This is a genomic window from Chryseobacterium sp. CBo1, from assembly GCF_001693475.1.
GTDB classification, from domain to species: domain Bacteria; phylum Bacteroidota; class Bacteroidia; order Flavobacteriales; family Weeksellaceae; genus Chryseobacterium; species Chryseobacterium formosense.
On record NZ_MAUH01000070.1, the window covers coordinates 57,672 to 115,342 of the forward strand.

At 35.7% G+C, this 57,671-nt stretch carries 55 protein-coding genes and 3 tRNA genes (2 of these 58 cut by a window edge); 47 read left to right on the top strand and 11 right to left on the bottom strand.

The genetic code is table 11. The features are described 5' to 3' along the window. The 11 genes from BA768_RS19910 to BA768_RS19965 form a co-directional block, all read left to right on the top strand. Nucleotides 1-317, top strand: the 3' portion of a protein-coding gene (locus BA768_RS19910) for an NADAR family protein (protein ID WP_065722137.1). Its footprint begins 226 nt before the window's first position; 317 of the gene's 543 nt are visible here — the last part of the coding sequence; the start codon falls outside the window, past its left edge; its stop codon occupies nucleotides 315-317. An 18-nt stretch (nucleotides 318-335) separates the two neighbouring features. Continuing rightward, a complete protein-coding gene (locus BA768_RS19920) occupies nucleotides 336-1,568 on the top strand; it encodes a TIGR02452 family protein (protein WP_228388528.1) in 1,233 nt (410 codons plus the stop codon). Beyond that, nucleotides 1,565-2,206 (top strand): DUF4291 domain-containing protein, encoded by a 642-nt coding sequence (locus tag BA768_RS19925; protein ID WP_065722138.1) that lies wholly within the window; start codon nucleotides 1,565-1,567, stop codon nucleotides 2,204-2,206. The genes BA768_RS19920 and BA768_RS19925 overlap by 4 nt, the downstream gene beginning before the upstream one ends. A 5-nt stretch (nucleotides 2,207-2,211) precedes the next feature. Next, complete coding sequence (locus BA768_RS19930) at nucleotides 2,212-2,721, top strand: O-acetyl-ADP-ribose deacetylase (RefSeq protein WP_065722139.1); 510 nt, start codon at nucleotides 2,212-2,214, stop codon at nucleotides 2,719-2,721. A gap of 4 nt (nucleotides 2,722-2,725) precedes the next feature. Continuing rightward, entirely contained in the window at nucleotides 2,726-4,705 is a 1,980-nt protein-coding gene (locus BA768_RS19935) for a TonB-dependent receptor (RefSeq protein ID WP_065722140.1), read from the top strand. 1 nt (nucleotide 4,706) lies between these two features. Continuing rightward, entirely contained in the window at nucleotides 4,707-5,702 is a 996-nt protein-coding gene (locus BA768_RS19940; RefSeq protein WP_065722141.1) for an AAA family ATPase, read from the top strand. 117 nt (nucleotides 5,703-5,819) lie between these two features. Next, complete coding sequence (locus tag BA768_RS19945; RefSeq protein ID WP_034672938.1) at nucleotides 5,820-6,506, top strand: SIR2 family NAD-dependent protein deacylase; 687 nt, start codon at nucleotides 5,820-5,822, stop codon at nucleotides 6,504-6,506. Continuing rightward, nucleotides 6,506-7,471 carry an ADP-ribosylglycohydrolase family protein gene (locus BA768_RS19950; RefSeq protein WP_065722142.1) on the top strand — a complete coding sequence of 322 codons (966 nt, stop codon included), beginning with the start codon at nucleotides 6,506-6,508 and terminating at the stop codon, nucleotides 7,469-7,471. The genes BA768_RS19945 and BA768_RS19950 overlap by 1 nt, the downstream gene beginning before the upstream one ends. 11 nt (nucleotides 7,472-7,482) lie before the next feature. Then, nucleotides 7,483-8,025, top strand: a complete 543-nt coding sequence (locus BA768_RS19955; RefSeq protein WP_065722143.1) for an RNA 2'-phosphotransferase — start codon at nucleotides 7,483-7,485, stop codon at nucleotides 8,023-8,025. A gap of 367 nt (nucleotides 8,026-8,392) precedes the next feature. Next, the gene (locus BA768_RS19960) at nucleotides 8,393-8,674 is read left to right on the top strand and encodes a hypothetical protein (protein WP_034672947.1); all 282 of its coding nucleotides are present in this window, start codon (nucleotides 8,393-8,395) and stop codon (nucleotides 8,672-8,674) included. Further along, entirely contained in the window at nucleotides 8,664-9,065 is a 402-nt protein-coding gene (locus tag BA768_RS19965) for a hypothetical protein (RefSeq protein WP_065722144.1), read from the top strand. The genes BA768_RS19960 and BA768_RS19965 overlap by 11 nt, the downstream gene beginning before the upstream one ends. Before the next feature lie 64 nt (nucleotides 9,066-9,129). Here the strand turns inward: BA768_RS19965 and BA768_RS19970 are convergent, their stop codons facing one another. Then, nucleotides 9,130-13,701, bottom strand: a complete 4,572-nt coding sequence (locus BA768_RS19970) for a T9SS type A sorting domain-containing protein (RefSeq protein WP_065722145.1) — start codon at nucleotides 13,699-13,701, stop codon at nucleotides 9,130-9,132. 131 nt (nucleotides 13,702-13,832) lie between these two features. On the opposite strand from BA768_RS19970, the gene BA768_RS19975 reads away from it, so the two are divergent. Next, entirely contained in the window at nucleotides 13,833-14,144 is a 312-nt protein-coding gene (locus BA768_RS19975; protein WP_065722146.1) for a winged helix-turn-helix transcriptional regulator, read from the top strand. Nucleotides 14,145-14,196: 52 nt separating this feature from the next. Here the strand turns inward: BA768_RS19975 and BA768_RS19980 are convergent, their stop codons facing one another. Then, nucleotides 14,197-15,081: a cupin-like domain-containing protein gene (locus BA768_RS19980; RefSeq protein ID WP_034672956.1), complete on the bottom strand. Its 885-nt coding sequence runs from the start codon at nucleotides 15,079-15,081 to the stop codon at nucleotides 14,197-14,199. A 389-nt stretch (nucleotides 15,082-15,470) separates the two neighbouring features. Here BA768_RS19980 and BA768_RS19985 point away from each other — a divergent pair, with 389 nt between their 5' ends. Next, nucleotides 15,471-18,233, top strand: a complete 2,763-nt coding sequence (locus BA768_RS19985) for a TonB-dependent receptor (RefSeq protein ID WP_065722147.1) — start codon at nucleotides 15,471-15,473, stop codon at nucleotides 18,231-18,233. 49 nt (nucleotides 18,234-18,282) lie between these two features. Here BA768_RS19985 and BA768_RS19990 read toward each other — a convergent pair whose 3' ends face one another. Continuing rightward, the gene (locus BA768_RS19990; RefSeq protein WP_065722148.1) at nucleotides 18,283-18,780 is read right to left on the bottom strand and encodes a DinB family protein; all 498 of its coding nucleotides are present in this window, start codon (nucleotides 18,778-18,780) and stop codon (nucleotides 18,283-18,285) included. 129 nt (nucleotides 18,781-18,909) lie between these two features. Between BA768_RS19990 and BA768_RS19995 the strand changes: the two genes are divergently transcribed. The 8 genes from BA768_RS19995 (at nucleotide 18,910) to BA768_RS20030 (ending at nucleotide 27,019) form a co-directional block, all read left to right on the top strand. Then, nucleotides 18,910-19,800: a GLPGLI family protein gene (locus tag BA768_RS19995; protein ID WP_034672964.1), complete on the top strand. Its 891-nt coding sequence runs from the start codon at nucleotides 18,910-18,912 to the stop codon at nucleotides 19,798-19,800. 174 nt (nucleotides 19,801-19,974) lie between these two features. Continuing rightward, nucleotides 19,975-20,241, top strand: coding sequence for a ferrous iron transport protein A (locus tag BA768_RS20000; protein ID WP_394334184.1), 267 nt, complete (start codon nucleotides 19,975-19,977; stop codon nucleotides 20,239-20,241). After that, nucleotides 20,228-22,213 carry a ferrous iron transport protein B gene (gene feoB / locus BA768_RS20005; RefSeq protein ID WP_065722149.1) on the top strand — a complete coding sequence of 662 codons (1,986 nt, stop codon included), beginning with the start codon at nucleotides 20,228-20,230 and terminating at the stop codon, nucleotides 22,211-22,213. The genes BA768_RS20000 and feoB overlap by 14 nt, the downstream gene beginning before the upstream one ends. A 200-nt stretch (nucleotides 22,214-22,413) precedes the next feature. Further along, nucleotides 22,414-23,439 carry a DUF4421 family protein gene (locus BA768_RS20010; RefSeq protein ID WP_065722150.1) on the top strand — a complete coding sequence of 342 codons (1,026 nt, stop codon included), beginning with the start codon at nucleotides 22,414-22,416 and terminating at the stop codon, nucleotides 23,437-23,439. 129 nt (nucleotides 23,440-23,568) lie between these two features. Next, nucleotides 23,569-24,951 (top strand): phosphoglucosamine mutase, encoded by a 1,383-nt coding sequence (glmM, locus tag BA768_RS20015; RefSeq protein WP_065722151.1) that lies wholly within the window; start codon nucleotides 23,569-23,571, stop codon nucleotides 24,949-24,951. Between the two features lie 34 nt (nucleotides 24,952-24,985). After that, nucleotides 24,986-25,216 carry a hypothetical protein gene (locus BA768_RS20020; protein ID WP_083206755.1) on the top strand — a complete coding sequence of 77 codons (231 nt, stop codon included), beginning with the start codon at nucleotides 24,986-24,988 and terminating at the stop codon, nucleotides 25,214-25,216. Beyond that, nucleotides 25,213-25,500 carry a type II toxin-antitoxin system RelE/ParE family toxin gene (locus BA768_RS20025; RefSeq protein ID WP_065722152.1) on the top strand — a complete coding sequence of 96 codons (288 nt, stop codon included), beginning with the start codon at nucleotides 25,213-25,215 and terminating at the stop codon, nucleotides 25,498-25,500. The genes BA768_RS20020 and BA768_RS20025 overlap by 4 nt, the downstream gene beginning before the upstream one ends. A 136-nt stretch (nucleotides 25,501-25,636) precedes the next feature. Continuing rightward, entirely contained in the window at nucleotides 25,637-27,019 is a 1,383-nt protein-coding gene (locus BA768_RS20030) for a tetratricopeptide repeat protein (protein ID WP_065722153.1), read from the top strand. A 168-nt stretch (nucleotides 27,020-27,187) separates the two neighbouring features. Here the strand turns inward: BA768_RS20030 and BA768_RS20035 are convergent, their stop codons facing one another. Genes BA768_RS20035 through BA768_RS20045 form a run of 3 tightly spaced genes read right to left on the bottom strand, consistent with a single transcriptional unit; the run spans nucleotide 27,188 to nucleotide 29,147 of the window. Beyond that, on the bottom strand, nucleotides 27,188-28,072 hold the full coding sequence (locus BA768_RS20035; protein ID WP_065722154.1) for a DMT family transporter: 885 nt from the start codon (nucleotides 28,070-28,072) through the stop codon (nucleotides 27,188-27,190). Further along, entirely contained in the window at nucleotides 28,059-28,712 is a 654-nt protein-coding gene (aat, locus tag BA768_RS20040; RefSeq protein WP_065722155.1) for a leucyl/phenylalanyl-tRNA--protein transferase, read from the bottom strand. Before aat ends, BA768_RS20035 begins: the two co-directional genes overlap by 14 nt. 57 nt (nucleotides 28,713-28,769) lie before the next feature. Continuing rightward, the gene (locus BA768_RS20045) at nucleotides 28,770-29,147 is read right to left on the bottom strand and encodes a DUF3127 domain-containing protein (protein ID WP_047481855.1); all 378 of its coding nucleotides are present in this window, start codon (nucleotides 29,145-29,147) and stop codon (nucleotides 28,770-28,772) included. Nucleotides 29,148-29,320: 173 nt separating this feature from the next. On the opposite strand from BA768_RS20045, the gene BA768_RS20050 reads away from it, so the two are divergent. The 10 genes from BA768_RS20050 to BA768_RS20100 all read left to right on the top strand — a co-directional run bounded on the left by BA768_RS20050 (nucleotide 29,321) and on the right by BA768_RS20100 (nucleotide 38,027). Continuing rightward, a tRNA-Leu gene (locus tag BA768_RS20050) sits at nucleotides 29,321-29,402 on the top strand. A gap of 8 nt (nucleotides 29,403-29,410) precedes the next feature. Next, nucleotides 29,411-29,486: transfer RNA gene (locus BA768_RS20055), tRNA-Gly, on the top strand. A gap of 6 nt (nucleotides 29,487-29,492) precedes the next feature. Then, nucleotides 29,493-29,576 (top strand) — tRNA-Leu (locus BA768_RS20060). A 274-nt stretch (nucleotides 29,577-29,850) separates the two neighbouring features. Continuing rightward, nucleotides 29,851-30,861, top strand: coding sequence for an AAA family ATPase (locus BA768_RS20065; RefSeq protein ID WP_065722156.1), 1,011 nt, complete (start codon nucleotides 29,851-29,853; stop codon nucleotides 30,859-30,861). A 4-nt stretch (nucleotides 30,862-30,865) separates the two neighbouring features. Next, a complete protein-coding gene (locus BA768_RS20070) occupies nucleotides 30,866-33,334 on the top strand; it encodes a S8 family peptidase (RefSeq protein WP_083206756.1) in 2,469 nt (822 codons plus the stop codon). An 11-nt stretch (nucleotides 33,335-33,345) separates the two neighbouring features. Next, entirely contained in the window at nucleotides 33,346-33,639 is a 294-nt protein-coding gene (locus BA768_RS20075; RefSeq protein ID WP_065722157.1) for a hypothetical protein, read from the top strand. A gap of 616 nt (nucleotides 33,640-34,255) precedes the next feature. Continuing rightward, complete coding sequence (gene istA, locus BA768_RS20085; protein ID WP_065722159.1) at nucleotides 34,256-35,806, top strand: IS21 family transposase; 1,551 nt, start codon at nucleotides 34,256-34,258, stop codon at nucleotides 35,804-35,806. Nucleotides 35,807-35,817: 11 nt separating this feature from the next. Then, complete coding sequence (gene istB / locus BA768_RS20090; RefSeq protein ID WP_065722160.1) at nucleotides 35,818-36,555, top strand: IS21-like element helper ATPase IstB; 738 nt, start codon at nucleotides 35,818-35,820, stop codon at nucleotides 36,553-36,555. Between the two features lie 494 nt (nucleotides 36,556-37,049). Beyond that, entirely contained in the window at nucleotides 37,050-37,256 is a 207-nt protein-coding gene (locus BA768_RS20095; protein ID WP_065722161.1) for an IS110 family transposase, read from the top strand. A 12-nt stretch (nucleotides 37,257-37,268) separates the two neighbouring features. Continuing rightward, nucleotides 37,269-38,027: a transposase gene (locus tag BA768_RS20100; protein ID WP_228388533.1), complete on the top strand. Its 759-nt coding sequence runs from the start codon at nucleotides 37,269-37,271 to the stop codon at nucleotides 38,025-38,027. Between the two features lie 59 nt (nucleotides 38,028-38,086). On the opposite strand, the gene BA768_RS20105 is transcribed toward BA768_RS20100, so the two are convergent. Continuing rightward, the gene (locus BA768_RS20105) at nucleotides 38,087-39,088 is read right to left on the bottom strand and encodes a DUF4062 domain-containing protein (protein ID WP_065722163.1); all 1,002 of its coding nucleotides are present in this window, start codon (nucleotides 39,086-39,088) and stop codon (nucleotides 38,087-38,089) included. Between the two features lie 400 nt (nucleotides 39,089-39,488). Continuing rightward, nucleotides 39,489-39,641 carry a hypothetical protein gene (locus tag BA768_RS21380; protein ID WP_165601810.1) on the bottom strand — a complete coding sequence of 51 codons (153 nt, stop codon included), beginning with the start codon at nucleotides 39,639-39,641 and terminating at the stop codon, nucleotides 39,489-39,491. Nucleotides 39,642-40,328: 687 nt separating this feature from the next. Between BA768_RS21380 and BA768_RS21575 the strand changes: the two genes are divergently transcribed. The 12 genes from BA768_RS21575 (at nucleotide 40,329) to BA768_RS20170 (ending at nucleotide 52,375) form a co-directional block, all read left to right on the top strand. After that, nucleotides 40,329-41,060 (top strand): cupin domain-containing protein, encoded by a 732-nt coding sequence (locus BA768_RS21575; RefSeq protein WP_083206757.1) that lies wholly within the window; start codon nucleotides 40,329-40,331, stop codon nucleotides 41,058-41,060. A gap of 150 nt (nucleotides 41,061-41,210) precedes the next feature. After that, nucleotides 41,211-42,938 carry a cbb3-type cytochrome c oxidase subunit I gene (locus BA768_RS20120; RefSeq protein ID WP_065722165.1) on the top strand — a complete coding sequence of 576 codons (1,728 nt, stop codon included), beginning with the start codon at nucleotides 41,211-41,213 and terminating at the stop codon, nucleotides 42,936-42,938. 2 nt (nucleotides 42,939-42,940) lie between these two features. Then, entirely contained in the window at nucleotides 42,941-43,930 is a 990-nt protein-coding gene (locus tag BA768_RS20125) for a cytochrome c (protein WP_065722166.1), read from the top strand. Then, the gene (locus BA768_RS20130; protein WP_065722167.1) at nucleotides 43,930-44,190 is read left to right on the top strand and encodes a hypothetical protein; all 261 of its coding nucleotides are present in this window, start codon (nucleotides 43,930-43,932) and stop codon (nucleotides 44,188-44,190) included. The genes BA768_RS20125 and BA768_RS20130 overlap by 1 nt, the downstream gene beginning before the upstream one ends. 11 nt (nucleotides 44,191-44,201) lie before the next feature. Then, nucleotides 44,202-44,603: a cytochrome C gene (locus BA768_RS20135; protein ID WP_065722168.1), complete on the top strand. Its 402-nt coding sequence runs from the start codon at nucleotides 44,202-44,204 to the stop codon at nucleotides 44,601-44,603. Between the two features lie 788 nt (nucleotides 44,604-45,391). Beyond that, nucleotides 45,392-45,823: an RrF2 family transcriptional regulator gene (locus tag BA768_RS20140; RefSeq protein WP_065722169.1), complete on the top strand. Its 432-nt coding sequence runs from the start codon at nucleotides 45,392-45,394 to the stop codon at nucleotides 45,821-45,823. Between the two features lie 336 nt (nucleotides 45,824-46,159). Continuing rightward, the gene (locus tag BA768_RS20145) at nucleotides 46,160-47,089 is read left to right on the top strand and encodes a class I SAM-dependent methyltransferase (protein WP_228388529.1); all 930 of its coding nucleotides are present in this window, start codon (nucleotides 46,160-46,162) and stop codon (nucleotides 47,087-47,089) included. A 12-nt stretch (nucleotides 47,090-47,101) separates the two neighbouring features. Next, nucleotides 47,102-47,473: a multicopper oxidase domain-containing protein gene (locus BA768_RS21580; protein ID WP_065722170.1), complete on the top strand. Its 372-nt coding sequence runs from the start codon at nucleotides 47,102-47,104 to the stop codon at nucleotides 47,471-47,473. A gap of 368 nt (nucleotides 47,474-47,841) precedes the next feature. Beyond that, nucleotides 47,842-48,159, top strand: coding sequence for a c-type cytochrome (locus BA768_RS20155; RefSeq protein WP_410493546.1), 318 nt, complete (start codon nucleotides 47,842-47,844; stop codon nucleotides 48,157-48,159). Between the two features lie 44 nt (nucleotides 48,160-48,203). Further along, entirely contained in the window at nucleotides 48,204-48,923 is a 720-nt protein-coding gene (gene ric, locus BA768_RS20160; protein WP_065722172.1) for an iron-sulfur cluster repair di-iron protein, read from the top strand. Between the two features lie 311 nt (nucleotides 48,924-49,234). Further along, a complete protein-coding gene (locus BA768_RS20165; RefSeq protein ID WP_065722173.1) occupies nucleotides 49,235-49,687 on the top strand; it encodes a hemerythrin domain-containing protein in 453 nt (150 codons plus the stop codon). Between the two features lie 414 nt (nucleotides 49,688-50,101). After that, nucleotides 50,102-52,375 (top strand): nitric-oxide reductase large subunit, encoded by a 2,274-nt coding sequence (locus tag BA768_RS20170; protein ID WP_065722174.1) that lies wholly within the window; start codon nucleotides 50,102-50,104, stop codon nucleotides 52,373-52,375. A 446-nt stretch (nucleotides 52,376-52,821) separates the two neighbouring features. Here BA768_RS20170 and BA768_RS20175 read toward each other — a convergent pair whose 3' ends face one another. Continuing rightward, nucleotides 52,822-53,985 carry an NUMOD4 domain-containing protein gene (locus BA768_RS20175; protein ID WP_065722175.1) on the bottom strand — a complete coding sequence of 388 codons (1,164 nt, stop codon included), beginning with the start codon at nucleotides 53,983-53,985 and terminating at the stop codon, nucleotides 52,822-52,824. A gap of 310 nt (nucleotides 53,986-54,295) precedes the next feature. Here BA768_RS20175 and BA768_RS21385 point away from each other — a divergent pair, with 310 nt between their 5' ends. The 3 genes from BA768_RS21385 to BA768_RS20185 all read left to right on the top strand — a co-directional run bounded on the left by BA768_RS21385 (nucleotide 54,296) and on the right by BA768_RS20185 (nucleotide 56,193). Further along, nucleotides 54,296-54,457, top strand: a complete 162-nt coding sequence (locus BA768_RS21385) for a hypothetical protein (protein ID WP_164463393.1) — start codon at nucleotides 54,296-54,298, stop codon at nucleotides 54,455-54,457. Nucleotides 54,458-54,644: 187 nt separating this feature from the next. Then, complete coding sequence (locus BA768_RS20180; RefSeq protein ID WP_065722176.1) at nucleotides 54,645-55,241, top strand: Crp/Fnr family transcriptional regulator; 597 nt, start codon at nucleotides 54,645-54,647, stop codon at nucleotides 55,239-55,241. A gap of 340 nt (nucleotides 55,242-55,581) precedes the next feature. Next, nucleotides 55,582-56,193: a TetR/AcrR family transcriptional regulator gene (locus BA768_RS20185; RefSeq protein ID WP_065722177.1), complete on the top strand. Its 612-nt coding sequence runs from the start codon at nucleotides 55,582-55,584 to the stop codon at nucleotides 56,191-56,193. Between the two features lie 12 nt (nucleotides 56,194-56,205). Here BA768_RS20185 and BA768_RS20190 read toward each other — a convergent pair whose 3' ends face one another. Both BA768_RS20190 and BA768_RS20195 read right to left on the bottom strand, forming a co-directional pair. Beyond that, complete coding sequence (locus tag BA768_RS20190; RefSeq protein ID WP_065722178.1) at nucleotides 56,206-56,652, bottom strand: hypothetical protein; 447 nt, start codon at nucleotides 56,650-56,652, stop codon at nucleotides 56,206-56,208. 143 nt (nucleotides 56,653-56,795) lie between these two features. Beyond that, the gene (locus BA768_RS20195) at nucleotides 56,796-57,068 is read right to left on the bottom strand and encodes a hypothetical protein (RefSeq protein ID WP_065722179.1); all 273 of its coding nucleotides are present in this window, start codon (nucleotides 57,066-57,068) and stop codon (nucleotides 56,796-56,798) included. 407 nt (nucleotides 57,069-57,475) lie between these two features. Between BA768_RS20195 and BA768_RS20200 the strand changes: the two genes are divergently transcribed. After that, nucleotides 57,476-57,671 carry the 5' portion of a tyrosine-type recombinase/integrase gene (locus tag BA768_RS20200; protein ID WP_394363932.1) on the top strand. 674 nt of this gene lie beyond the right edge of the window, so only the first 196 of its 870 coding nucleotides appear in the window; the start codon lies at nucleotides 57,476-57,478; its stop codon lies off the right edge, out of view.

The following is a 57,671-nucleotide window of genomic DNA, read 5'->3' on the forward strand; positions in this document are numbered from 1 at the left end:
TTCTAAATGCAGCAACTCCAAATCAAGCCAAAAGCTTAGGAAGAAAAGTCAAAAACTTTGATCCTCAATTTTGGGATGATCATAAATATGAAATCGTAAAACAGGGAAATTTATTAAAGTTCTCTCAAAATAAAGGTTTTAAAGAATTTTTACTTTCTACAGAAGATAAAATTTTAGTAGAAGCCAGTCCTTATGACAAAATCTGGGGAATCGGAATGCTCGAAACAGATAGACAAGCCGAAAATCCTCAGCAATGGAATGGTGAAAATCTTCTGGGATTTGCTTTAATGGAAGTAAGAGACGAATTGAGGGGATAAAAACACAAAGCATTAATTATGAAAACAAAAACACTTTTCAGACCAGTCGGAGAAAAAGAAATGATTTTAATAATCGAAAGCAATTACAAAAAATTTCCTCCAAGACTAGAATGGCAACCGATTTTCTATCCCGTTTTGAACGAAGACTATGCTTCCGAAATTGCTGAAAAATGGAATACAAGAGATGAAGCAGGAAATTATCTTGGTTTTGTAACAAAATTTGAAGTGTTGGAAGATGAAGTAAATAAATATCCAACGCAAAATGTTGGCGCAAAAAATCATAATGAATTGTGGATTCCTTCTGAAGATTTAGAAAAATTTAATCAGGCAATTGTAGGAAAAATTGATGTGACAAAAGTATTTATTGGAGATAATTTTAAAAATCCTGCAAATCCGGATGTAGAAAACTTATTATTAAGTATTAAAAAACTAACGATGACAAATAAAGGAATGGCAAAAGATACATTAGAAATCCTAGCCAAAAAATATTATATAAACGAAGACAACGAAAAAATAAATATAGAAAACGAACTGGAAATCTGTAAAAAAGAAACTGTTTTGTTTTCATCTGAACAGCTTTCGGAAATGACAGCAAATAAGCTTCCGAAAACAGATTTTGAAACAAAATTTGAAACTTGGAGCTGCAGTTCTTTAAAAGCGATTTTACGATTGGCTGAAGAAGAAAATCAGGAGAAAATCATGTGTCTGAATTTCGCATCAGCAAAAAATCCGGGCGGAGGTTTTATCAATGGAGCAGAAGCTCAGGAAGAGAGTTTGGCGAGAACTTCAGGTCTTCATGACAGTTTATTGCAAGGATGGGAATATTATGAAACCCATCGCGCAATGGAATCTTGTTTTTACACAGATATGATGATTTACAGTCCGAAAGTTCCGGTTTTCAGAAAAGATAAAGGTGAATTGCTGACAAAACCTGTTTTGTGCAATTTTATAACTTCTCCTGCGGTAAATGCGGGTGTTGTAAAAAGACAGGAACCTGAAAGAGCAGACGAAATTTTCGGAGCAATGGATTTGAGAATGGATAAAATGCTCGCTTTAGCTTTAAACCAGGGAAATGAAACATTGATTTTAGGAGCTTGGGGATGTGGAGTTTTCAAAAATGATCCGAAAGAAATTGCAGAATTGTTCAAAAAACATCTTCATGGGAAATATAAAAATAAATTTAAAAGAGTGGTTTTTGCGGTTCTCACTAAAAAGGAAGAAATGATAAAGCCATTCGAAGAAATAGGATGAGACTTAAATTAAAAAAATATAAAGAACAACTACAAGATTGGCCTCAAAAGGGACATCACATCATGGCTCAATATGATGATGAGAAAATAATTGTTTATCAGTCTTATCGAAAAGAAATTGGTGAATTTGCAGTTCAGAATCAATATTTTGGAGGAGCATTTAGTCTTAAAAGAATGACTTGGATCAAACCTAATTTTCTGTGGATGATGTACCGAAACGGATGGGGAAGAAAAGAAGGACAGGAATATGTTTTGGCAATTCATTTAAAAATTGATGCTTTTAAAAAATACTTAGAAAATGCCGTTTATTCTTCTTACAACGAAAGGTTGGAATTATCAAGAGAAGAATGGCAAAATCAGGTAAAAGAATCATCTGTGAGATTGCAATGGGATCCGGATCATGATCCTTTCGGTAATAAATTGGAGAGAAGAGCAATACAAATTGGATTAAGAAATGATTTCATCAAATCTTTTGCTCAGGAAGATATTGTTTTAATTGAAAGTATTTCAGATTTCGTGAAAGAACAGCATGAATTTGTTTTAAATGATGACTTGGATAATTTGTTGATTCCTGAAGAAAAACCATTACGATTTAATGAGGGTGATTTAAACAGGAAGCTGAGATTGAATGAAAACTAATTACAATGAAAATTGAATTAATAAAAGGTGACATTACCAAAATAAAAGCCGATGCAATCGTCAATGCAGCCAATTCATCTTTATTGGGTGGCGGTGGAGTTGATGGAGCAATTCATCGTGTGGGAGGAAAGCAAATTTTGGATGAATGTATTGAAATTAGAAATAGACAAGGGAAGTGTAAAACGGGGGAAGCTGTCGTGACAACAGCAGGAAATTTGTCTGCAAAATACGTTATTCACACGGCTGGCCCGATTTGGAATGGAGATGAAGAAAAATGTTCGAAACTTTTGGCGAATTGTTATAAAAATTCATTAAAACTGGCAAAAAGCGTTGATGTTAAAAGCATTGCTTTTCCAAATATCAGTACGGGAGTTTATAAATTTCCAAAGGAATTGGCTGCCAAAATTACTGTTAATGAAGTACAGAATTTTCAGTCAGAAATTATTGAAAAAGTTGTTTTTGTCTGTTTTGATGATGAAAATGAATTCATTTACAGAGAACTTTTAAAAATTTAAAACCATGAAAAAACTCATACTTTTAGCAACATTTATCCCGATTTCCTACCTTTTTTCTCAGGAAAAAGATTCGATCAGGGATATTCAGGAAGTGGTGATTCAGAGTGAAGCGGGAAGATTGCAGGCGGTGAATTTTCATAATATCAATCCTGCTAAAAGTATTCGAAATGTAGGGAAGGAGCCCTCTTTTTTATTGTCAGAATCTGTTCCGTCGGTCACGGCTTATTCGGATACTGGTGGAAATAATGGCTATTCTTACTACAGAATTCGTGGGATCGATCAGACGAGAATCAATGTTTCGATGGATGGAGCAGCGATGAATGAACCGGAAGATCAGGGCTCTTATTTTTCGAATTATCCGGATATTTTTAATTCTTTTGATAAAATTCAGATTCAGAAAGGAGTTGGCTTATCAAAGAATGGAACAGCGAGTTATGGCGGAAGCATTCAGTTGTTTTCTCCTGATTTAAAAGAAAAAAATCTTGAATTTGGAACAAATTACGGTTCGTATAATTCGATGAGATTGTATGGAAAGTACACTTCAGGAATTAAAAATAATATGGGAATTCATGTGAGATTATCCGAAATTTATTCTGATGGTTACAAGTATAATTCCTCTAATCATGGGCAATCTGCGTTTATCAGCGGTGGAATTTTCAAGGATAAAAGTATCTGGAAATTCAATGCTTTGATGGGGAATCAGAGAAATCAGCTGGCTTGGTTGGGCGTGACTCAGGAACAGATTGATAAAGATCCGCGAACCAATGGAAACAGAGATGAAAAAGATAGGTTTTTTCAGACATTTATGCAGGTTTTTAATCAGACGAAATTGAGCGAATCTTCTTCTCTTCAAAGCAGTATTCATTATATGCATTTGAATGGAAATTATGATTTTAACTGGAATAACTTCATCGGATTACCGGAAAACGGAGAAATTTACAATTATGCTTTTAATTCAAATTTCTTGGGATTTTATAGCAATTTTCAGAATAAATTTAAAAACGGAAAAATTGTCGCAGGAATTAATGGAAATGTATACCACAGAAATCACACAGGAAGCGAGATTTTCTTGGGAGAATTGTACAGAAATACAGGGTATAAAAATGATGTAAGTGCTTTTGCTCAGGGAGAATTCAAAGTTGGAAAATGGGTTTTTTCCGGAGATGTTCAGTATAGATTTGCAGATTTCAGGTATAAAGGAGATCTTTCGATGAATGAATTGGAATGGAATTTCTTCAATCCAAAAATTGGAATCAATTATCTGATTAACAATGAATCAAATGTATATTTCAGTTTGGGAAGAGTGGGAAGAGAGCCGACAAGAAATGATATTTTTATGGGAAATGATAATCTGATGCTTGATGAAAATAATCAATTGACACTTGGAACAATTTCGCCGGAATATGTAACTGACTATGAGTTGGGTTACCGTTTTAATAAGGATAAAATCAAGCTTGAATTCAATCTGTTTTACATGAATTTTAAAAATGAAATTGTATTAAACGGAAATTTCGGATCTAATGGTTTGGCTTTAACCAATAAAGTAGATAAAAGCTACAGAATTGGAGCTGAATTATCATTCAGTTATCAGATTAATGAGCATTGGAATTTGAAAAATAATTCATCTTTTGTTTCAGCTAAAATTAAAGAAGAAAACATTTCGTTTAGTCCGGTATTAACGCCGAAATTTATTGTAAATCAGGAAGTAAGCTATAAATTGAAGAATCTTACAATTAATGTAACTTCCAGATTTCAGGACAGTTCGTACATGGATTTCTCAAACACAGCAAAACTTCCATCTTATGTAATTTTCAATTCCGGAGTTTTGTATGACTGGAATCAATGGCAAATAGGATTTTTTGTGAATAATATAACGAACAGACGATATTATAATTACGGTTACACAGAAGCAGATGGCACAGGAAAGTATTTTATTCAGATGCCGAGAAATTATATGGCTTCTTTAAAATTTAAAGTTTTTTAAAATGAAAGGTTTTGTATTTGGTAAATTTTATCCGTTTCATATCGGTCATCAAAAAATGATCGAATTTGCACTTGAAAAAGGAGATGTAACGGTTTTAGTTTGTGCAGAAGAAAATGAAAAAATCGACGGAAATATCCGAAAGCAATGGATAAAAGATACTTTTTCTGAGAATAAAAATCTTAACGTAAAAATATTCAATTACAGTGAAAAAGATTTTCCGAATTCATCAGTTTCAGATTGGGAAATTTCAAAGAAGTGGAGTGAGGTTTTTAATGAGTATTTTAAAGAAGAAAACTTTCTGGTAACATCTGAGGAATATGGCGAAATGCTTTCTGTGATTATGGATGTTGACCATTTTATGTTTGATGAAAACAGGGAAAGTATTCAGATTTCAGCTTCAGAAATCCGCGAAAATTTATTTGAAAACTGGAGTTATCTTCCGTTATCCGTTCAGAAATATTTTGCATTAAAAGTTGTTTTTTTAGGAACAGAATCAACGGGAAAAACGGTGATGACGAATAAACTTTCCGAATATTTTAAAGCAAATAAAGTGTCGGAAGCGGGAAGAGATTTAATTCAAAATTCTAAGAAATTCGAATTTGAAAATCTTGAAAAAGTCTACACAGAACACGCCAATCGAATTGAAAAAGTGGATCATAAAGAAAGTTTCTTAACCTTAATTGATACTGATGTTCACATTACGAAATCGTACGCTGAATTTATTTTTGGGAGGAAATTAAACGTTCCGGAAGAAATTATTGAGAAAAATAAAGCCGATTTATATCTTTATTTGACAAAAGATGCAGAATATATTCAGGACGGAACCCGCCTTGAATTTGAAGAAAGAAACCTTTTAGATCAAAGTCATCGAAAGGTTTTAGTAGAAAATAAGATTAATTTTCTCGAAGTTTCCGGAACTTGGGAAGAAAGAGAAAAAATGGTGATTGAAAACATCAAAAATTTAATTTTGAAAAGACAAATGATATTCAAAGTATAAAAGATTAAGCTTATTTCTTTGCTGAGTGTAACGCCTTTGCGAACGAAAAATATACAGAATAATGGTAAAAAAATTCTTTGCGAGCCTTGCGTTAAAAACAATTAAAAACAACAACAAATGAAAAAACTAACCATATTAACCGGCGCAGGAATCAGTGCCGAAAGCGGAATAAAAACCTTCAGAGACGGAGATGGTCTTTGGGAAAATCATAATATAACAGATGTTGCAAGTCCGGAAGGATGGCGAAAAGACAGAGCTTTGGTATTGGAATTTTACAATCAGAGACGTCGCCAACTTCATGAAGTGAAACCAAATGATGCACACAAATTAATTGCCGATTTAGAAGAACATTTTGAGGTTCAGATTATCACACAAAATATCGATGATCTTCATGAAAGAGCGGGTTCTGCGAATATCCTTCATTTGCATGGAGAATTATTCAAATCTTGTTCATGCAACAATAAAAATCTGATTTACGAACAGAAAGACGATATCAGCATCGGGGATAAAGCGGAAGACGGCGCTCAATTGCGACCTTTTATCGTTTGGTTTGGTGAAGATGTTCCTTTGATGTATGAAGCTTCAAAAAAAGCGAAAGAAGCAGATATTTTTCTGGTAATTGGAACTTCTTTGCAGGTTTATCCGGCTGCAGGATTGCTTCATGATATTAAGGATGATTGTCTTTTAATTGTAATTAATCCCAACGAAACAGGTTTCGGATACGGACAAAGAGCGGTCGTAATGAAAGAAACCGCAACAAAAGGAATGCAATTATTGTATGATAAATTAGTAAATCTTGCCTAATGAAAAATACTGTAAAAGCAGGAGTTTTCGGAGTTTGCATTGGCGATGCTTTGGGCGTTCTGGTGGAATTCAGAAGCAGGGAACAATTAAAACGTTCACCAGTTACAAAAATGAGAGCTTTAGGAACACATCATCAACCTGCGGGAACCTGGAGTGATGATGGTTCTTTAACATTATGTCTTGCAGACAGCCTTTGTAATGGATATAATTTGGAAGACATGGCTTTGAAGTTTTTACAGTGGTACAATGCGGAAATTTGGACACCACACGGAAGAGTTTTCGATATTGGAATAGCAACTTCACAAGCCATCCATAGAATTAGCAAAGGAACTTCTCCTACTTTATGTGGTGGAACAAGTGAGTTTGATAATGGGAATGGTTCTTTAATGAGAATTTTGCCATTATTATTTTATATCAAAGATTTCCCGATTGAACAACGTTTTGATAGAATAAAAGAGGTTTCCAAGATTACACACGGACACATTCGTTCTGCTTTGGCTTGCTTCATTTATTTGGAATTGGCTTTGGAAATTCTCAAAGGAAAAAATAAGTGGGAAGCGTACAAAACAATGCAGAAAACAGTTCGGAACTTTTTAGATCATAATCCTATTTGTTCTCAAAATGAGATGGATAAATTTCATCGAATTTTAGAATTAAAAGTAGGTGAATATGATTTGGCTCCCCTACATACTTTGCAGGAAGAAGAAATAAGCTCTTCCGGTTATGTTCTCCACAGCTTAGAAGCCTCATTATGGTGTTTTCTAAACTCAGAAAGCTACTCTGAAGCAGTTTTAAAAGCAGTCAATTTAGGAGAAGATACCGATACAACAGGAGCCATCACAGGAGGAATTGCCGGAATTTATTATGGTTTTGAAAATATTCCCGAAGAGTGGGTTGAGGTTTTAGCGAAGAAAAAGGATATTGAAAAGCTGTGTGAAAAATTAGATAAAAAATTAATGAAATAAAAACACAAACCATGAACGAACAACAAAAGAAGAAAATAAGCAAATTCCTGAGCTATGTTCTCAGGCATCATCCCGAATTGATAGGGTTGAATCTGGATGAAAACGGTTGGGCAAATGTTGATGAACTGATCACAAAATCAACCAACGATTCACAAGGGTTTACTTTTGAAGAACTGGATGAAATTGTGCAGACCAATTCTAAAAAACGATTTGCTTTTAATGAAGATAAAACTAAAATCAGAGCAAGTCAGGGACATTCTATCGATATTAATTTAGCTTTAATTCCGCAACAACCGCCGGAATTTCTCTATCACGGAACGGCTCAGAATAATATCGATTCCATTTTAGAAAAAGGGATTGAAAAAAGAAGCCGGCAACACGTTCATTTAAGCATAGATAAAGAAACGGCAACGAATGTTGGAATGCGCCACGGAAAACCAATTATTCTCACCATTTCAACAGAAAAAATGTTTGAAGACGGAATTCTGTTTTATCTTTCTGAAAACAATGTTTGGCTGACAGATTTTGTGGATGCAAAATACATTTCAAAGTAAATGAAAAGAACATTAGCGATAGGTGACATTCACGGAGGAAGCTGCTGAAATATCTTCTCTAAAATGGGAAGATATTTTTAGTGTAAAAATCTGCGCAATCAGCAAAATCTGCGAGAACAAAATTATACATGAAGTTTGTCATTCCGTAGGAATTTCGACGATTACTCCAAAATAGCATAGATTCCACGCTCCACTTCGTTTCGTTCTGAATGACAAACTTTGTGTTTGTCAAGCACTTTTACAAACCTTTACGAAATTAAAATGATTTCAGGTGTATTTACCTTATCAATTCGGGTGTTTTTCCTCTGATTTTAATGATTTTATAGAGTGAAATTTGCTTTAGAAAAAACCAATAAAAATCACAGCTATGGCAACTAAAAAGCAATTTTTCGTTTCATTGGAAGGAGTAGACCTTTCAGACGAACAGTTAAAAAACATCGACAGAGGAATTCAGAATGTAGTGCTTTCCGAACTTTCGAAATTGGATAATTCGCAGGCTTTCGGAGCACACAGAAATTTCAAAGAATTTTTGAGACCTTTAAGAGTGAAAGATTGGTTTCCCTGGGGAATTATCATTTTCAAGCCTGGGGTAGCAATCGACAAGCAGATTCTGGATATTCAGAGCCAGATGAAAGGCTATGGAATCTGAATTTAATTCTTCAAAAAAAATGTGTCCCAGTTATCTCGGGAAAGTTGGGGCACAGCTTTTTGGAGTCGTCAATAAAGACGGAAAGGTACAGTTTATCACACCTCTCGCTGTCACAGAAGATTTTATTGAGCAAAATGAAAACCTTGAACAGAGATTTCGATTTACCGGAAAGTGTGTAGAAAAGGGTTGTGCTCAGTGGAATAATGAAGAATCTAAATGCTCTTTATCTCGGAAAGTTCAGAATTTAGACTTAAACAAAAATAAGAAATTATCCCATTGCCCGATTCGGTCTCAGTGCAGATGGTTTTCTCAGGATGGGAATGATGCCTGTTTTTCTTGCAATGAAATTACCAGAAATATGGAGGAATTATTAGTAAGCAGAATGCATTAATAAAATATAAAAGTAAAAACCACGCATGACGCGTGGTTTTTTTGTTATTGTTTTTGCAAAAAAGTTATTGTTTAATGATCTTTACAATAAGCTCGGAATTATTTATTCGAACTAAATAAGCTCCTGTGGTTAAAGAAGAAATGTTAGTTTGTTTGTTTTCAAATTTTCCTTCTCTTACAAGTTGCCCAGACATATTATAAATCTGATAATAGTAATCTTTATCATCTTTTGCATCAATGTGCAGAATGTCTCTCACAGGATTAGGATACAAAGCTAATTTTTCTGCTTTTACTTTTTCTTCAATCACTTCTTTTGTGAAAGCTGTCTTAGCCTGACCGCCTGTGTTTGGAGCTACAGGAATACCAGGTAAAGGACCTCTTGTCGTTCCGTTATCTTCCTGCTTTACACATCTGCAATTCATTGCTGCGTAAGGATCTACATCTGTATATTTCACAAGGATTCTGGAGAATCTGTCGAAGTTCATATAAGTGCCTCTTCCGGTAAGGTTTTGTTGTAAATTGGCATACCAGATTCCGCCTGGAATACCCGGGACATTAGGATCGATTTCACTGGTTAGAGATGCGGTATATATTACAGTCCTTTTACCTCGGATATAGCCCTTTGGATAATTGCCAGTATTGTAAAGACTATTATTAAATATAAAACCTACCGTTCTACCATAAGGATTCGTTCCTGATGGGATGTGAGAAATAACCGATCCGTAATAGCCTATTTCAGAACCGCCAACAGGTTGACCGTCACTGCCTGAATAGGCAATATACTCCGGATTGTTTTTCAAACTCCAAGGCGAAGATTTCGTAGGACTTGTTCCGGTCTCTGGTATTCTCCATCCGCTTGGACAAGGGTCAAAAACAGATTTCTTTTCACCAATTCCCCATCTTTCAGGATATAAACCATGATAATTGGTGTCAAATAACCAGTCAGAACCAAGAATATAATTAATATCTGCACGTGTTGGATATTTTACATTGGGCATCATAAACTTTAGCGGATTTGCTACAGAATATCCAAGTATTTTTTCTATTCTTACATCTATTTTATCAGCTGTATTAATGCTGCTCTTGTAAGTGTCATAGTTCACTACATTTCCAGAAATATAGCTAGCTTCTGTCAAAGTAGAATATGTAACAACACCATTATTGGTACTGCCGGTAAATACATTAAATTTAGAAAGAAGTGGTGCTACATTAGTGAATGTTGGTAAAGGGTCTTTTCTTCCCCATTGGTAATGTAATCCCTGAGAATTATTTAATTGAAGCATTTCCGCTGCCGATTTTGAATAAGAAGTTGGTGTAGTATCAATAGCACCTAAGTTTCTATCCATAATCGTGGTTTTCATGATTGTACCATACGGCGTATAATTCACATAATTATCTGTGGTTATAGGCGTATCATTTACATACGTAACAGAATTAATGGGAGTGTTTGTCACCCAAATATGCCAGCTCCAGTATGCAGGATTAGTGATAGAGCCATTATGTAATGTGACAACTGCATTTCCAGCCTTATTTGCATTTATTTTAACGTTAATATTTGCATCTTTTGAAGCCGGATTATCTATGGTTAATTGAGTAATTAAACCGTTATTATCTGTCCAAAGTACGTTCGCTTTTAAATCATTAAAGCTTGATGGATTTAAAATTTGAGTATTTCCTAAATAATTGCTCTGCGCAGAGAAAGCCTTGCTTACCGGGATTGAAATGATCTGATCTGTACCAGATTTTGTAATCATGTAACTATTTGGATTATCTAATCCTGTTTTATATGTTTCAGTTTCACTGAAAAACTTAGTTTGGAAATCATAGTTGTTTTTTACAAACAGAGGATCTTTTATACATCTACAGGCGTGTGCATCATTTGTTGGATAGTCGTCTGCGGGTTTGTAGCTGTACAAACCATAAACATTTGGATAGTTGGCTGCGTCAGGCTGATAATTATTAGCAATCTGATCTGCAGAAGGAATTAATCTCAGAGCACCTGCTATTGATGAAATATCTCCAAAAGTAGTCATCGTTGAGGTCCATAAATAGGTTTCAAGTTGGTCTGTAAATGTTGCTTTCGTATGATATCTGCCATCGCCGCTTTTTCCTCTTCCAATCCATCCTGTTCCCGGGAATATACCGATGTTGTTGCCCGCTACATTAGTCATGTCAAAACCATATTGAGGATATACTTTTATGCCAGCAAGATATGGTTTTAAGTTAGACAGTCCCGGAGGAATATTTGATTGTACTCCATTTAAAGCTGAAAGAGGGCTGCTTACTTTAGGTCCAAAAGGCGTAAAGTCCATTCTTACATTTTTGGTTGACGAAGCAACCAATGCCGATGGAAGTCTCCATCCGTTCGGACATGGGTCATAAGATGATTTATTTCTATAAGGTTGCGGAACTGAAATATCTGTTGCCTGTATTCCTAAAGAATTATCTGACCATAAATTTGTTTTGCTTAGTTCATTGGTCTGTAATCCCGTAACCTGCCCGAACCAGTTATAATAATATGGAACACCTGATATAGTGCTATATACAGCTGGTGTTGTAGTTCCGTCATCAGCTACATAGATCAGACTCAAAGGATTTTTTACAGATTCTCTGATATTTTCTTTTATTTCTGCAGTTGATTTATTAATGAATTTTATTAAACTGTTAAAGTTTTTATAATCATTAAATGGACTGTTCGAATACTTTAATCTTGCCGCTGCATCATCATAAACAACCTTTCCTATGCTTCCCGTTATCTGGTAGAAACTTGCGTCATTATTTGTCAGTGAAGGGAAAGGGTCTTTTCTTCCCCATTGGTACATAAGTCCGCCGCTTCTGTTCCACCCATCCCCATTCAAAGTTCCGCCAAGAGCGCCAAGATTTCTATCCATCCAACCCCAATCAGAATTCGGAATCGTTTCTATCGTACCATCGCTGAGTTCTCTTTTTATATCATCATAACTTTTATAGGTTGAACCATTTGTCGGATCATCGGTTACCCAAACATGCCACGACCAATATACAACTCCGTCTATTTTGTATGCAATAACGGCGTTTCCTTCTTTTACTTTGTTTACAGGAATTTTTATTTCTGCATTTTCTCCGCTGCCAACAATATCCAAAGCATAGTTTTCTTTAGATTTTATAAGCCCCATATTGTCTTCCCACAAAACATCGGCAGATATTACACCTGAAGGAATGGTGCTTCCTTTCATGTAATTTCCGTTTCTCCACATTTCGTAAGCTTTTTTCACAGGAATATACAATCCGTCTACATTGTTACCATCTTTATCTTTACCCGTGAAAACATAACTGTTTGGTGCTTTCGTCCAGTCAACAGCATCGGGCTGTGCTCCCGGATTGATTGTAATACAGGCAGCGGTATCCGGATTAACAGTATTACCAAAAACCCCAACATAATTAATAAACTTATTAATTTCAGTCTCAATTTCAGCTAAAGGTCTTGAAGTGCCGTTCCAAGCCGAAGTAACCTGCCTGTTTCTGATTGCCCCGACTCCGTAAAGGGAAGCTTGTGAAGTGTCTCCTAAAAAGAAATTTTCGGATCCGGGACCTCTGTCTTTATTGTTTAAAGGTGGATAACCGTAATCATTAGCTGTGCTATAGTTACTCATTGCGTTAATAGTAACATAGCTTCCATTGGCTTTGTACACTCTTAGCCCTGTAACTTTACTAATAACGATTACTACAGGTTCTTGGTCTGTAATTACATTATTAAGTTGTTCGGTGATATAATTATAAAGATTAAAATACCTATTTACTAAAGCATTGGGATTTTTAAAATCTAAATATCCTCTACCCGCTTGTTCTCCACCTTCTTCTGGTGGCATTACCCAATTACTGAAATTGATGAAAAATCCGGCATTCGAAAATTTTCCTGCAAACATATAAACGGGATCATGATAAGAATATTCCCATGGGCTTGTATCGCTTCCCTGATAAATATATTTCTGAGAACTTGCGATGGTAGCTAAATTGTTCGGGTTGGTAATATTTATAACCGGTGCATCAGGATTTGACGTATCCAATGTACCGTTTGCATTGATTGATAAAGCAATGTTATCAAGTTTTTTTGCTAAATGCTGAGAAGTTACCCTGTCTTTTACATTTGCAACCGTTCCATTGGGGTTTAAAACAACGGTTCCGTTGGTTTTTGGGGTAAACAAATACGTATAATCATTTTCATCCAGCTGACATTTTCCGGTTGTATAGTCAGACTGTTTGTAATGCGATACCGTTTTTTGCCAGATGATTGACGACCAGTTTGAAAGACCTGAATTAGAACTTAGTTCAATCTTGATGTTTTGTAAACTTGCAGCAGATGCAGGTAATTCAAATGTTGCCGTTAAATTTTGGCTAAATGTATTGGCCGCGATAAATGTTTTGTGCCATACCGGAATCCAGTTTCCGACAGCATCTTTGTACTTTATCGTAACCACGACGTGATCAGAAGTTACTGGTTTGTTGAAATTACCTTTTATCACAACAGCACCCTTTTGATTAGCTGTTTGCGTAACTTCAATATTCGGATCGAGATCCACTATATTCTGAGAATAAATGGGGATGTGTGCAAGACCCAAAACCAAAAATAGAAATTTTAAAATAGATTTTTTTTCCATTTCATAATGTGTTTTTAGAGTTAATAATTTTTAGATTATTTAATAGATAGACTATTAGACTTATTGTAAAAAAGATTAATTTTATACAAAGATTAACCTTTTGGTCTAACTTTACAATAAGTAAAAAAAATATGACTACTACACACACAAATGATAATTCAAATCCTTGTCCTGTACAAAGGCTTTTGAAGCTTTTCTCCGGTAAGTTAAAACCTGAAATTTTTTTTCTTGCAACAAAATCTTCTTTGAGATTTAATACTTTGCTGCGTGAAATAAATGGTGCAAACAAACAATCTTTGGCGATTGCATTGAAAGATCTGACAGAAGCTGAAGTGCTGGAAAAAATCGTGATCAGAAAGAAACCTCTCCACATTGAATATTACCTTACCGAAAAAGGCAAATCGATTATACCGCTGTTTGAGAAACTGGAAGAAATATTATAGGCCTTCCCACTACAGAAAGGCCTTATTTAAACATTTTGTTTTTTATTTGAAACTATCTTTTTGGTAAGCCTTTTTTCAGTGCATAGTTGGCTCTTTCTACAGCTTTTTTCTCTTTCCAGTCCATGTATTTCTTTTTGAACTGACCTTTCATGATATTATCGAAATTTCTCTGAACGGTGAGATTCCACAGAGAATTGGCTTTTACGGCCCACGATTTGTCCCATGCGCGAAGTGACAGAGAGAAACTTCCGTCAAGATATTTCATCCAGTGCCACCATCCGGTTGGCATAAATAAAGTGTCGCCATGCTCCAGAAAACATTCAATTCCTTCCACACCATCCAGTGCCGGAAATTTTTCAAAGTCAGGATTAGAAATATCAAAATCTTCTAATGCGTAGGTTGCATAAGGCAATTTGTACAATCTTTCTTTCCATTTGTATTCGAATAGCAATACGTGCTTTCTCCCATTAAAATGAGTATGGAAAATATGGGCTAAGTCTATGTCGTAATGAAGAAATGTTACAGAACCTTTTCCACCAAAAAACATGGAAGGATATTTATCGAGAAATCCACCCATAAGATCCGAAGGAGAAATGTAATCTTCAAGAAGCTTATTGGCGCGTTTTATAGGATCAAAAAAGAAAATACGCAAATCGGTAGGTTCTCTCTGGATCAAATCGATATAATCTGCAAATTTCATTTCCGTAGTCGGAGTGTTGATGGGTGCAGCCGGATCTGCCTTTGCACTGTCGTATAGGGGAACCACTACGTCTCCTACCACTTCCTTCACATATTCCATTGTCCATTTCTGATATGCCGGCCATTTTCTTGCCATATTTTTGATTACAACAGGCTTTCTTGGCTTCAGATATTTTTCAAAGAACTCTTCTTTTGTAATATCGTCTACAATATCTATCGGTTTGAGGATAACTCCCATTCTTGTAAAAATTTATGTTACAAAATTATTAAATATTTAAATACAGTATCTTCTTTAAGATATTTTTAATCTATGATGTTCATCACGTTTTTATTCAGTCGAAATAAACATAGCTTTTACCCTATAATTCAAGGATTTTTAGTAATTAAAAATTTAAATAAACATTGAAAAAATATTCATTAAATGGTGATTTTTTATTTGCTTTTGAATATTGATGTTAAAATTTGCTCTTCAAAAGTTAATTTTTACAAAAGAAGCGTAATAATATTTGTTTTTATAACTATGTTTGTAGTGATAATTTTTTAAATTTAACTATTCCTGAAAATTTATATCTCTATAAAGTGTAACAAAAAACATTAATAAATAACTAATTACTCAAATAATAAATTATGAAAGGAAAAATTTACCTCTTTCTGATGATTTTTTTCTCCACAATTGTTTTTGCTCAAAAAACAGTTTCCGGGAAGATTACTGATGAAGACGGCATTGCGATTCCGAGCGCAAGTGTAACGATTGAGGAACCAGGGAAAGATGCGATTCTTGCATACGGAATTACCAATTCTAAAGGTGAATACAAAGTAACATTTACTTCTGCAGAATCTAATGTAGACTTAAAGGTGAAGGCATTCAACCAAAAACCAATCATCAAGCAGATCAGCAACAGCGATCAGAATCTAACATTCAAAATGCAGTCTGAAGCCACCGAGATCAAAGAGGTGCAGCTGAAAACAAAAATGATTACTTCAAGAGGAGACACCATCGCCTACGACCTGAAAGCTTTCGACAGCAAAAGCGACCGTACTTTAGCCGATGTGATGAAAAAAATTCCGGGGATTGAAGTAAATGCAGACGGATCTATCCTTTATCAGGGAAATGCAATTAATAAATTTTATGTCAACGGAAAAGATTTAATGGAAGGAGGGTATGGAACCATCAACAACTCCCTGCCTAAAGATGCCGTACAAAAAGTTGAGGTTCTTGAAAATCACCAACCCGTAAAAATGTTGCAGGGAAAAATTCCTTCTGATGCGGCAGCGATAAATATTAAACTTAAAAACTCTGTTACCATGACTGGGCGAGGCGAAGTCGGCACTGGTTTCGGCGATCCATGGCTTTGGAATGTGAAACTTACACCTATGTTTTTCGGACAAAAAAGTCAGTGGGTAGCCAACTACAAAACCAACAATATGGGAGAGCAGGTAGAAAATGAAGGAAATATCATCGGTTTTGGAAGTTCTTGGGAAGGAAGAAGGGGAAATGCTGCACAAAATGATTGGCTAAACGTAGAAAATGCAAATACACCTAATCTTCCGGTAAGAAGATATTTATTTAACAATGTGCATTATCTTTCAGCAAACTATCTTACCAATATTGACAATAAAAAAGAATGGGAGTTTAAAGCTAACGCCAATTACACCAATAACAGTGTTGAAAGAGAAGATAATGTGCAAACAGTGTACGCACCAACACAGGATCAAGCTGGCTCGACTATTACAACTTCAACAAGAAATAATTTTTACACGGATAAATTAAAAGGAGAATTAATTTTCACTAAAAATGCAAAAAAAGGGTTCTTCAAAAATACAACGACTTTTTCGCAGTTCTGGAATGCAGATAGGGCAGTTGCTACGAGAGTTGGAAGAATAGGTGATCAATCTTTGCAATCTCCGACTTCTTCTTTTCAAAACTCATTGAGCACCATTATTCCGTGGAAAGAGAAAATGGTAAATTTAAAATCATACATAAATTATCAGGATGATTCTCAGGTTTTGGAGATTACTCCTGCGAATTATCTGCAGTTTCCTTATTTGCTTCCAAAAACAAATGAAGACGATCCGGATAAATTCGGAATTATCAATTTCGCACCGGGAACAAGTGCTGTTCAGGACTTCAGAATTAAAACTTTAGATACATCTCATTCTGCGAATATCAGTTTTACAACAAAGGGCTGGACATTTACTCCACAGATAGGAGTAGATTATTCAACAGACAAACTGTCGACAAATTTTAATGGATTGGCGATTCCAAACCCGGCTATCGAAAATGATGTTCAGCCAGATTTCGGCAGTTCTGTTTATGAAAACAATTTGGATTTCACAGAGATTGTACCGTCTGCTTCCGTTGGGATCAATTATAAAAATGACAGATGGAGCTTATATGCCAATGTGCCAATCAATTTTAACAGCATAAAAGCTGAAGATGATTTGAGAGGAGTTTCAAAATCTCTCAATAAAACCACATTCACGCCAAATGCGTTCTTACAATATAGTTTTGCTTCTTTTTGGAAAGCAAGTCTTACCGGAAACATTAGCAATAACTTTGGAGATATACAAACTGCTTATGCAGGATATATGTTGCTGAGTCCTGCAGGATTTAATGTAATGGATGCAAATAACCCGATCCCGGAAATCAATACGAAAACCGCAGGTTCAAGAATAGAATACAGAAATCCTTTGAATAATTTATTTTTTAATTTAAATTACAGAATAAGTGATACAAAAAGAAACCTATTGTCATCTCCTGTTTTAGACAGAAATACAGGATTTACATTGATTCAATATAGAAATCAGGATAATAAATCGACAAGTAACAGCTTCAGTGGTGAAGTAGGAAAATATTTCCCAAAGTTTAAAACTAATTTATCGGTTAACTATAGAAACTCATACACTGTTTCTGATGCTTTTCTTGATAATACTCAATATGAAAGTCAAAACACAAACCAGTCATATGGTTTGAAATTTAATAACACTTATTTTAGCTGGATGAGTATTGACTATAATGTAAGTTTTTCCAGAAATAAGCAGGAGAATGTTGGTCTTCCTAATGGAGGAAGATTGGCTACAAATAAAGGGTTTAATCATAATCTTGCGGCATTTCTTTATCCATTAGAAAATCATACAATTGGGTTTGCTTGGGATCAGGTAAATTCTAGTGATGGTACACGAAAGTTTGATAATGCATTTTTTGATCTTTCATACCAGTTTTCATGGGCAAAAAAGAAAATTGACTTTGAATTGAAATGGATGAATATAGCCAATCGTAAAGTTTTTGAAACGTATGATATTTTAGCATCTCAGAATGCAGTAAGATATACAACCATGCAACTTCGACCAAGCCAGGTCATGTTTACCGTAAAATTCAATTTTAAATAAATATTGAAAAACCAATCTCAGCGAGATTGGTTTTTTGTTTTTAATCTTTTTAAAAATTTGGATGATCTGCAGTCGGGCCATAGCTTCCGGGAAGATCAATATCATTCAGCCTGTAATAAACTCCCAGCTGTGCTCTATGATGGGTAATTTGGTTTAAACTGTGGCGAATCGCTTCATATTTTGTCCAGGAAGCCAGTTCGTGACCGTCATTTTTTAATGCCCATCTTGGCTCAAGATCTTGCTCTGAAGCTTTTTCCAATGCTTCTTCACTAGCTTTATGGTTTTCATCCAAAACCTGAAGCAATTCGTTTTTTGTCGTTAAAACTTTAGGTTCCATTCCGCTTTTGGCAAAATCAAGTTCAGACGTATTCAGCATAAATCCTGCCCAGCCAAAAACTTCCGTAATGTGGGTGGCAAGATGCATCATTTTCATGCTTTTCGAATGTGGAGCATATTCATTTTTATCATCAGGATAGATTTCTAAAAATCTTTTTGTTGTCTGATACTCAGCTTTCAGCTCGTCTCTTAGTTGTTTTAAAGTGTCCATATATTTTGTTTTTAGGTAAGCTTAAAATTAAAACTTTTAGAAGAGCTGAAAACTTTTATTAATAAAAATTTGAAAAATTCTGTAACAAAAACACACCATTGCGAACTAATAGTATAAACCCTTTAGAAAATGAAAAATATATTTTCAATAGTATTGATCGCCGTTTTTGCAATGGCAAATGCGCAGGAAACAGCAAACCGTTTCTTTTACGAATTAACGTATGCCCCAAATAAAGATTCTTTAGAAAAAAAGAATAAGGAGATGATGATCTTGGATATTACAAAAGATAAATCTATTTACAGAGATTATCTTGCGGTTTCTCAGGATTCTATTCTGAAAGTTGAGGTTGAAGCAATGCAGAAAGCAGGAACTTTCAAAGATCTTTCAAAATCTATAAAACAACCAAAGTTTTCGCATACCATTACAAAAACTTATCCTGCAATGGATATTTCTTATGCAGATTATATTCTTCAGGATAAAGTAAGTTATAAAGACGATAAGCCTTTTGAATGGAAAATTTTAGGAGATAAAGCTAAAATTGGAGAATATAATGCACAAAAAGCGACAACTACTTATGGTGGAAGAAACTGGGTGGCTTGGTTTACTACGGATGTTCCATTCCAGGATGGGCCGTATAAATTTAAAGGTTTACCGGGACTGATTGTAAAAGTGGAAGATGATGCGAAAAATTATTCATGGGAGCTTAAAGGAAACAAAAAAATTGCCAATTACGAACCCGAAAGTTATGGCGAAAAGCTGATGAAGCAGTTTGGGCAGGGGAAAAATAATCTTGAAGTAAACAGAGATAAATTCGAAACGATGTATGCTGCTTATAAAAAAGATCCTTTCGGAAGCATAAGATCACAGATGGCAATGATTCCTGCTGATGCAAAAATGCCGGATGGAACTTCGATTTCTCAGATGATGAGAGATGCTGAAGACAGACTAAAAAAACAACTAAAAGAAAACAATAATTCTATTGAGCTAAATGCAGCAGCAGAAAACAAAAAGAAAAAATAACATTCATATCAACTAAACTATATTTAAAATAAACCCAAATCCAGTAATGTGTTTGGGTTTATTTTTATTAATACTTAAATATATTGTAAATCTAACTGCCTTTAAATATGAAAACTAGCGTTATTTAGATTAAATTTAAATAACTATATTTGCAGTCACAAAAAATCAAGGGTCTTGAAGGATATTCAATCAAATACATTAAGCAGCTTCCCGAAAAATATAATCGGGAAAATCGTGGGTTATGAAAATGATGGACTGAAAATGCCTGCCAAAATTATAGAAATGGGACTTCTTCCGGACACACTTTTTAAAATTTTGTATCAGGCTCCTTTTGGCGGACCGCTTTATGTAGAATTTGGTGAAGAAAAAAGCCGTATTGCCCTGCGTAAAGAAGAAGGAGATTTTATCATTGTAGAAGATTTGATTAATGCAGGAAAATAACAACAAACAGATCCTTTTAGTAGGAAATCCGAATGTAGGAAAATCTACCGTTTTTAATGCGCTGTCCAACAAAAAGCAGAAAACGGGAAATTATGCAGGCGTTACAGTATCGAGTCATTCAGGGAATTATTCATATAAAAATGAAGAGGTTGAGATTGTAGATCTTCCCGGTTCTTACAGCATCTATCCGAGTTCTGAAGATGAGGCTATTTTTTCTAAATTTCTTATCGACGGGCAAAAAAACTATTCCGGAGTGGTTTATATTCTGGAAGCATTAAGTTTAAAAAGAGGCTTGTTGTTGTTTCAACAGATTCAGGATTTGGGAATTCCTATGATTTTGGTTTTAAATCAAATCGATCAGGCGGAAAGAAGAGGTATTCATATTGATGTAGAAAAACTTTCTCAGGCGTTAAACATAAAAGTCATTCAGACGAATGCAAAAGAACAGATAGGAATAGAAGCGATTAAAGAAGCGGTTTTCAACAACGAATTTATGACTTCTGAAAAAGCAGGATTTGAAATTCCTGTAGAACATAAAAATCTTCTTAAAGCAGATTCAGAGCATGATTATCACGCATGGATCAATCTTACTCTTGGTAAAGATTCAGATTCTGAATCAAAAAATATAGTTCCGAAAAGACTTCAGGTTCAGGAAACCGTGAGACGTTACCAGAATGCAGACAAGATTTTAGCAAATGTTATTACTAAAAAAGCTCAGTTTAAAGAACTTTTGACCGAAAAATTAGATAAAGTTCTGGTTCATAAATTCTGGGGATATGTTGTTTTCTTATTTATCCTTTTAATTATTTTCCAGTGCGTTTATTTCTTGGCAGAATATCCGATGAACTGGATTGATGAAGCTTTTGCGTGGCTTTCTGAATTTTCATCAACACATCTTCCTGTAGGTCCTATCAATTCATTGGTTTCACAAGGAATTATTCCTGGTTTAGGCGGAATTATCATCTTCGCCCCACAAATCGGAATTTTATTGTATTTTCTTTATTTACTGGAAGATTCAGGATATATGGCGAGAGTTGTTTTCCTGATGGACAGAATTTTAAGACCATTCGGACTAAACGGAAAAAGCATCGTACCATTGGTTTCTGGGACAGCCTGTGCAATTCCGGCGGTAATTTCAACAAGAAATATTGAAAATTTAAAGGAACGATTGCTTACGATTTTGGTAACACCATTCATGACTTGTTCTGCAAGGCTTCCTGTTTATAGCATTATCATAGGTCTTATTATTTCCGATGCCACCATATTTGGAATTCAATACAAAGCGTTAGTTCTTTTGGGAATGTATCTTTTAGGATTTTTTGTAGCTTTATTATCTTCAGCCATTCTTAAAAACTTTATTAAAGAAGACGGTAAAACATATCTTGTGATGGATTTGCCGACGTATAAAAAACCACTTTTCGGGTACGATTTTAAATTGGTTTTAGGGAAAGTCTGGGATTTTATTACTGGAGCAGGAAAAATTATTTTTATCGTAAGTATTATCATTTGGGTTTTAAGTTATTTCGGGCCGAAACAAAATCCTGATGAGGTAGTTGCAACCGATGTTGAATTAGACCATTCGTATTTAGCAAGAATGGGGAAATTTATCGAGCCGGCTATCGAACCTCTTGGTTATGACTGGAAAATGGGAGTGGGAATTCTTACAAGTTTCGTCGCAAGAGAGGTTTTCGTAGGAACGATGTCTACTTTATACAGCTTGGATGATGATGCTCCGGAAGGAAAAGTAATCGATAAGATGAGACAGGATGTAAAACCGAACGGCGAAAAGGTCTTCAACTTTGCAACAGGGGTTTCGGTATTGTTGTTTTACGCATTTGCAATGCAGTGTGTTTCTACACTTGCAGTAGTCTACAGAGAAACCAAAAGCTGGAAATGGACTGGTTTTCAGGTGGCAATGATGACCGGTTTGGCATATTTTGTGTCGATGTTTGTTTATCAAATCTTAAAATAATGAGTACATCATTAATTTTTCAATATGTAATTGTCGCACTTGTGGTTGCATTTGCCTGTTATTCGCTTTTTAAGCTGCTCAGGAAAAACTTTGCGCCCAAGAAGTTTAGTTCTAAAAGATCTGCCTGCGATAAAGATTGTGGATGTTCGTAGAATCTGAATAATTTGTAGTAATTTCACCCTGATTCTAAACAAATTTGCTTGATTAAACGCTTCATATTTTTTTGTATAAATCTCCTATTTCTGAGTGTAAACGCACAGAATAAAGCAGATTCTGCAAAAATTATTTCTTACGCAGATAAAGTGATGATTCGTGCAAATTTTGATACGAATGTAGAGAATTACACTTTTTCGGAAGGTGATGAAGGAAATTTAAATGAAACCATACTTTCTATCAATAACAAGACAAAAGCATCGTTATCTGTAGATTACAAAATTATAAGTGCAACCTTATCTTTCACTCCCCGGTTTTTTCCGGGAAATAATGACAACGAAAGAAAAGGAAACAGCTCTTATACCAATTTCAGTTTTAGATTTTTTCCTCAAAGATTTGTACAAACCCTATATTACAAAAATGTAAAAGGATTTTATGTCGAAAATATGCAGGATCTTCTTCCGGGTTGGCAAAAAGATACAGATCCTTATATTAAATTTCCGGATTTAAGGGTTCAGACTTTTGGCGGCTCTACAGCCTATATTTTAAACAACGATTTTTCGTTGAAAAACCTGTATACACAAGGGGAATGGCAGAAAAACAGTAAAGGAAGCTGGGTTCCGTTTTTAGATTATGATTTTACAATTTTCAGCAACACGATTGATGGTTTGAAAAGCAAAGAATATCAATACAATTTCGGAGCAAACATCGGATATTTTTACAATTGGGTGATTGCCGAAAAGGTAAATATTGCACCATACTTAACCATAGGTTTCGGCGGAAAATTTACAAGTTTCAAAGATACTTTGGAAAACGGAACAATGGGCCCAAAACAAAATGAGCAATATATAACGGCAAAAGGATCGGGAGGTTTACACGTAGGATATAATTCTGATCGATTTTTATTTGGAGGGAAGCTGAATTTTAATGCTACGGCTTATGATGAAAAAGAAAACTCTACCGTAGAAAACAACAATACTTATGGGCTTCTGTACATAGGTTACCGCTTTCCGCCTCCCAAAGTTGTTGAAAGAAATTATAAAAAAATTCAGAAAAAGATTCCAATCTTATAAGTTGGTTGTCTTTTCAGTATCTTTGCAAACTGAAAATTAAACAAAAAATAATCTACACTTTTTGAATTATTAAAAATAAAAATGCACTTTGCATGATCTTAATAATCAGAAAAATAAAATTTAAACAAAATGTCATTAATAAAAAGTATTTCGGGAATTCGCGGAACGATTGGTGGTAAAGTTGGTGATAATTTAACACCGCTTGATGTTGTGAAATTTGTGTCAGCTTTCGGAACCTGGCTTCAGAATAATAAAAATAAAAAAGATTTAACTTTAATTATTGGTCGTGATGCAAGAATCTCGGGCTCGATGGTTAATTCTTTGGTTACTGCAACATTGCAGGGATTAGGAATTAATGTAATCGATTTGGGACTTTCTACAACTCCGACTGTTGAGGTAATGGTTCCTGAATTGAATGCAGATGGCGGAATAATCTTAACCGCTTCTCACAACCCGAAACAATGGAATGCTTTAAAATTATTAAATGACAAAGGAGAATTCATCAGCGGAGAAAATGGTGCTGAAGTTTTAGCTTTGGCTGAAAGCGAAGATTTCAACTATGCCGATGTAGATGATTTGGGTTCTTACGAAACCAGAGAAGATGCTTTTGATATTCATATTCAGCAGATTTTAGATTTACCAATGGTAGATGTTGATGCCATTAAAGCTAAAAAATATAAAATTGTTCTGGATGCCGTAAATTCTACAGGTGGAATTGCCATTCCGATGCTTTTAGATAAATTAGGTTGTGAAACGGTAAAATTATACTGCGAACCAAACGGACAATTTCCACACAATCCTGAACCTTTGAAAGAGCATTTAGGAGATATTTGTGAACTGGTGAAGAAAGAAAATGCAGATTTTGGCGTTGTTGTAGATCCGGATGTTGACAGATTGGCTCTTATTGACGAAAAAGGCGAAATGTTTGGCGAAGAATATACTTTGGTTGCTGTTGCAGATTATTTGTTGAAAAATAAAAATGGAGTAGCGATTTCAAACCTTTCTTCAAGCCGTGCTTTGAGGGATGTAGCGAAGACTCATAACTCAGAATATTTTGCAAGTGCAGTAGGAGAAGTGAATGTAGTGAATTTAATGAAAGAAAAAAATGCTGTAATTGGTGGTGAAGGAAACGGTGGAATTATCTATCCTGACCTTCATTATGGAAGAGATTCTTTGGTTGGTGTTGCTTTATTTTTAACGCATTTGGCAAAAGAAAACAAAACAGTTTCAGAACTAAGAGCTGGTTACCCAAGCTATTTTATGGGTAAAAAGAAAATAGAGCTGACTCCGGAGATTGATGTAGATTCTCTTTTAACTAAAATGGAAAAAGAGTATCAAAATGAAGAGGTTTCTACGGTAGACGGCGTAAAAATAGATTTTGAAAACAACTGGGTTCATTTGAGAAAATCGAATACAGAACCGATTATCAGAATTTATACAGAGGCTAAATCTCAGGAAGAAGCCGACAAACTGGGTGATGATATGATTGCGAAAATCAGAAGTTTGATTTAAATAAATTTTATAACTTTAAATAAAAGATTGCAAGATGGACATTAATTTAGAACTTCAAACTAAAAAGCTAGAGTTGATACATTGGCTTTCTTCTATCGATGATTTAAGGATAATAGATAAGATTTCGAAAATCAGAAAAGAAGAGAAATCTTGGTGGAACGATATTTCTGATGCCGAAAAAAAAATGATTGAAGACGGTTTGAAAGATATAGAAGACGGAAATATTGTTTCTCATGAAGATTTTTTGAAATCTTACGGTAAATGATTAAGATAGAATGGACGAGAAAAGCATTACGCGAGTTTGATTTAATCTATAAATTTTGGATAGAACACAATAAATCAAACCTCTATTCTGAAAAAATATTAGATGAAACATTGAGAAAGATTAATGTACTTCGAAATAATCCAAAAGCATCTGAAGAATATACAGTTTTAGGAATAAGAAGAATGGTGATTTTAGAAAATTTCTCTATGACCTATAAACTAGTGAAAAATAAAATTCAAATAATCTCTTTTTTCGATAACAGAAGAAATCAAAATGAAATTTAAATTCATTAACTTTAATAAAAATTAATGACACTTTAATCAATAAAATTAAAGAGATTTGGTTTTTTAATAATTAATAAAAATTGTTTTACAATGTTAGTAAGGAATTTTTAACGTTGTAAATACACAGAAGAAGATATTGGAAGAATACTTTGGAAATGAACTGGTAAAAAAGTTCGAGGAAATGATGGAAAACAATGATGAATTCTACTTTGATACAGAAGAGTTAGAAGATGTTATTGTTTATTATTTGGAGCTTGGGGATTTTAATTATGCCGACATGGCGGTCAATTACGGTCTGAAACTCCATCCCAATTCTTTAGACATCAAAATAAAAAAACTTGAAGTTCTACTGGAGTGGGAAGATTATAATACGGCGAAGGAATTAATCGATGAGTTAAAAGGTTCTTCTATGGAGAATACAGACTTTTTGGTTTGCTACGCCAAGTATTATTCGAATCTTGGAAATCCTAAAAAATCCATTGAAATCTGCAAAAAAGCCCTGGAATTGCAGGAAGAGGAAAACTTTCTCAATAATTTTATTGCAGACGAATATGTGAACCTGGGAGATCCTTTTAACGCTCTTAAACATTATCAGCAAGCACTTAAACACGATCCAATGGATGAATATTCTTTGGAAAATGCGATGGTCTGCTTCAATGATTTGAATAAGGGTGAAGAGGCAATTGCTTTTCTGAATACATATCTAGATGATTTTCCGTATTCAGAAATTGCATGGAGCGAGTATGGACAATATTATTTCAATAGAAAAAATTACGAAGAAGCCATTAAAGGTTTCGATTATATGTTGGCGATAAATTCCAGCTCTGTTGGAGTTTATGCAAGTAAAGCAGCTTGTTTTGAAGCTTTAAACCAGTATAAAAAAGCGATTGAAGTATATGAAGAAATGCTTGAATTGGAATACACAAAAGCATTTACATTTTACAAAATCGGATTGTGCTATAAAGCTTTAAAGCAACCGATTGTGGCTTTAAATTCTTTTCAGAAATCATTGAGAGAAGACCCGCAGTTTTATCTTGCGATGATGGAGCAGTCTTATCTTTATGAAGAAATGGGCGGAATGCCGGAAGCTTTACATTTCGCAAAAGAAGCAACTTTGCTGAATGACAGCAACCTTGACTATCAGAAAAGATTGGCATTTTTGTTCATCGATTCCGGTAAGTTTGAAGAAAGTCTTTCTTGCCTGAAGAAACTGGTAGATGCCGAACCTTCAAGATTTTACAATTGGTATGCTTATTCTGAAGTTTTGATGCTGGTTGGCGAATATGAAGAAGCCGTGACGGTTTTAAATATAGCTTTAAAGCATCACTACAGAGCAGAATTGTTTTATCAGCTGAGCAACTGCTACTTTAATTTGAGAAACAATGAAAAAGGCAGTGAATCTCTGGAAAAAGCTTTAGAATTAGATCCTTCATTAATCAGTGATATGCAGAAAAAATATCCTTACATCAAAGATGAAGTGAAAAAAGCTAAAGCAAAGGTTAAGAAGAAAAATCTTTAGGCTGGAAGCTGGGTGACGGAAATTTGAAGTTTTAAATTGTCACTCTTCAGCATACATTAAATAATAAAATCCTGCAGCGATGCGGGATTTTTTTTGTTTTTATGATTTTCTTTTTGTTAACTCTAAATTGGATGTTTAAATTCAATCCCCATATAAAAGCGATATTAATTACTTTTTAACTGCATTTTTAGCTCTTAAAAAGATCAATCCGGCAATAATGACACTTGCTCCTGCAAACTGTAAAGAAGTCAGTTTTTCGCCATCTAAAAGACCCCAGATAATTGCGACAATCGGCATTAGCAAGGTAACCGTAGAAGCAAATAGCGGAGTAGAAACTTTCAACAGTCGGTAATTCATCATCATCGCCAATCCGGTTCCGAAAATTGAAAGCAGACTCACAAATCCTAAACCTATCATATTTTCTCGGTTAAACGTAAATGTGGAAACAAAACCTGTCGATACCAATGAAATAAACGACGGTAAAAACAAGACAAAAGAAAATACAAATGCAGATAAAACAGTCGATGAAACATCCATCAACTTCGATTTTACCGTTGTTGTACTGATTGCGTAACACAAAGTTGCTAAAAGCAGCAAAAGAATTGGGAATAATTTAAATTGTGCTCCGTCATCACCGCCAAAAGCCAATAAACAAACTCCCGTAAAGCTTATAATAACTCCTGTAATCTGTCGTTGTGTTGTTTCAAATTTCCAGACTAAAGCACCTACAATAATCACAAAAATCGGCATCATCGAATTGATAATTCCTGCAATACTACTGCTGATTTCGGTTTCTGCAATAGGAAAGAGGAACATCGGGATGAAATTTCCTGTAAAAGCAGCCAAAATAAGCCATTTCAGATGTTTCTTGGGGAAAAGCTTATATTTTGAGATCGCAACGGGCATTAAAATGATTCCTGCAATCAGAACCCTTAAAGCGCCGACCTGGTAAGGAGTGAAATGCTCTAAGGATTTTTTTATTAAAATAAATGAAGAGCCCCAGATTAAACTCAGTAAAATCAGAAGAAGCCATTTTTCTTTATCTGCGTTCATTGTTTTCGTGTAAAATTTTCAAAAAATCTTTTTTAGGAATCATTCTCGCCCCCAGACTTTCTAAATGATCGGTGTGAGACTGGCAATCAATCAATTTAAGTTCGTTTTTATGCGTTTCTACAAAATGGATAAATCCTGCTTTGGAAGCATTGCTTACTTTCGAAAACATACTTTCGCCACAGAAAACTTTTCCGATTTGTAAGCCGTACAATCCGCCGACAAGTTCATCGTTTTGCCAGACTTCCACACTTCTTGCAACGCCATATTGATGAAGAGTAATAAAAGTTTCCATTAATTCGTCAGAAAGCCAGGTTCCTTCCTGTCCTTTTCGGTTGATTTCACGACAGTTTTTAATGACTTCACTGAAATTCTGGTTTTCGGTAACGGTAAAAACTTTTTTGTTTAAAATTTTTCTCATCGATTTTGAAACCTTCAGTTCATCAGGAAACAGCACAAATCTCGGATCGGGACACCACCACAGAATTTCATCACCCGGATCAAACCACGGAAAAATTCCGTTCCGATAAGCAAACCAGATTCTTTCCAACGATAGATCTCCGCCGAAAGCAATGATACCTTCGTGACCGTCATATTGAGCAGGATCGGGAAATGAAATTTCGTTTTCGTCTAATCGAACCATGTAGAGAAAAAAAATCCTACTTTCAAAAAGCAGGATTGTTATTTGATTTATTTTTAATTAAAATGGCAAATCATCATCATCGTCACCTGCAAAAGGATTCTCGTTGGATACCGGAGAAGCAGATTGAGACGGAGCAGCTTGTGTAGGTTCTGATGCATTATCAGAAACTTTTTCTACTCTCCACCCTGTAATAGAGTTGAAATATTTAGTTTCTCCCTGTGGTGAAACCCATTCTCTTCCTCTGATGTTGATTCCTACCTTCACATTTTCTCCTTCTTTTAAAGAATCCAGCAAATTTATTTTATCCTGTAAAAATTCGATGTTGATTGGCTGCGGATACTGCTCTTGTGTAAGAATAACCATTTCTCTTTTTTGGAAACCACTCGCAAATGTTTGAACATCAGTGATTTTCTTTACTGTTCCTTGTAATTCCATATCGTAAATATTATCGGTGTAAAAGTAGTAAAATGAAATTTAAAAAAAATGGTTTCAAATAAATTTTGCAAAAAATTAATTTTTTTTCGGAAAATGCTTGGAAGTAAAGAAAATTGCCCTATATTTGCACTCACAAAAACGAAACAAGTTCTTTAAAATAACTCAATAATAATGCGGATGTGGTGTAATTGGTAGCCACGCCAGACTTAGGATCTGGTGCCGTGAGGCGTGGGGGTTCGAGTCCCTTCATCCGCACTACGATTGCGAAAATAGCTCAGCTGGTAGAGCACAACCTTGCCAAGGTTGGGGTCGCGGGTTCGAATCCCGTTTTTCGCTCCACACCATGCCCTGGTGGTGGAATTGGTAGACACGCAGGACTTAAAATCCTGTATCCGCAAGGATGTACGGGTTCAAGTCCCGTCTGGGGTACTTAAAATCCTCTGTAACTACGGTTAACAGAGGATTTTTTATTTTACAGGGGAACAAAAAGGGGATTGATACTATTAAATCCTTATAATTAGCTTCTATTAAATATTTTCGTAATTCTCACACCAAGAAATTTTTTAAAGTATTATCTAAAAAACTTTAAATACTAATCCCATAACAGATAGGGAATTTATTTTTGAATTAACCTTAAATTATTTATATATTTAGAATGTAAATTTGAATGTCTAAATTTGCATTTTAAAGTTATACCAAATAAATGAACCAAACCCTACTTACCAGATTGTTCAAATCTATCGAAGGCAATAAAGAAGAGCCTTTGGTAAGGATAGCTTATTCCATTATTGAGGATGAGAGAAAAAAGGGGCATACGAAATTGGCAGAGAGGCTTGATATGATTCTTGAAGGAAATCTTGCGAAAGTTATTGAACCTCAGAGATCGCAAGTACTAAAACTCACAAAAAGCAAAGATGATATTTTTTCGATTCCTGCCGATAGAAGGTATAAATTACCTTTAGCGACTCATATAGAAAATGATTTTTTAAGACACGATATGGTTCTTGCCCCATCGGTGGAAGAAAAAGTGTTGAGAATTGAAAAGGAATATATAGCAAGAGAAAGATTAGCTCACCACGGTCTTAGACCCCGTCAAAAAATACTTTTGTATGGTAGTTCAGGATGTGGAAAAAGTATGACAGCTGAAAGAATTGCTTGGGATTTAGGATTACCTTTCTATAAAGTTCGTTTCGATACAATAATCTCTTCTTATTTAGGAGAATCAGCGTCAAATCTAAATAAACTGTTTGAAAGTATTGAAAACTACCCTTGCGTTTTACTATTAGATGAGTTTGATATTATAGGACAACAAAGAGATTCTAAATCTAATGATATTGGTGAAATCCATCGTATTGTTAATATAGTTTTAGGACTTCTTGAAGAGTATAAGGGTCAAGGAATTTTAATTGCTACAACAAATTTAGAAGGTAGTTTGGATAAAGCTTTATTTAGAAGATTTGATGAAATCATTGAACTACCTAGACCAAATGAAAATGAAATTATAGATTTACTTAAAATAACATTTTCAGCATTAAGACTTAATAAAGAGATTGATCTCAGTAAATGTGCATCTAAGATGCAAGGATTATCATATGCACTAGTTGTTAAAATAGCAAATGATGCAGCAAAAAAATCTATTATAAATTCTAGCAAAGAAATTTCTGTAAATGATTTGGACAAAGCACTGGAAGAAAACTTAGCTTTTAACAAATAATTTTATGGAAAAATTTCCCCATCTACAATTCCTACAAAAGGTTTCCGGGAAGCCTCGTTTGCACGGAGGAGGAACACCCAATCCTCATTCAGAGCAAAATAAACAGAATAAATCTGGACATTCAGGATATTTGAGTAGTAAAACTTCTCAATTAAAAGATAAATGGTATACTGAATTCAGCAACAGAGAAAGCAATGGTTTAGCCCCTATCGATGCAGATATTATACCAATTTTCCTAAAAATAAATCCGGATAAGATAGTTTATGATTTTGATTTAAAACAGTTTGGAATTGAGATAATTTCTGAAGAAGATGATGGTTATATTATCGGAGCATCATTAGATAGCTTTGCATCTTTGGATGAGAAGATAAATAAATTTTTTAATGGTGAGCACGGAGGTGGTCAAATTGCAGAATTTTGGGAAATCATAGATGGTAATCAATGGAAGCCAGAACATATACTTTCTGATTATTTGAAATCTATATGGAAAAGTGTTGATGAAAATGCTAATTATAAATTAGAGGTTGGAGTTGCATTTGATAAACCAATGGCAAAAGCCCCAGATCCAAATAAGCAGGGCTATGCAGGTAGATTTGAAAAACATAGACAAGAACTTATCGAGCGTGATGCAAGGTTTCTTCAAAGACAAGATGAATTTGAAGAGTTTATAAATTACTACGGTACTGTTACCAGCAATCTTATCGATTTAGAAGATAGTTTTTGTTGTGAAGTTGAAATTAGTGGAAAGGGTCTAAAAGACTTAGTGCTAAATTACCCTTTTGTTTTTGAAGTTTCAGAGGTTGATGAAATTGTGGGTGTAAATTCAGAATCTGAAGGAACTGAAACATTCGAAATTGAAATTATTGAGCCAGAAGAAGATGCTCCTGAAATAGGAGTGATTGATAGTGGTATTATGGAAGGGAATAAATATATTTCTTCAGCTATAATTTCTGAAAATTCAAAGTCTTATATTATAGGTGACATTTCTACAGCAGATTATGTAAAAGGTGGGGGACACGGAACTCGTGTAGCAGGAGCAATTTTGTACCCATATGGTATTAGTAATGTTTCCAATCCTTATCAACTCCCTTGTTATGTAAGAAATTTAAGAATTTTAAATCAAGACAATAAGCTTACAGATAAACTCCCTGCCCAGCTGATGCAGGAAATAATTGCTGACAATGAAGACTGTAGAGTATTTAACCTCTCTGTTAATTCTTGTTTACCATCAAGAATTAAACATATGTCATCTTGGGCAGCTACGATTGATACACTTATTAATGAAAAAAATATTTTATTTTTAATATCAGCTGGAAATATTTCAATTAGTGATGAAAGAGGTTTTGGGATTAATCATTTTATAGAAAATGGAAAAAATTATCCTGACTATTTGAATGAAGCATATTGTAGAATTGCGAATCCAGCTCAAAGTAGTTTTGCAATTACGGTAGGGTCAATAAATAATATTTCGTTTGATAACGATGATTTTGAATCGCTAGGTAGTCAGAATGAAATATCCCCTTTTTCAAGAATTGGAATAGGTATTTGGGGAATGATAAAACCAGATGTTGTTGAATATGGTGGAGGATTAGGAATTTCTAAGATTGGTAATGTTGTTTCAATTAAAAATGAACTATCACCGGAATTAGTACGCTCTACTTTGCACGGAGGTTCAGCAATTGGAAATGATATTGTAGGGACTTCATTTGCAACTCCGAAAGTTTCATATATTGTATCGCAACTACTAAAACTTTATCCCGAAGAAAACATAAATTTATTAAGAGGATTAGTAGTGCAAGGAGCTAGATTGCCAGAACCTTTTTTTGAAAACCCTACTGCAACCAGCATAAAACATTTTGGTTATGGAATACCTTCTTTGGAAAGAGTGACCAAAAATAGTGACCAACGTATAACATTTTATAATATTGGAAATATTAGGGCAGAAGAAGGACACATTTATTCATTAAAAATTCCGGAGTTTTTAAGGTCTCCTGCAGAAGAATATGATATTTTAATTGAGGTTACCGTTTCCTATACTGCCAAAGTAAGAAGAACAAGACAGAAAACAAAATCTTATTTGTCTTCTTGGTTAGACTGGACAAGTTCTAAAATAGGAGAGACATTTGCCGAATTTAAAGACTATGTTCTCAAAGAAATTGAAGAGGAAGTAACGACTTATGACAGAGATGAAAGAAATGCAATGTCGGGCTGGAACTGGAAAATAAAAAGTGATAAAAGAGGCGAGGTAGATGGCATTAGCAGAACGAATAGTACTGTTCAAAAAGATTGGACAATCATAAAATCGCACGATTTGCCAGAAGATATTAATTTCGCTATCAGAGGTCATAAAGGGTGGGATAAATCGAACGGTGAAATTCCCTATTCATTAGTAGTATCAATTGAAATCTTAAATTCTAATTTGGAAATTTATGAAGCAATCCGAATTGAGAACGAAATTGAAATCCCAGTTTAAATATTAAACAAATGAAAAAAAGTATAAATATTTTATTTGGTAATGATTTGAAAGACTTGGGTTATAAAATGTCTACTGTAAATCATTTTGAAAAAAAATACAAAAACTATATTTATTGTATTGATAGAGATATAAGTGACTTTTTATTGTTACGGTTGCAAGTGAGGAACTCCTTTGGTGAAACTAAATGTATTGAAAGTAAATTTATACCTGACCTATCTACATATTCAATCAATGAGTTTTTAAATATAATCAATGAAACTGAAAATACTTACTATGCTCTAATGAACAAAATTATGACATAAAATAATGCGAATACACTGTATTCGCATTTGGAAAATGATATTAAAAGGCTTTAGTTACAATTTGTTTTTGGAAAAAATATATTTACTAAGAAAATATAGAGTCGGTTTTTTTTGTGGCAACCATATTTTTCTAAGCGTGTATTGGCTATCTATTTTATAGTCTTAAAAATATCATATTCATTGATATTAGCCCTTATGCTTATTGCAATATCAATATACTTACCTGGATTAACAATAAAATCATTCCATTTAACAGAATAGATAAAGGATGAATAACCTTTATATGGTCTCCTACCAATATGATTAGCACAGTCTGTATGACCAGGATTTCTTACATTGAACATATTGTCTCTCAGGATTTGAAACAAAAAATCAGTCTTCAATGTTCTGCAATTACAATATAAACAAGAGTTTTCTTCAATGAAATAGTTATAGTGGAAAAGACGGTCAAATTGACCACCTAATTTCGGAGTAAATTGACCACTGATTTTCGGAGCAAATTGACCACCACTTTCCGGTTCAAAATGACCACCTGTTATCTGGGTTATATTTGAGATAAAAACGACTTGATTTTTTCATGATGTTAGCGTCATACATTCGTTAAAAAAAGCGGATTATGGCAAATAAAATAACAGACATGAGTAAAATTAGAAAAGTCATAAAATTCTACAGCAATGGAAAGAGCAAGTTATTTATAAGCAGCTATTTATCGCTTTCCAGAAATACCGTTAAAAAATACATCTCCTTATATGAGATCCTGGGCTTGAGCCCTGATGCAATCAATGCCAAGACAGACGCCGAGCTGGAACTTTTGTTTTCCAATACCACGGTTCAGTCCATCAGCCCCAAACTACAGTTCCTGTACGATTTTTTTCCCAAGATGGAACGTGAGCTCAAAAAGGTAGGTGTCACTATCCATCATATGTGGGAGCAATATCTTGTACTGCATCCTGATGGTTTTCAGAGTTCACAGTTCCGGCATCATTACAAGATCTGGGGCAAGCGTGTGAACCCGGTGATGCATATGAATCACAAATCCGGTGATAAGATGTATGTCGATTATGCAGGAAAAACACTCTCCATTATTGATAAGGAAAGCGGGGAGCTTAAAGAAGTTCAGTTTTTTGTAGCTATTCTGGGAGCAAGCCAGTACACGTATGCTGAAGCTTCTATGAGCCAGCAGAAGGAAGATTTTGTACGATCTGTAGAAAATGCCATCCGCTTTTTTGAAGGCACACCGGCAGCGATCGTTCCTGATAATTTAAAATCCGCAGTGATCAAAAGCAGCCGTTTTGAACCCACCATCAATGAGACCCTGGCCGATCTGGCTGAACATTATGAAACGACCATCTTGCCTGCCAGGGCTTACAAACCGAGGGATAAATCCTTGGTAGAGGGAGCGGTCAAGATCCTGTACAGAAGGATCTACGCCAACCTTCAACAGGGATCCTGCGGCCTGGATGAACTAAATAGTGAGATCCGGGATCTGTTGGACTCTCATAACAAACGCAAGCTCACAGGACGTCCTTACTCCCGGTATGAGCTGTTCCTGGAGGACGAGAAGCAGCAGCTGCGCCCACTGCCTGAGCGTCGTTTTGAGATCAGGTACCAATCTTTTGCAACCGTGATGCAGAACGGACATGTACAGTTGAGTCAGGATAAGAACTACTACAGTGTTCCTTACCAGTATATCAAGAAGAAGATCAAGATCCTATACACCTCTTCCACCGTAGAGATCTACTACAAATACAACAGGATCGCAATGCATAGACGCAATTACAAGCCTTATGTCTACACGACCATTACAGAACATTTAGCCAGCACCCACCAGTTCGTAGCCGGATGGAGTGCTGCCCGCTTTATCGATTGGGCAAACAGTATCGACACTGCAGTGGGAGAATACATTGTCCAAATTATCGACAGTCGGAATCATCCCGAGCAGGCCTACAAAAGCTGCCTGGGGATCCTGAACTTCGAAAAGAAAGTAGGCAGGGAACGATTGATAAATGCCTGTAAACGGGCATTGGATTTTAAGATCTACAGCTTTAAGACCGTGCAGAAGATATTGGAGAACAATCTGGATCAGATGATCGATCCGGAAAAAGAAGAAAAGGAGCAGGAGCTGCCTGATCACGGCAACATCAGAGGAAAACAATATTATCATTAATACCAACAGTTATGAACGAACCGACAGTGAGCAAAGTGAAGCAAATGAAGCTTTATGGCATGCACAATGCCTTTAAGACCGCTATTGAAAGCGGAAGGACAGACCATTATACCCTCGACCAGTTTATATCGATGCTCATCGATGCCGAATGGGATGAGAGGCACAACAGGCGCATAGAGCGAAGCCTCAAAAATGCTAAGTTCCATTACAAGTCCAGTATTGAAAGTGTCAACTTCGATGACACCCGCAATCTCGACCGTAATCTGGTAATGCGTCTTGCAGGATGTGAGTTCGTAGAGAAAAATGAAAACATCCTGATCACAGGAAGTACAGGCGTGGGTAAAAGTTACCTGGGAACCGCATTGGGTTATCAGGCCTGTATCGAAGGCTTCAAGGTCAATTATTTTAATACTTCCAAGCTGTTTGCCAAATTAAAAATGGCAAAAGCAGACGGGTCATACCTGCGCGAACTAGCAAAAATACAAAGACAGGATGTTATCATCCTTGATGATTTTGGTCTTCAGGCTTTGGACAGTGCCAACAGGATAACCCTTCTGGAGATCATAGAAGACCGTCACAACAACGGATCCATCATTGTAACATCGCAGATCCCGGTGCAGGGCTGGTATGACATTATTGGTGAAAAGACCATTGCTGATGCTATTCTGGACAGACTTATCCATCAGTCCCACCGCCTGGAACTCCAGGGGGAATCTATGAGAAAAAAGAGAGGAGTTAACAGGGAGTAATTATTTATTATATTTGAATACTAATTGACACATGAAAAACAAGAGTTTTTATCAAATTTAAGGGTGGTCAATTTAAACCGAAATTACCTGGTCACTTTGAATTGGAATTGGGTGGTCAATATCACTGGAATTTACAATTTTAGTAGCCGGTTTGAAGCTTTGCGATGGTGAGGATTTCTAGCGGAAAACTTCAATTTTGCACAAATATTGAAACGAAGAACTACTGTTGAACTTAGCACTTTTTTCCCACTATTGCAAAACCCTTCCTATGTTTGCAATTCCTTAAATTTATTAAATATAAAACTATAAAAAGAAAGAACAAATGAGCAGAATAAGATAGGCAAACCCTTTAAGCATTTAAGCTTCACTAACATGATTATCCCTGCTCATTTTCTTGCTCGAAACCGTACAGTTTATTTGAACATAAAGTTCGTGTTAGGATCGTTGGTTGCAGTCAAGAATTGTTCTATCAGGAAAGAATAAAAGTATAAAAAATGGAAGAGAAAAACAACTACTGCGGTATTGATGTTTCCAGCGAGACGTTAGATCTTTATTTTAAAAATAAAGAAGGAATTCTTCAACATTTCCAGGTCACAAATACGGTTACCGGATTTCGGAAAATGATCAGATTAGCAGGCCGGGAAACTCACTTTGTGATGGAAGCTACGGGAGTTTATCACCTGCATTTGATTTTCTTTTAGAAGGAGCAGAATATTGCTTTTAGTGTTGTGAATGCGCTGCAGATCAAGCGCTACATCCAGATGCATTTGGAACGCAATAAATCAGACAAAAAAGATGCAAAGCGAATCTATGAATACGGTGTTGAGCGCCGACCGGAAATTTACGCCATGCCCGATACAGAGTACTTTGAGTGCCGTTCCTTAAACAATGCGATCCATGATCTGACGAAAGAAATTACCAAGTTCAGCAACCAGATTCACAGCATTAAAAAGTGTCCTTTTAATACGAAAACGATTGAAAAAAGCTTTGAGAAAATCATCAAAAAACTTAGAGAAGAGAAGCAGAATTTAGAGATAATTCTGCAACATAAACTGGTTGCCTGGGAAGCCGAAATGTTGAAATTAGTTACCAGCGTCAAAGGTATTGGAAGAAGAGCTGCGGCAGAACTGATCATCTATACCCAAGGTTTTAAAGATATGAATTCGTATAAACAATTGATCTCTTATGCAGGCCTGAGTCCCACAGAATATCGGAGCGGAAGCAGCATCCGTGGACGGGTTCGTATCTGCAAACAGGGCGGAAAACAGTTGCGCCATATTCTGTACATGTGTGCCCTAAATGCGAAGAAAACCAATGCTCAATGTAAGACCCTTTTTGACCGACTGGTAGAGAAAGGAAAAAACAAAAAAGCAGCTGTAATTGCGGTGTGCAACAAGCTGCTCAAGATTGTATTTGGGGTGGTAAAAAACAAAACAACGTACCAGGATAATTTTATTGTAAAAAGTGCTTAAAATGTTTGGTTTTTTACACAGTTCATGTTAGTTGCATACCCTTTTTGTCGAAGCCTTGATTAAGCTTTATTTGGTAATAACATACTTGTTAGGTTTAGTGCAATTTGTCCATCGCCTTCTTTTAAAACATCATAATAATCCTCGTAGTCTCGTGGGTCATAGTCGTCAGATGGGTCATAGTTTAGGTGTTGTTCATTATAAACTCGTTCCAATTTATCTTTAAAGTCAGTCGTCAGATTTTTAACTTTTTCATCTTTAAATAAAACTTTCGCAAATATTTCATACTCGTTAGACCTGTTAAGAGTAATGTACTTTTTGAACTGCTCAAATTCAATAAAAATATGTCTAAAGTTTTGAAATTTGAAAGTTGGATGAATTACTTCAATTTTACAGACAACCGTTTTGCCAAATTCAAAATTGAAGTTTAGGCAGATCGCTTTTGAGACAGGTTGTGGTTGTCCAATAAATTTCACTTTCAATTTTATTTCTCGTCCTGAATATGCGGCTGGTACAAGAAGGAATAAGTCCATTATTTTTTTTGTATTATCATATTCGTCTTCTATAACTGCTGTCACTTTTGGTGTTAGTAGTTCTTTAAATTTCCGTTGAAGTTTCGTTACTAAATCTTGTGGGTTTGAAAAAGTGTCAATAGTGTGTTTGTCTTTGAGTATAGCTTTGAAATTATTCAGTTTTTGAATTTTGTCATACTGAATGAGATTAGGAGTAACATTTGAATTTTCTTCATCAATGAGATAAATTAAAATTTCCTTGTTCTGTTCAACTGCTTTTTCATATTCTAATTGCGAATATGATTTCCCGCTATTGGGTTCTTCACTACCATATCTCATCCCTATAATACCTACATAGATGTCTGACTGCTCAACTTCTGAAATGCAAGTTGCTAACGGGGTTGTTTTTCTTGCCCCAAATTGTTCCATCCCTTTTACCACAACATCAAATTTTTCAAGGCTGTCCCAAACTTTTTTTCTCTCGTCTTTAAGGTCAAGGAAGGTTGATGATATAAAAACAGTTTTTCTTGTTGTACTTTTTTTCGTTGCCATTTATATAAGGTCTGTTTATCGTGAAGTATTGTCGTAGTAGTGCATCTAACTTGTTTATCCACGCTATTCTGTAGCGCATAACCACCCAAATTTGACTGGATATGCGATAAAATATAAGCGTTTTTCTTTTTTAGTTTTATCTGACTTCTTCAAAGATAATTAATATAAGTAATGGTTAAAATTTAATTTCGTATTTTTGTTCCAAAATTAGTCAAGACATGATTTAATTTTTCTTTGAGGTTTTGGAATGATTCATAAGCCTCAAAAGGTAACCATTGATACTTTATCCTTCGCCATAGAATTTCAATGAGATTTACTCTGGAGAATATGGTGTGGTTCTTAAAAATAGGTGAGCGGATATTTATTTATTCTGAGTTTAAATTTCGATTGTTTTTTGAGATTATTTTTGGTTATTTGATAATATAACTGCATTGATATTTGGATTATCAAACAATTGCAGATCATTTGTCAGAGATGCTTCATTTGTTCCTAATGTTTTTAATGAAAACTTGGCAAGAAATTCGGCTTGTCCGTTAGTTATTACTACTCCCACCGGTATAATAAAAATTTGGATCAGACTGGATTCCGCCATAGTAAGAAGTAAAATACAACTTCCTATGCTGGCATTAAACATAGAAAATACAAGATCGTAAAATCCTTGATTATTTGGTGTGGATGCAAACGCTCCAGATTTTGAAAAATTGTATAACCATTTTGGGCATTGGTGACGAGTAATTTACCATTTTTCATATCGATATTAGAAAAAGCCCGAAGACAGGCTGGTCATCGCTTGAAGTTACATAATAAGTTCCCTAAACTTGATTTCTCTCTTCAGGATCAAATTTCGCAATAAAAAAATCAGATTCTCCGCTTATATTTTGTGTTTGGAATGCTGTTCCCACAGTAGCTCCAGCTTTCTTTTCATCAATAAAAATATCTGGATCTTCGATGTTGCCATTGTTATCTCCTACGTAGTTTCATATTTTTTTATGAGCATTATTTTTTATTTGTATGATGTTTTTTTTACCAATTATCAGTTTGACTATATATTTAATACTCAGAGACATTAGAGCTTCTAAAAATATAAAAGTTTATATTGGTGCATCTTAGTTTAAAATGACTACCTTTGACATAAATGGTCTGGTCACATCTTTCTTCTTTTCATAATTTCCCGTAAGGCGTATCCTTATTCATTGACCACTAAATATTTGAATCAATTAATAGCAATAAATTATCTCATATGAATAATAATGATTTAGATGAGAGTTTTGGGACCTTGTCCCAAACGATCAACGAGCTTGCAAAAGTGGGCTATACGCACGATTTTAATCGTCAAGACAATTGTGAAATTTGTCACAATGAAAATATAATGCTTTCTCCTGTAGATTTTAAGATAGATAAGGTTTACAGGTTTGAAGGTACTTCCGATCCGGATTACCAGTCTATACTCTATGCAATATCATCCTCGAAGTTTAATGTCAAAGGAATTATAGTAAATGGTTATGGAATTTCGTCAGATGACGCAACTTCAAAAATTATCGAAAAATTATCCGCAAATCCTAGCAATGATATGATTGAAAATAAAAGGAATGACAGTACCTCAAAGCGTCCCGAGGGTGAACGTGTTTTAAATGCTTCAATGGTTGAGATAAATGTAAATGATCTCCTCAAACAAATTAAAGCTGAAAAAACATGGGCAGAAAATGATCGAAACTCGATGACGGTCTTCAAATCTGACACGATGCGAATTTTAATCATTGGACTACACCAAAATGCAGAATTAAAACCGCACACAGCAGCTGGTATTATTAGTGTTCAGGTTTTAGAAGGGCAGATAGAGTTCTCTACAGAACTTCAAAATACTATATTGGACAAGGGGCAGATGATTGCTTTGCATGAAAACATTCCCCACAGTGTAAAAGCATTAACAGATAGTTTTTTTTTACTAACACTTTCAATGAGCAGGAAGTAGTATAGTGAATGAAAAAGTAAAAAATTACGCTAATAAAATTGTCACTTTTTTGATGTAAGGACAGATATTTAAAGAAATTTATTATTTGTTATAAAATACATTTGATCGATTTTAGATATGCCTTAAAATATAAACCAAACCAAAATATAAATGATTGAACTTTTTAAAGAACCAGGTGTTCAAATTACCATTCTACTTCTCCTACTACCGATCATTTTTGTACTCATTCTGATTTTGGTGAAGGTAAATAAAATGGTATATACTCGATTGAAAAAAAATGAGTTAAGACAAATTAATGAGAATATCAGCAGGCTAAATGCCGATGAAATAGCATTATTACAGAAGAGAAAAAAAGAGCTTGAGTTTCAATTATCAGGTAATGAAATTGCTCAAGTCAGCGAAATCAGTGATCCGCGAGGATTAATTGATGAAGCCAAGGAAGTTCATGACCTTCGGTTTTTTCAAACAAAAAGAAAACAGGATAAGAATATAAAAGTTCCAGAAGAAGAAAAGAAGCTTATACTTTGGTTTCTCGGGAGTAGTGTATTTTGGCTCTTGGTGGGAACTTCTGTCGGAGAATATCTAGGAATTAAATTTGTCGCTCCAGATTCTGATCAAATAAGTTGGTTGAGTTTTGGAAGATTAAGACCAGTGCATACGAATATTGTTTTTTGGGGCTGGGCATCAATGGCCATGGTTGGATTATCATATTATGTTGTTCCTCGTGTGGGCAATACTATAATTTACAACTTAAAATATGGATATTTCTCATTAATTCTGATGAATGTAGCAGTTCTCTCAGGTAGTATATGTCTGATGTCTGGAATTAATAATAGTGGTGGAGAATACAGAGAATATATATGGCCTGTTATGTCGCTATTTGCTATTGGAGTTTTTTTATCCATTTTTAACCATTTTAATACTGTAGCGTCACGTAAGACCGATGAAATCTACGTTTCAAACTGGTACATTGTTTCGGCAATGATGTATGTTATTGTGATTTTACTAATTGCTTATTTGCCATTCTGGCAGGATGGGTTAGGAGAGACAATAACTCAGGGTTATTATATGCATCAAGGAGTGGGAATGTGGTTTATGTTTTTTAATCTTGGATTAATGTATTATTTCCTCCCCCAAGAGCTCAACAGTCCAGTATACTCGTACAGTTTAGGTATATTGGCATTCTGGACTCAAATTTTATTTTATACGCTCATTGGAACTCACCACTTTATCTTTAGCGCAATACCCTGGTGGATGCAAACAATTGCGATTGTTGCCAGTGTTGGTATGGTCATTCCAGTCACTGCAGGAACTGTAAATTTTGTAATGACCATTAAAGGTTCATGGCATCGCCTGAAGCTGAGTTATGTACTTCCATTTTATGTTGTTTCTATTATTTTCTACTTTACAGGTTCTATGCAGGGAACGGCAGAGGCATTTCGAGAAACCAATCTTTTGTGGCATTTTACAGACTTTACAGTCGCCCATTCGCATATAACCATGTATGGTATTGTCACTTTTATGCTGTGGGCTTTCATGTATACCCTCGTTCCAAGATTAACATCTCTTGAACCTCCTAATATTATGGTAGGGCTACATTTTTGGCTGGCATTGATTGGGGTATTAGTTTACTCTGTCTCACTGATGATTGGTGCTACAGAAAAAGGAATGCTTTGGATAGAGAAAAAACCATTTATAGAGGGTGTTGTTAAAATGGCTCCATACTGGGTATGGCGAGCGATAGGCGGAACAATGATGTGGATTTCACATATTATTTTCGCTTACAACTTTTACAGAATGATTAAGCCTACAGTAAAAATTATTTTACCGCGATCACCATCTGAAATTTTGGAGATTGTTAACAAAACAAATAACTAATTATGGAGTTTTTTAATAGTCATAAGAAGCTTTTCTCTTCCGCATTAGTATTCTTCCTTTTTTTAACATTAATCATATGTATTCTTCCTGCGCTTAACAATCAAAAAACGTATCAACCATTACCGGGGAGCAGAGCACTTACCGAAGAAGAAAGTAGAGGGAAAGCAATTTATATTCAAGAGGGTTGCGTAGGATGTCATACACAACAAGTTAGAAATGTTGATATGGACGAAGTTTTTGGAGATAGACCAAGTTTGGCAGTTGATTACGCCCGGAATCGTCGTCTTAATCTTTTTCAGAATACAGCGACGTTGATGGGAACAGAACGAACTGGTCCTGATTTAATTAATATAGGAACGAGGCAGCCAAGTAAAGAATGGCATTATTCCCATCTCTATAACCCAAGGTCAGTCGTTCCAGAATCAATCATGCCATCATATAAGTGGTTATTCCTCAACAAAGAAAGTCTAGATCCGGGCGATATCGAAGTTAGTGTTCCAATCGAATTCAGAAAGGGGATTGAAGGTAAAATTGTTCCTTCCAAAGATGGCAGAGCTTTGATTGCTTATCTCTTAAGCTTAAAACAAACAGGTCTGCCAACAGGAAAGCCTTCAGGAGATTTTCTATATAAGATTAAGAAAAAAACTTTAGAAGCTTCTGGTGATAATAATCTTCCGGACGGGGAAGCATTGTTTACGACAAACTGTGTGAGTTGTCATCAGACTAACGGGGAAGGATTACCTGGAGCTTTTCCACCTTTAAAGAACAGTCCTGTTGTATTAGGAGAAAATCTTGAACTCTATATAACAATAATAATGAAAGGTTATGATGCTCGTCCTGAGTTTGCGACAATGCCGGCAGTAGGAACCAATGCGGGTTTCACAGCTGAAGATGTTGCTGCTTTAATCAACCACGAGAGAACAAGCTGGGGAAATCCGGGTAAAAAGGTAACAGTAGAAGAAGTAAAACTTATAATGGCTAAAATTAAATAATGACTAACAAGAAAATTTTAACCCTTTTATTTGCGCTTTTTCACATGCTATACAAAGCCTGTGATGCTTGCAAATTGCAGCAGCCTGAAATTACTAAAGACCTCACGCATGGAACTGGTCCTGAGTCAGAATGGGATTGGCTGATTGTACTTATTATAGTATTTATTACCCTTGTAACACTTTTTCACTCCGTTAAATTCTTAATAAAGCCGGGAGAAAAAGATACAAACCATATTAAAAATTCTGTACTCCATTTTTAATCTCTTACACTATGGAAAAACATAACGCACCCGTCTTTTTATACATTGATGAAGAACCGCTTCCTATCGCAGAGCTTCAAACTCCTATAGTCTTCAATATGGATACTAAAAAACTTACTGATGGTGAACATGTTTTAAAGATTATCAGTAAAATAGGAGGAAAAGAAGGTATAAAAATTATACATTTTATCGTACGTAATGGACCTCTTATTGAACTTGAGGGGTTAGTTAATAAAGAAGTGGTGAGTGGTGTATTACCTTTAATGATTAATTCTTATGACACAGGAAAAAGACAGAGTTTTATAATCAAAGGCAGCGAAAATCCGCGTACAATACCAGTTTGGATTTGGATTATAGTTTTGGTTTTTATGGCATGGTCTGCCTTTTATATATTTGAAAATTTTAGTCTTTAGAAAATACATATTTAAATCCCAAATTTTATACGGTAAAATGTAAAACTACTATAAGATAATTACGGTATCTGATGTAAATTCTATAGTAGTTATTTTCCTTTAAAAACTCCGATATTTCTTTTAAACCATAACCTTCCTTTTTTCACTTCTAAAAATAAATTATTTAAGCAAACGACCGAATTTATAATTGAAATTGGTAATATTTTATTAAGTAAAAATACAGTTGCTGATGTTTCCAATTATGTTTATGGCTTAGATAACTATAATGCAAAGCAGAAAATTAATACAATTTCTCCGGAAAAAATAGAAGAATTTCGACAATTTAGATCGAAGATTAAAGATTTTTACAATCGGTTACAAGATGCACATGTTTTCATCTGATAAAGTAATTATTGTTAATTTAAGACCTTTTAAAACTTGTTTATAAGATCTTTAAATATGACGTACGTGTGTTTTTTTTCTTTACATTTCGTTCTGACAAAATTTGTGTTTAGTTTTGCAGTTTATACATTGCAAACTGCAATCAATTTATTCATTGATCTAACAGTGGATGTATCTGCACCATCAACAATATCTTTTATAATGATTCCTTTCCACTTAAGCCAAATACCATATTAATCGTTTTATGAGGATTAGTTTTTATCTATAAATAGCGCTTCGAGGTTTTGCGGTGGAAAACTTGATCATACAGATGCTAACAAACCTGACATCTGTCAGTAAATAAATAAAAGACCATAAACTCTTTTATTATATTTTAATTGTATATTTGTACCGTAAAATAGATGTAAATGTTTTCTAAAACCTGTGAATATGCGATCCGTGCACTGATTTATATCGCCCAGAAGTCGAGGGACGGCAGCAGGGTGAGCATCAAAGAAATTACCGGCGGAATCGATTCTCCCGAATATTTCATTGCTAAAATTTTGCAGGATCTGAGCAGAAAAGATTTTGTTCAGTCTGCAAAAGGCCCGAACGGTGGATTTTATATGGATGAGCAGCACCGCAAGATTACGGTTGCAGAAATTGTGCGGGAAATGGATGGTGACAAACTGTTTTCAGGATGTGGGCTTGGTCTTAAAAAGTGTTCGGAAAATCATCCGTGCAGCATTCATAATGAATTCAAGCGGATTCGGAACAGTATTAAAGAAATGTTGGAAGGATCGCCGATATCCTTGTTTGTGGAAGATCTGGATTTGAATTTAACCTTCCTCAAAAGGTAAAAAAATTTAGCATAATAAAAGACAAAAAGGTATTAATTCTAAAGTCATGAATATTCCCGTAAGAAATCCTCTGCTTTATAGCCTCCTCCATTTTTGGCTCGGAATGGTAACGGCGGTTAGTTTTATAGAAACACCTCTTAAATTTCAGGTTCGGGGGGGATTACGCTGGAATTTGCTCTGAAGCTGAGTCAGCTGGTGTTCGATGCATCCGTCAAAACCCAGCTCGTGTTGGCTAGTGCGATGATCCTCATTGCGATCCTAAACCCAAAAACTTCCAGGTGGGTCTGGCTGAACATCGCAGTGCTGATTCTTATTTTGCTGCTCCAAAAAATATGGATGTTAACAGTAATTGATGCGCGCGTAGATTTGCTCATAAAAGGCGCGCCGCTTCAGTCTACAGACCTGCACAATGTTTTTATTTATTCGGAAGTGCTTAAATGGATGTTACTCATTACCCTAATAATTTTACAAACTAAAAAAATCAAAATAATGAATACCGAAAATATTGATAAAATGTCGGGACACTGGTTGCTCGCAAAAGTCGGAAAGAAAGTTTTACGTCCGGGTGGCAAATATCTCACTCAAAAGATGCTGCACCACCTGAAAATTTCTGCCACTGACCGTGTGGTCGAATTCGCGCCCGGCCTAGGGTATACTGCTAATTTAGCGCTTCAACAATATCCCGCTTCGTATGTCGGAATTGATGCTGACCCTGAGGCGGTAGCTTATTTAAGTAAAACCTTTAAACAGGTGGCTGCACGCTTCGTCCTAGGGAACGCAAGCCAAACGGCTATGGAAAATGGGTCTGCAGACAAAGTGTATGGCGAAGCTATGCTGAGCATGCATGCCGATCACAGAAAATCAGAAATAATCAAAGAGGCGCACCGGATTCTGACCGTTGGTGGTCTATACGCCATCCACGAATTAGGTTTAGCACCGGACAGTTTGGATGAAAACCGAAAAGCCGCTATACAAAAAGAGCTAGCCTCTGTTATCAAAGTAAACGCCCGTCCTCTCACGGTGAAAGAATGGCGGTCGCTGCTGGAGAAAGAGGGTTTCCGCGTTACTGACGTAGAGACGGCACCAATGCATCTGCTGGAACCTGGCAGATTGATCAGTGATGAAGGATTTGGGGGTTTTCTGACGATTGTTAGAAATATCATCACCCAACCCGACATACGGTCCCGGATCAGACAGATGAAAAACGTATTTAAAAAATATGAGGAACATCTCTGCGCAGTTTCCGTTATCGCCCAAAAAATATAAAAAACAGTTATTATGAAAAAAGCTTGGTTTAAAACAGCAGTAGTTCTTCTTTCTCTTAGCCTCACTAGCTGCAAAGAGAACACCCAGAATACCGCCGGAAGTGATCGTAGCGAGGCTATTGAAGCACAGGGTAATCCTGATATTTCACCCGTCACGTCTTTGCCGAATGTACCTGCACCTGTAAGCGACAGAAAAGCAAAAGAACTCATCGTGAATCTTGAAGTCATTGAAAAAGTAGGCGAGCTGGCCGACGGTACGCAATATAACTTCTGGACGTTCAACGGAACGGTACCGGGGGCATTTATCCGGGCCAGAACGGACGATGAGATTGAACTGCATCTTAAAAATAACGAAAACAACACATTCCCCACAATATTGATCTGAATGATGTAAATGGTCCTGGGGGCGGCACTGGGGGAAGTTTTGTAGCATCCGGAAAAGACGCGGTTTTTACTTTTACAGCCGCCAGCAACCTTGGGTTATATGTTTACCATTGTACAACAGTACCTGCCGGAATGCATATCGCCAACGGAATGTGTTTATTCGCGCAAAGGTTTACATGCGTTCTAGAAACACGGTCTCAGTGCCGATACGCAGATGACCGCCAACAAAATTAAACAACAGATCGAATTATAACCTTTAAATAGTATACAATGAAAAACTTAATTCTTACCACAGCATTCCTGGCCTTTGCGTTAAATTCTTGCGCCGACAAACAGGAAATAGCCTCCAACCAGCCCGAATCGAATGTCATGATCCCAGAACCGCAGGTCGCTGCTCCCGCTGAGACTGGCGCAAAAACCGAAGCAGCAACTTCCGAAGCCGACGGCGAAAAACTTCTGGCAGGTATGGACTGTCTTTCGTGTCATAAAGTGGATGCAAAACTCGTGGGGCCTTCTTATCAGGATGTTGCTGCGAAATATTCCGAAGCAGATCTTGATATGCTTGCTCAAAAAGTAATCGAAGGCGGTAAAGGAAACTGGGGCGAAATACCGATGGCACCGCACGCCGGACTCAGCAAAGACAATGCGCAGAAAATGGTGAGATATATTCTTTCGCTTAAGAAATAAGCATTAAAAAATTTAAGCTAACAAAACAGATAAAAATATATATTATGAATCTTAAAACAGATTTTATTGGCGATATCGTTGCACAGGATTTCCGGGCAGCAGCCATATTCAAAAAAAACGGCATTGATTTCTGCTGTAAGGGTGGCAGAACCATTGATGAAGCATGCGAAAATAAAAACCTCAATACGCAGCAGATCTATAGCGACATCGAAGCTTTAAGCAGTAATGAGGGCGGTTCTATTGATTTCAACAGCTGGCCCTTGGATTTATTGGTAGATTATGTGGAGAAAACGCATCACCGGTATGTGGAAGAAAAAACGCCCATTCTACAGGCTTTTCTTGATAAACTCTGCAAAGTACATGGTGCGGGACATCCTAAACTTTTTGAGGTCAAAGCCTTATTTGACGGTTCGGCTCACGATCTCAGTGCACATATGAAGAAAGAAGAACTCATTCTTTTTCCATTCATTAAGCAGATGGTAAAAACAAAGATTGCGGGCGAAGCTCTCGCAACACCTGCTTTCGGAACGGTTGAAAATCCCGTTAATATGATGAAGCACGAGCACACCGCAGAAGGCGAGCGCCTGCGCAGTATCGCAGCACTGACAAACGAATATACACCTCCCGCAGATGGCTGCAACACGTTCCGCGTGACATATGCGATGCTGGAGGATTTTGAAAACGATCTGCACATGCACATTCACCTTGAAAACAATATTCTTTTCCCCAAAGCGATCGATCTGGAACAGGAATTAACTGTATAATTTAAGCATAAACCTGCTCACGGGTTACTTTGTTGCACCTGTTTTTACGGCGCCTAAATTGACCATAAAATTAGCCCGTTCGATGAGTTTGTAAGAACGGAGGTAAATCGCGGCGCGGTTCAGGACCATAGAGACGGACGAAATGTGTCGTAAGTCGATCCGTTGGCAGTATTTGGGGTCACATCGCAGATATTGCACTGGTGATCTTCATTATTGCACGCAAAAACCTGCTGGCCACCGAAAGAAAAAAGATAAGGTTTAACCCAAAAGAACGGTCATTTTTATGGCTACTCTTTTTATAATGTTAGGAAATGAAAAGAAACGAAAATTTAATGCTGCTCTCACGGGATCATCATTTTGGTTTGCTCTGCTGCTGGAAAATCAGAGAAGGCATTAAGAAGAATATTGCTTATGAGCGCATCAGAGATTATGTCATTTATTTTTGGGAGTACCATCTTAGCGACCATTTCGATATCGAAGATAACGTTCTTCCGGAAGCCCCAGAAGAAAGCCTGCAAAGACAGCTGAACGGCGAGCACGGTGAAATCAGGAAGCTTGTGAAGTGCATCAGTCAGTCCGGCAATCTTCAGCTTTTATCTGCATTCGCTTCAGCCCTGAAATCTCATATCCGTTTTGAGGAGCGTACCCTCTTTCCGCATTTGGAAGAAATGCTCGGTAACCCCAGCTTAAATGAAATTGGTAAGCAACTGCGCGACCTTCATAAGCCTTTTGGGGAGGAATATGCCGATGAGTTTTGGAAGTGAAAAAAGCCGTAGTATACGTTTTTAAGCAGTAGGTAAATCTTTTTGTGAAGGCGCAGTACCGGGATTTATATCGCTATACGATAGAATCGTGGGGCAGCGGTAATTTAGATATATAATTATTTGTAAATCCATTAGTTCCGAGTTTAGAATCGTACCTTACAAAAAATACTGACGATGAAAGTAATACCACACACGAATTTAAAAACTAACTTTCAGATTTTGCAATGCCCCATTTAATTACAATCCGGCTTTGCAACTGGCATCGGTGTGAAACCGATGGATCATTTACGTTCGACATCAAAATGCCACGCCGCTTCCATGCGATAAGCTGAACATATTCTCATTTGGCAAAAAACTTCCAGAGCAATTTTAGAACTAATCACTGCATCTATAAACACCAAAATCAACAATCTCATGAATCAAGAAAGAAAACTATGGATTACGTTTATCCTAATCACAACGATATCGTTGGGAATTCTGGGGTATTACGGCCACGAAATTTATCAGAAGGCACCACCGCTGCCGGAACGTGTCGTTACTACAACAGGACAGGTAATTTTTGAAGGACAGGACATCAAAGACGGACAGAACGTTTGGCAAAGCATGGGTGGACAAGAAGTTGGCTCAGTATGGGGACATGGAGCCTACCTTGCGCCGGACTGGACTGCCGACTGGCTTCACCGTGAAGCACTCTATATCTTAAACCGATGGTCAGAAGCAGAATACGGAACATCCTATGAAACCCTGGCAAGCGAAAAACAGGCCGGACTGGAACGCAGACTTCAGCTCGAACTCCGTAGAAACACTTACGATCCCCAAACCGGCGATATCACCGTTACGCCCATGCGCGCCGAAGCCATCGAGTACCTGAATCGCTACTATGCAGGACTCTTTATGGAAAATCCTGAACTGGACGAGCTGCGAAATAATTATGCCATACCAAAAAACGCGATAAAAGATCCGACACGGATGCGCCAAATGAGCGGATTCTTCTTCTGGGCCACCTGGGCCTGTGTTACAGAACGTCCCGACAGCGAAATAAGCTATACGCATAATTGGCCGGCTGAAGAACTGGTGGGGAATAAACCCACAGCCAACCTTCTGATCTGGACCGGTGTCAGCATCATTCTGCTTCTCATAGGAGTCGGCGGAATGATCTTGTACCATGCACGGTTGCGCGAGGACCATCTGCCCGAAATGCCTGTTGAAGATCCGTTGATGCGCCAGGTATTGACCCCTTCCATGCTGGCAATTAAAAAATACATCTGGGTGGTGAGTCTACTGATTCTTATTCAGGTTACCGCAGGGGTAATTACTGCTCACTACGGCGTTGAGGGTGATGCCTTCTATGGTTTTGACTTGGCAAGCACACTTCCTTATTCGATCAGCCGGACGTGGCATGTGCAGCTCGGCATATTATGGATTGCGACAGCGTGGCTGGCGACAGGTCTTTACATCGCACCCTCAGTTGCAGGAAAAGACCCTAAATATCAAAAGCTTGGCGTCAACTTTCTTTTTATCTGCATACTCATCATAGTATTGGGTTCTATGGCAGGCCAGTGGATGGGCGTGATGCAAAAACTTGGACTTGAAACCAACTTTTGGTTCGGTCATCAGGGTTATGAATATGTTGATCTTGGTAGGTTCTGGCAGATTTTCCTCTGTGTGGGACTGTTCGTATGGCTTGCATTGATGTTCAGACCGCTGATTCCCGTCATAAGAAGCAAAACCGCAGAGAAAGGGTTACTTACCATGTTTCTTGTCGCTTCCGCAGCCATTGCAATATTCTATGCAGCCGGGCTGATGTGGGACAGACAGACAAATCTAGCTATTGCTGAATATTGGCGTTGGTGGGTGGTCCACCTTTGGGTAGAAGGATTCTTCGAAGTTTTTGCTACCGTCGTATCAGCATTCCTTTTTGTCAGATTGGGATTGCTGCGTACCAAGACAGCCACCCTTACCGTAATCCTCTCCACGGTGATCTTTCTTTCGGGCGGAATTCTGGGAACATTTCACCACCTGTATTTCAGTGGAACGCCCACCGCCATCATGGCAATAGGGGCAACATTCAGTGCGCTGGAGGTTGTGCCACTGGTCTTGATAGGTTATGAAGCCTACGAAAATTACCGCTTAAGCAAAGCTACGAAATGGCTTGTAGATTATAAGTGGCCCATTTACTGTCTTGTAGCAGTCGCATTTTGGAATTTCTTCGGTGCCGGAATTTTAGGATTTATTATCAATCCGCCAATAGCGTTATATTACATTCAGGGGTTAAACACCACCTCGGCACATGCCCATGGAGCCTTATTTGGGGTGTACGGAATGCTCGGTATCGGTCTTATGCTTTTTACACTCCGTAGCATGTACCGTATACAGAAATGGAATGATAAGCTGATTGGTTTTGCCTTCTGGTCCATTAATATCGGACTGATGCTGATGCTCGTCTTGAGCCTGTTGCCAATGGGGATCCTGCAGGCCATTGCCAGTGTAAATAAAGGAATGTGGTATGCCCGCTCTGCGGAGTTTCTGAAAGGTCCCGGAATGGATAACATCAAATGGCTCCGTATTATTGGCGACACGATTTTTGCCGTCGGACTCTTTGCCTTTGTCTGGTTTGTCTTTTCACTGAACCGTAAAAAACACTTGAAAGAGCTCCACGCACATGATGACGAATCCCATCATCAGTAAAAGACCCCGTCAATTCTATTAAACCGTCCGGAGTATGAATTATCTTAAGTATTTACTTTTGAACTTCATGCTCCCGGTGGTTTTTTATTACCGGGAATCATCTCCTTTTTTTAGGGTTACGCATGCACTTCTGGTTGATTTAGGGTTGTAAAGATAAGAATCTCAGACGCCCTTTCAGGTATAGATACGTTTTCCTCTTTTATTCTTAATAAGAAATCTGTCGATGCTTGAAGCAGATATCTTCGAAATCGCAGTTAGTTAATGTCCGAAGGAGTATTAGGTGCTTTTATATGATAAATTTGAATAAATATGAATTCAAATGCCACCCAAGATCTTATCATCAAAAAAAAATAGCGCAGTTTAATAAGGAGTTGCGTCTTGGCAATCTATCGTTTTCTGAGACCAATTACTTATATTATCATTGCGCCTAAAGCGAAAAGGTGATTTCATATTTTTCCTTTTAGCACTGAATGTATTGAGTGTAGCGACAGTTTGCTGTGATCCAAGTTCCAAAACGGATAATTATTGTTTATGACAAGAAAGGTTTGACCAAATATATCAAATTCTTTTACATAACAGTAAAATAAAAGTTTGGCAATTGTAATAGCTTTTTTTTTGCCGTTATAGTTCAAAATTGTGTACAGAGACTGATGAGTTCCGTCAGTATGTACAAATTGGGCTAAGATTTGTTCTTTTAGAAAGATTCTTCTACCTGCTACTGTCCATCCCTCCGTCCTTTTAACCCTCCCTTTATCAGATATCAAGAACCTTTCATCGAAACCAGGAATAGGCTTCCATCCTTCATCCGGCATATCATGTAAAGACATATTCATACATGCAGGAGGGTTTTTATGATCAACACTTGGTTTTCCCAGTTTTTTCCAAAGAGAGACATTAAACACATCAGGTTTACTATCACCTTGGCCACTCACTGTAAAATCTGCTTTCTCGGGAATATAGGATTGCAGAAACCAACGGAATCCACCAGCTGTCAAAAATTCTTTATGGATAACATCCATGATAGATTCAGCACTTTGTCCTATTTGTTTAGCAGCTTCATAAATACTGTCAAATGAAGAAACCAATTTACCTTCTACTGTGTATTGATTAACCGGTTGCTGATAGATAACATGGCGGTTTCTTGCTCTATTACCTGTGAATATTCTTAAGCTTCTTTCGCTTGCTGAAACCTTTAATAAATTACAGGAATGAACATGAAGTCCGTTACCGTCCTTTGAGATAATTGTAATGCGCCGGTCATTCAAATCAAACCTTTCTATAAAATGATAATATACCAGACGGGCTACTGATTTTCTATATTTTTTACCTTCCAGGGATAAGGTACAATGAACATTATAGCTATTGCTTTTAAGATAAGCATTTGATTGCTTCACAAAAATTAGTTTCATTATTAACTCCGGCAGCTTCCAATCGTGTCCTGTTGGAAGAGAAATAAAACGTTCTCTGCTCTTTAACCGCCCATAGTTTGAAATGGCATAATTTTCAAAACCTTCGATGAGTTTCCATTCTTCATTTTGGAGATTTCTCAAAGAAGTGTTGTACAGGACTTCTTTTACATACTCATCTACAAATTCTTCGGGAAGTTTCATACCTGTCTACAATAAAATAGATTATACTTTTCAGCTGACTGACCGTTACAAAAATATAAAAACTTTCCACTTAGATCCATACTCACATTATCAAAAATATATCAGCAAAAATGATGTTAGATTGCCTATTCTAAAGATATCATTTTTTGAGATTGCAATATTATACTATTATTTCTTAAATATTCTAAAATGTGTATTTACTCAGGTAGATACTATATAAGATAATATTATTCTACAAAACCGTCATAATTTTTATTAATGGTCTGCTTTATGCTATAATACAGTAAGTCATTTAAACATCCCATTAAATATGAAAAATTCGAATAACTTAGAGAACACATCTGGTATTACAAAAGAAATCGAACGTCAGAAAGCAATTAAAGCATTGGAAAAGGCAAAATCATTAAACCGGAAAGTTGTTTTTCTTGCTAAGGGAGCTTCAGGACATGTTAAACCGAATATTTTGTTTTAAATAATCAGAAATTAAGTATTTTTTTGATCGTTTTTTGAGATTATTTATGGTTATTAAGTAAAATATTTTTATTGACTTTATAAATGTAATAATAAAAATTTTTTATCATATTCACTGCAAAAATGGTTTAGTTTTTGGACTCGACCACAAACTAATAATACCATATTTAAACTTTAATTTTTTAGTTATGATAATCAGTGAAGATCTTTTATTAAAATACGGAGCAGATTTTTCAGATTTTCAATCAGGTGAAACTATCTTTTCCGAAGGTTCAGATCCTAATTTTTATTTTCAGGTTTTTACCGGAACTGTTGGATTGCAAAATTTATTTGATGATGGTAAAGAGCTCATTCAAAATATTATGACAACGGGAGAATGTTTTGCAGAATCATTCCTTTTTAATACTAAGCCTTACAATGTAACAGGTATTGCTATTACTCAATGTAGTATTTTAAAGCTTCGGAAAAATGACTTTTATAAGTTGTTAGAAGATAACGATCATCTTTCTTCTATGTTTTTGAAATACTTTTCATCTTGTCTGTATGATAAGTACTTTATGATGCTTAATCTTGCAGCGGCAGACCCAATTAACAAAATTCAAGCAATATTAAACATCCTTAAACGAGATAATAATTGCAAAAAACCCTTTTCCTTTCAAGTTCCTTTAACACGTCAGCAGATAGCCAATCTGACAGGATTGAGAGTAGAAACAGTAATCAGGACTATTAAAAAAATGCAAACTAATGATGCTGTAAAAATTGAGAATGGTAAAATCTTTTGCTAAAAATAATTGCTATAAACTATATAGATGTTAGTATTAATTAATCATTAAAATGTAGATAGATTGGGTAAAACACCTAAAAAGACATTCCCCCAGCACTGACAATAATTAATTAATTTGCTATCGTATCATGTATCAGCGGTTCATTAAAAATTTTATATTTGTATAGGGAATCGTTTTATACTCCTTTACACAAATTTTACATAGAAGGGTTAAAACTCGAATTGTTTTAACCCTTTATTTATAAATTATAAAACTATTGGGTATTTAAATTATTGCTATCGTTTCAGTAAAATAAAAATAAAGTAATCTGCTTTTAGCATTCACAATAAATTCAAATACAATGAGAAAAATTGTTCAGGGACCAATTAGGGATAAGGGAAAGACGAAACAAAGGCTATTAGATGCAGTCGGAAAAATTTTGAAAACAAAAGGGTATTCAGGATTGATGGTTAGTAAAATCGCAGCAGTTGCCGGTTATGACAAAAAACTTATTTATGAATATTTTGGAAGTACGGATAAACTTATTGATGAATACCTTAAATCAAAAGATTACTGGAATACTGCTGATGAAGAAACAGCCAATGTAGATATGAAAGTTCATGGAAATGAGTTGCTAAAATTGGCTTTACTTAGTCAATACAACGATTTAAGAAAAAATAAGGAACTTCAAAAACTTATTCTCTGGCAACTATCAGAAAATCGAACAGAAATAAAAAAGCTTTTTGAACAGAAAGAAAAATCCAGAGAAGCTTTATTTTTAAAATCACATCAAAAATCTGAAGAATACAGAGCGATTATCGCTGTATTAGAAGCGGGAATTTACCATCTTAGTTTATGTGCATCTACAAATGGAAGTCATTTCTGCGGAATAGATACAAAATCTGATGATGGAAGAAAAAAAATTGAAAAAGCAATTATAAATATTTTAGATTTTGCAGAAGAGAAGTTATGATTACTACAGTTTTTAAGAAAAAAATATCATATTTAAAGATAAAATATTAGGACAGTTTTTAATTTTAACTGTTGTTAATTGATTTAAACCACAAGCGAATTCATTTAATAATGGTAGATTATTAATTTCAAGTTTATTCAACTTATTTCTTGCGATATATAATTTCTCTAATTTAAAAAAATCCTTAATTATAAATTCTTCAATATTGTTGATTGTAAGTGATAAATAGGTCAAATTTCTGAAATACCGTACGTCATTTGCATTTGTTAAGTTTGTTTCCATTAAACTTAGTTTTTCCAGACTTTCAGCTTCATTTTGTTCAATACGATTGTTTTTGTTTGAGTCAATTTCAGGATATTTTGCTAATACTATTTTTTCAAATTCTGAATTCTCAAATTTCAAACTTTGAGCGGAACATATCGCTGTAACAAGTAAAAAAACGGTTAATATAATTTTCATAAGTTTCAATCATGGATAGTATTGTTTAAAATTTCAGGCATTATTCAAATTTACGAAATTTTACAAATCATTTTTCTCATCGTTTTCTGATATTCATTGAGTGTTACAGGAGTTTTAAAAGCAATTACTTCTAATTTTTATTATCAATTTATTTCATCTTCTTTGCCTTGCATTGCGCTATTCAAAATCTGCTCAGCTTCCGAGAAAAATATATTAAGTGATATTTCAAAACCATTTTGCATGAAGAAAGTAACTTTTCCATCATTATTGTGACTTAAAAAAACAACATTGCAAACGTTTATTAAAACTGGCTTTCCTAATACTTTTGCACCTTCTAAAGAATTTGGTCTTTTAATACTAACAATAATTGTCTGTTTGACGTAAATTAAACCGCTGTTAGTGCATTTTAACTTCATACAATATTTTTATTATTTATCGAACAATGTAAGAATAAATCTTAATATTCAAAAAGTATTGAATCGTTTTTTGAGACTTTATTTGATCTAGAACGTTTCGGGGCTCCTTTGCGATGGTGGGGCATTCGAAGCACAAATCTTCAATTTTGAACAAAATTTGAACCGAAGAACTGCCGTTGAACTTTGCAGTTTCGCCCCACTATTGCAAAATCCTTGTTGAACTAAACCTCCGGTAGCTTTTCCCTTCGCTGTTTTATTAACTTTGGTTAAACAAAAAAAAATCTATAAAATGGCTCAAAAAAAAATCTCCGGAGGAGTTAAGGGTAAACAAAATTCTGAACCGTGCCTCGAGCGAAGTTAGTGGTTTTGCCGAACTGCTGCAACGCTTCGAAAGGAATATTTCGATCTTGGGCAGGAGCCCCAGAACGTTCGACAATTATTCCCGCCATGTGACAGCCCTGGCACTGCATTTTAAAACCCTGCCTACCGAGTTGGATCCCGAACAGGTCAAAGATTATCTTTTTGAACTGCAGCAACGCTCCAAAACTCCTTCCCAAACTTACTTTAAACACACCGTTTACGGACTTCGCTTTTTATTGAAAA

Bases quoted from the DNA above. Each gene is read 5' to 3' on its own strand.
- feoB (WP_065722149.1), top strand. From the start codon at position 20,228: ATGCAGGAAAATAACAACAAACAGATCCTTTTAGTAGGAAATCCGAAT.
- BA768_RS20070 (WP_083206756.1), top strand. From the start codon at position 30,866: ATGGAAAAATTTCCCCATCTACAATTCCTACAAAAGGTTTCCGGGAAG.
- BA768_RS20130 (WP_065722167.1), top strand. From the start codon at position 43,930: ATGACTAACAAGAAAATTTTAACCCTTTTATTTGCGCTTTTTCACATG.
- BA768_RS20125 (WP_065722166.1), top strand. From the start codon at position 42,941: ATGGAGTTTTTTAATAGTCATAAGAAGCTTTTCTCTTCCGCATTAGTA.
- BA768_RS20155 (WP_410493546.1), top strand. From the start codon at position 47,842: ATGATCCCAGAACCGCAGGTCGCTGCTCCCGCTGAGACTGGCGCAAAA.
- BA768_RS19950 (WP_065722142.1), top strand. From the start codon at position 6,506: ATGAAAAATACTGTAAAAGCAGGAGTTTTCGGAGTTTGCATTGGCGAT.
- BA768_RS19965 (WP_065722144.1), top strand. From the start codon at position 8,664: ATGGAATCTGAATTTAATTCTTCAAAAAAAATGTGTCCCAGTTATCTC.
- BA768_RS20065 (WP_065722156.1), top strand. From the start codon at position 29,851: ATGAACCAAACCCTACTTACCAGATTGTTCAAATCTATCGAAGGCAAT.
- BA768_RS19980 (WP_034672956.1), bottom strand. From the start codon at position 15,081: ATGGGAGTTATCCTCAAACCGATAGATATTGTAGACGATATTACAAAA.
- istA (WP_065722159.1), top strand. From the start codon at position 34,256: ATGGCAAATAAAATAACAGACATGAGTAAAATTAGAAAAGTCATAAAA.
- BA768_RS21575 (WP_083206757.1), top strand. From the start codon at position 40,329: ATGAATAATAATGATTTAGATGAGAGTTTTGGGACCTTGTCCCAAACG.
- BA768_RS20180 (WP_065722176.1), top strand. From the start codon at position 54,645: ATGATAATCAGTGAAGATCTTTTATTAAAATACGGAGCAGATTTTTCA.
- BA768_RS20075 (WP_065722157.1), top strand. From the start codon at position 33,346: ATGAAAAAAAGTATAAATATTTTATTTGGTAATGATTTGAAAGACTTG.
- BA768_RS19955 (WP_065722143.1), top strand. From the start codon at position 7,483: ATGAACGAACAACAAAAGAAGAAAATAAGCAAATTCCTGAGCTATGTT.
- BA768_RS20035 (WP_065722154.1), bottom strand. From the start codon at position 28,072: ATGAACGCAGATAAAGAAAAATGGCTTCTTCTGATTTTACTGAGTTTA.
- BA768_RS20120 (WP_065722165.1), top strand. From the start codon at position 41,211: ATGATTGAACTTTTTAAAGAACCAGGTGTTCAAATTACCATTCTACTT.
- BA768_RS20165 (WP_065722173.1), top strand. From the start codon at position 49,235: ATGAAAAGAAACGAAAATTTAATGCTGCTCTCACGGGATCATCATTTT.
- BA768_RS19930 (WP_065722139.1), top strand. From the start codon at position 2,212: ATGAAAATTGAATTAATAAAAGGTGACATTACCAAAATAAAAGCCGAT.
- BA768_RS20045 (WP_047481855.1), bottom strand. From the start codon at position 29,147: ATGGAATTACAAGGAACAGTAAAGAAAATCACTGATGTTCAAACATTT.
- BA768_RS20145 (WP_228388529.1), top strand. From the start codon at position 46,160: ATGTTAACAGTAATTGATGCGCGCGTAGATTTGCTCATAAAAGGCGCG.
- BA768_RS19940 (WP_065722141.1), top strand. From the start codon at position 4,707: ATGAAAGGTTTTGTATTTGGTAAATTTTATCCGTTTCATATCGGTCAT.
- BA768_RS19985 (WP_065722147.1), top strand. From the start codon at position 15,471: ATGAAAGGAAAAATTTACCTCTTTCTGATGATTTTTTTCTCCACAATT.
- aat (WP_065722155.1), bottom strand. From the start codon at position 28,712: ATGGTTCGATTAGACGAAAACGAAATTTCATTTCCCGATCCTGCTCAA.
- BA768_RS20140 (WP_065722169.1), top strand. From the start codon at position 45,392: ATGTTTTCTAAAACCTGTGAATATGCGATCCGTGCACTGATTTATATC.
- BA768_RS20025 (WP_065722152.1), top strand. From the start codon at position 25,213: ATGATTAAGATAGAATGGACGAGAAAAGCATTACGCGAGTTTGATTTA.
- BA768_RS19935 (WP_065722140.1), top strand. From the start codon at position 2,726: ATGAAAAAACTCATACTTTTAGCAACATTTATCCCGATTTCCTACCTT.
- BA768_RS19960 (WP_034672947.1), top strand. From the start codon at position 8,393: ATGGCAACTAAAAAGCAATTTTTCGTTTCATTGGAAGGAGTAGACCTT.
- BA768_RS19920 (WP_228388528.1), top strand. From the start codon at position 336: ATGAAAACAAAAACACTTTTCAGACCAGTCGGAGAAAAAGAAATGATT.
- BA768_RS20095 (WP_065722161.1), top strand. From the start codon at position 37,050: ATGGAAGAGAAAAACAACTACTGCGGTATTGATGTTTCCAGCGAGACG.
- ric (WP_065722172.1), top strand. From the start codon at position 48,204: ATGAATCTTAAAACAGATTTTATTGGCGATATCGTTGCACAGGATTTC.
- BA768_RS20105 (WP_065722163.1), bottom strand. From the start codon at position 39,088: ATGGCAACGAAAAAAAGTACAACAAGAAAAACTGTTTTTATATCATCA.
- istB (WP_065722160.1), top strand. From the start codon at position 35,818: ATGAACGAACCGACAGTGAGCAAAGTGAAGCAAATGAAGCTTTATGGC.
- BA768_RS20195 (WP_065722179.1), bottom strand. From the start codon at position 57,068: ATGAAGTTAAAATGCACTAACAGCGGTTTAATTTACGTCAAACAGACA.
- BA768_RS19995 (WP_034672964.1), top strand. From the start codon at position 18,910: ATGAAAAATATATTTTCAATAGTATTGATCGCCGTTTTTGCAATGGCA.
- BA768_RS20170 (WP_065722174.1), top strand. From the start codon at position 50,102: ATGAATCAAGAAAGAAAACTATGGATTACGTTTATCCTAATCACAACG.
- BA768_RS19975 (WP_065722146.1), top strand. From the start codon at position 13,833: ATGACTACTACACACACAAATGATAATTCAAATCCTTGTCCTGTACAA.
- BA768_RS20020 (WP_083206755.1), top strand. From the start codon at position 24,986: ATGGACATTAATTTAGAACTTCAAACTAAAAAGCTAGAGTTGATACAT.
- BA768_RS19925 (WP_065722138.1), top strand. From the start codon at position 1,565: ATGAGACTTAAATTAAAAAAATATAAAGAACAACTACAAGATTGGCCT.
- BA768_RS20135 (WP_065722168.1), top strand. From the start codon at position 44,202: ATGGAAAAACATAACGCACCCGTCTTTTTATACATTGATGAAGAACCG.
- BA768_RS20190 (WP_065722178.1), bottom strand. From the start codon at position 56,652: ATGAAAATTATATTAACCGTTTTTTTACTTGTTACAGCGATATGTTCC.
- glmM (WP_065722151.1), top strand. From the start codon at position 23,569: ATGTCATTAATAAAAAGTATTTCGGGAATTCGCGGAACGATTGGTGGT.
- BA768_RS19945 (WP_034672938.1), top strand. From the start codon at position 5,820: ATGAAAAAACTAACCATATTAACCGGCGCAGGAATCAGTGCCGAAAGC.
- BA768_RS19990 (WP_065722148.1), bottom strand. From the start codon at position 18,780: ATGGACACTTTAAAACAACTAAGAGACGAGCTGAAAGCTGAGTATCAG.
- BA768_RS21385 (WP_164463393.1), top strand. From the start codon at position 54,296: ATGAAAAATTCGAATAACTTAGAGAACACATCTGGTATTACAAAAGAA.
- BA768_RS21580 (WP_065722170.1), top strand. From the start codon at position 47,102: ATGAAAAAAGCTTGGTTTAAAACAGCAGTAGTTCTTCTTTCTCTTAGC.
- BA768_RS20185 (WP_065722177.1), top strand. From the start codon at position 55,582: ATGAGAAAAATTGTTCAGGGACCAATTAGGGATAAGGGAAAGACGAAA.
- BA768_RS19970 (WP_065722145.1), bottom strand. From the start codon at position 13,701: ATGGAAAAAAAATCTATTTTAAAATTTCTATTTTTGGTTTTGGGTCTT.
- BA768_RS20175 (WP_065722175.1), bottom strand. From the start codon at position 53,985: ATGAAACTTCCCGAAGAATTTGTAGATGAGTATGTAAAAGAAGTCCTG.